At 60.0% G+C, this 57,101-nt stretch carries 56 protein-coding genes and 1 pseudogene (1 of these 57 running past the window's edge); 26 read left to right on the top strand and 31 right to left on the bottom strand.

All coding sequences use genetic code 11. The features are described 5' to 3' along the window. Together A462_RS21860 and A462_RS21865 are read left to right on the top strand one after the other, a co-directional pair. Positions 1–104, top strand: the 3' portion of a protein-coding gene (locus tag A462_RS21860) for a PA3611 family quorum-sensing-regulated virulence factor (protein ID WP_003208640.1). The gene continues 337 nt to the left of window position 1, outside the view; only the last 104 of its 441 coding nucleotides appear in the window; its start codon lies beyond the left edge, outside the window; the stop codon is at positions 102–104. A gap of 375 nt (positions 105–479) precedes the next feature. After that, entirely contained in the window at positions 480–1,589 is a 1,110-nt protein-coding gene (locus A462_RS21865; RefSeq protein ID WP_008433556.1) for a TIGR00730 family Rossman fold protein, read from the top strand. A 168-nt stretch (positions 1,590–1,757) separates the two neighbouring features. Here A462_RS21865 and recX read toward each other — a convergent pair whose 3' ends face one another. The 22 genes from recX to A462_RS21960 form a co-directional block, all read right to left on the bottom strand. Further along, complete coding sequence (gene recX, locus A462_RS21870) at positions 1,758–2,225, bottom strand: recombination regulator RecX (protein ID WP_003208644.1); 468 nt, start codon at positions 2,223–2,225, stop codon at positions 1,758–1,760. 8 nt (positions 2,226–2,233) lie between these two features. Then, positions 2,234–3,292, bottom strand: a complete 1,059-nt coding sequence (gene recA, locus A462_RS21875; protein ID WP_003208645.1) for a recombinase RecA — start codon at positions 3,290–3,292, stop codon at positions 2,234–2,236. Between the two features lie 83 nt (positions 3,293–3,375). Continuing rightward, entirely contained in the window at positions 3,376–3,876 is a 501-nt protein-coding gene (locus A462_RS21880) for a CinA family protein (protein ID WP_003208648.1), read from the bottom strand. A 71-nt stretch (positions 3,877–3,947) separates the two neighbouring features. Next, positions 3,948–4,439, bottom strand: a complete 492-nt coding sequence (locus A462_RS21885; protein ID WP_008433552.1) for a lysis system i-spanin subunit Rz — start codon at positions 4,437–4,439, stop codon at positions 3,948–3,950. Continuing rightward, positions 4,427–4,984, bottom strand: a complete 558-nt coding sequence (locus tag A462_RS21890; protein ID WP_032899157.1) for a glycoside hydrolase family 19 protein — start codon at positions 4,982–4,984, stop codon at positions 4,427–4,429. The genes A462_RS21885 and A462_RS21890 overlap by 13 nt, the downstream gene beginning before the upstream one ends. Positions 4,985–5,098: 114 nt before the next feature. Beyond that, positions 5,099–6,106: a hypothetical protein gene (locus tag A462_RS21895; RefSeq protein WP_008433548.1), complete on the bottom strand. Its 1,008-nt coding sequence runs from the start codon at positions 6,104–6,106 to the stop codon at positions 5,099–5,101. A 9-nt stretch (positions 6,107–6,115) separates the two neighbouring features. Next, positions 6,116–6,328 carry a tail protein X gene (locus A462_RS21900; protein ID WP_003208655.1) on the bottom strand — a complete coding sequence of 71 codons (213 nt, stop codon included), beginning with the start codon at positions 6,326–6,328 and terminating at the stop codon, positions 6,116–6,118. Further along, a complete protein-coding gene (locus tag A462_RS21905; protein WP_003208656.1) occupies positions 6,321–6,704 on the bottom strand; it encodes a phage tail protein in 384 nt (127 codons plus the stop codon). The genes A462_RS21900 and A462_RS21905 overlap by 8 nt, the downstream gene beginning before the upstream one ends. Next, a complete protein-coding gene (locus A462_RS21910) occupies positions 6,704–8,902 on the bottom strand; it encodes a phage tail tape measure protein (RefSeq protein ID WP_008433543.1) in 2,199 nt (732 codons plus the stop codon). The genes A462_RS21905 and A462_RS21910 overlap by 1 nt, the downstream gene beginning before the upstream one ends. Before the next feature lie 127 nt (positions 8,903–9,029). After that, positions 9,030–9,611, bottom strand: coding sequence for a phage tail assembly protein (locus tag A462_RS21915; protein WP_008433541.1), 582 nt, complete (start codon positions 9,609–9,611; stop codon positions 9,030–9,032). A gap of 51 nt (positions 9,612–9,662) precedes the next feature. Next, positions 9,663–10,169 carry a phage major tail tube protein gene (locus A462_RS21920; protein WP_003208662.1) on the bottom strand — a complete coding sequence of 169 codons (507 nt, stop codon included), beginning with the start codon at positions 10,167–10,169 and terminating at the stop codon, positions 9,663–9,665. Further along, complete coding sequence (locus A462_RS21925) at positions 10,169–11,335, bottom strand: tail protein (protein WP_008433540.1); 1,167 nt, start codon at positions 11,333–11,335, stop codon at positions 10,169–10,171. Before A462_RS21925 ends, A462_RS21920 begins: the two co-directional genes overlap by 1 nt. Before the next feature lie 2 nt (positions 11,336–11,337). Further along, positions 11,338–11,511, bottom strand: coding sequence for a hypothetical protein (locus tag A462_RS34600; RefSeq protein ID WP_008433539.1), 174 nt, complete (start codon positions 11,509–11,511; stop codon positions 11,338–11,340). 98 nt (positions 11,512–11,609) lie between these two features. Beyond that, positions 11,610–12,245, bottom strand: coding sequence for a hypothetical protein (locus A462_RS32890; RefSeq protein WP_050550304.1), 636 nt, complete (start codon positions 12,243–12,245; stop codon positions 11,610–11,612). Positions 12,246–12,247: 2 nt separating this feature from the next. Beyond that, the gene (locus tag A462_RS34830) at positions 12,248–14,371 is read right to left on the bottom strand and encodes a phage tail protein (RefSeq protein WP_008433537.1); all 2,124 of its coding nucleotides are present in this window, start codon (positions 14,369–14,371) and stop codon (positions 12,248–12,250) included. After that, positions 14,372–15,001 (bottom strand): phage tail protein I, encoded by a 630-nt coding sequence (locus A462_RS21930; protein WP_008433535.1) that lies wholly within the window; start codon positions 14,999–15,001, stop codon positions 14,372–14,374. It lies immediately after the preceding gene. Next, on the bottom strand, positions 14,998–15,993 hold the full coding sequence (locus A462_RS21935; protein ID WP_008433532.1) for a baseplate J/gp47 family protein: 996 nt from the start codon (positions 15,991–15,993) through the stop codon (positions 14,998–15,000). The genes A462_RS21930 and A462_RS21935 overlap by 4 nt, the downstream gene beginning before the upstream one ends. After that, on the bottom strand, positions 15,990–16,322 hold the full coding sequence (locus tag A462_RS21940) for a phage baseplate protein (protein WP_003208675.1): 333 nt from the start codon (positions 16,320–16,322) through the stop codon (positions 15,990–15,992). The genes A462_RS21935 and A462_RS21940 overlap by 4 nt, the downstream gene beginning before the upstream one ends. Positions 16,323–16,334: 12 nt before the next feature. After that, complete coding sequence (locus tag A462_RS21945) at positions 16,335–16,943, bottom strand: phage baseplate assembly protein V (protein ID WP_008433528.1); 609 nt, start codon at positions 16,941–16,943, stop codon at positions 16,335–16,337. 3 nt (positions 16,944–16,946) lie between these two features. After that, on the bottom strand, positions 16,947–17,462 hold the full coding sequence (locus A462_RS21950) for a hypothetical protein (RefSeq protein WP_008433526.1): 516 nt from the start codon (positions 17,460–17,462) through the stop codon (positions 16,947–16,949). Between the two features lie 22 nt (positions 17,463–17,484). Next, the gene (locus A462_RS21955) at positions 17,485–17,823 is read right to left on the bottom strand and encodes a phage holin family protein (RefSeq protein ID WP_003208680.1); all 339 of its coding nucleotides are present in this window, start codon (positions 17,821–17,823) and stop codon (positions 17,485–17,487) included. A 610-nt stretch (positions 17,824–18,433) separates the two neighbouring features. Next, on the bottom strand, positions 18,434–19,168 hold the full coding sequence (locus A462_RS21960; RefSeq protein WP_032899152.1) for a LexA family transcriptional regulator: 735 nt from the start codon (positions 19,166–19,168) through the stop codon (positions 18,434–18,436). A gap of 198 nt (positions 19,169–19,366) precedes the next feature. Here A462_RS21960 and mutS point away from each other — a divergent pair, with 198 nt between their 5' ends. Both mutS and fdxA read left to right on the top strand, forming a co-directional pair. Continuing rightward, entirely contained in the window at positions 19,367–21,958 is a 2,592-nt protein-coding gene (mutS, locus tag A462_RS21965; protein ID WP_008433521.1) for a DNA mismatch repair protein MutS, read from the top strand. Positions 21,959–22,100: 142 nt separating this feature from the next. Further along, positions 22,101–22,424 carry a ferredoxin FdxA gene (gene fdxA / locus A462_RS21970; RefSeq protein ID WP_003208688.1) on the top strand — a complete coding sequence of 108 codons (324 nt, stop codon included), beginning with the start codon at positions 22,101–22,103 and terminating at the stop codon, positions 22,422–22,424. A 496-nt stretch (positions 22,425–22,920) separates the two neighbouring features. On the opposite strand, the gene apbC is transcribed toward fdxA, so the two are convergent. Then, positions 22,921–24,015 (bottom strand): iron-sulfur cluster carrier protein ApbC, encoded by a 1,095-nt coding sequence (gene apbC / locus A462_RS21975; RefSeq protein WP_008433518.1) that lies wholly within the window; start codon positions 24,013–24,015, stop codon positions 22,921–22,923. A 172-nt stretch (positions 24,016–24,187) separates the two neighbouring features. Between apbC and metG the strand changes: the two genes are divergently transcribed. From metG to A462_RS21995, 4 genes and pseudogenes are all read left to right on the top strand, one after another. Further along, positions 24,188–26,239 (top strand): methionine--tRNA ligase, encoded by a 2,052-nt coding sequence (gene metG / locus A462_RS21980; RefSeq protein ID WP_008433517.1) that lies wholly within the window; start codon positions 24,188–24,190, stop codon positions 26,237–26,239. 121 nt (positions 26,240–26,360) lie between these two features. Beyond that, positions 26,361–27,182: pseudogene (gene rsxB / locus A462_RS21985) on the top strand (electron transport complex subunit RsxB); the annotation flags it as partial. Positions 27,183–27,332: 150 nt separating this feature from the next. After that, positions 27,333–27,971: an endonuclease III gene (nth, locus tag A462_RS21990; RefSeq protein ID WP_003208694.1), complete on the top strand. Its 639-nt coding sequence runs from the start codon at positions 27,333–27,335 to the stop codon at positions 27,969–27,971. 107 nt (positions 27,972–28,078) lie between these two features. After that, on the top strand, positions 28,079–28,264 hold the full coding sequence (locus A462_RS21995) for a PA3496 family putative envelope integrity protein (protein WP_003208696.1): 186 nt from the start codon (positions 28,079–28,081) through the stop codon (positions 28,262–28,264). A 71-nt stretch (positions 28,265–28,335) separates the two neighbouring features. On the opposite strand, the gene A462_RS22000 is transcribed toward A462_RS21995, so the two are convergent. From A462_RS22000 to A462_RS22010, 3 genes are all read right to left on the bottom strand, one after another. Next, positions 28,336–28,968, bottom strand: a complete 633-nt coding sequence (locus A462_RS22000; RefSeq protein WP_003208698.1) for a response regulator transcription factor — start codon at positions 28,966–28,968, stop codon at positions 28,336–28,338. 656 nt (positions 28,969–29,624) lie between these two features. Continuing rightward, positions 29,625–30,842 carry an argininosuccinate synthase gene (locus tag A462_RS22005; protein WP_003208700.1) on the bottom strand — a complete coding sequence of 406 codons (1,218 nt, stop codon included), beginning with the start codon at positions 30,840–30,842 and terminating at the stop codon, positions 29,625–29,627. 129 nt (positions 30,843–30,971) lie between these two features. After that, on the bottom strand, positions 30,972–31,880 hold the full coding sequence (locus A462_RS22010) for a flagellar protein MotY (RefSeq protein WP_008433512.1): 909 nt from the start codon (positions 31,878–31,880) through the stop codon (positions 30,972–30,974). A 156-nt stretch (positions 31,881–32,036) separates the two neighbouring features. On the opposite strand from A462_RS22010, the gene pyrC reads away from it, so the two are divergent. Together pyrC and rnt are read left to right on the top strand one after the other, a co-directional pair. Then, positions 32,037–33,083 carry a dihydroorotase gene (gene pyrC, locus A462_RS22015; protein WP_003208703.1) on the top strand — a complete coding sequence of 349 codons (1,047 nt, stop codon included), beginning with the start codon at positions 32,037–32,039 and terminating at the stop codon, positions 33,081–33,083. Further along, a complete protein-coding gene (gene rnt, locus A462_RS22020; protein ID WP_003208704.1) occupies positions 33,080–33,757 on the top strand; it encodes a ribonuclease T in 678 nt (225 codons plus the stop codon). The genes pyrC and rnt overlap by 4 nt, the downstream gene beginning before the upstream one ends. Positions 33,758–33,821: 64 nt before the next feature. On the opposite strand, the gene A462_RS22025 is transcribed toward rnt, so the two are convergent. Then, positions 33,822–34,424, bottom strand: coding sequence for a peroxiredoxin (locus A462_RS22025; RefSeq protein ID WP_003172097.1), 603 nt, complete (start codon positions 34,422–34,424; stop codon positions 33,822–33,824). A gap of 237 nt (positions 34,425–34,661) precedes the next feature. On the opposite strand from A462_RS22025, the gene A462_RS22030 reads away from it, so the two are divergent. Together A462_RS22030 and bfr are read left to right on the top strand one after the other, a co-directional pair. Next, positions 34,662–34,880 (top strand): bacterioferritin-associated ferredoxin, encoded by a 219-nt coding sequence (locus A462_RS22030; protein WP_003208706.1) that lies wholly within the window; start codon positions 34,662–34,664, stop codon positions 34,878–34,880. Between the two features lie 200 nt (positions 34,881–35,080). Further along, entirely contained in the window at positions 35,081–35,551 is a 471-nt protein-coding gene (gene bfr / locus A462_RS22035) for a bacterioferritin (RefSeq protein WP_008433502.1), read from the top strand. A 78-nt stretch (positions 35,552–35,629) separates the two neighbouring features. Here the strand turns inward: bfr and grxD are convergent, their stop codons facing one another. After that, the gene (gene grxD / locus A462_RS22040; RefSeq protein ID WP_003208710.1) at positions 35,630–35,968 is read right to left on the bottom strand and encodes a Grx4 family monothiol glutaredoxin; all 339 of its coding nucleotides are present in this window, start codon (positions 35,966–35,968) and stop codon (positions 35,630–35,632) included. Positions 35,969–36,067: 99 nt separating this feature from the next. Beyond that, complete coding sequence (locus A462_RS22045; protein ID WP_008433498.1) at positions 36,068–38,164, bottom strand: molybdopterin oxidoreductase family protein; 2,097 nt, start codon at positions 38,162–38,164, stop codon at positions 36,068–36,070. Positions 38,165–38,609: 445 nt separating this feature from the next. On the opposite strand from A462_RS22045, the gene argF reads away from it, so the two are divergent. Both argF and A462_RS22055 read left to right on the top strand, forming a co-directional pair. Further along, a complete protein-coding gene (argF, locus tag A462_RS22050; protein WP_008433496.1) occupies positions 38,610–39,530 on the top strand; it encodes an ornithine carbamoyltransferase in 921 nt (306 codons plus the stop codon). Then, the gene (locus A462_RS22055) at positions 39,527–40,636 is read left to right on the top strand and encodes an ABC transporter ATP-binding protein (RefSeq protein ID WP_008433494.1); all 1,110 of its coding nucleotides are present in this window, start codon (positions 39,527–39,529) and stop codon (positions 40,634–40,636) included. Before argF ends, A462_RS22055 begins: the two co-directional genes overlap by 4 nt. 10 nt (positions 40,637–40,646) lie before the next feature. Here A462_RS22055 and ybaK read toward each other — a convergent pair whose 3' ends face one another. After that, positions 40,647–41,117, bottom strand: coding sequence for a Cys-tRNA(Pro) deacylase (gene ybaK / locus A462_RS22060; RefSeq protein ID WP_003208718.1), 471 nt, complete (start codon positions 41,115–41,117; stop codon positions 40,647–40,649). Positions 41,118–41,477: 360 nt separating this feature from the next. Between ybaK and A462_RS22065 the strand changes: the two genes are divergently transcribed. The 4 genes from A462_RS22065 to glpD all read left to right on the top strand — a co-directional run bounded on the left by A462_RS22065 (position 41,478) and on the right by glpD (position 46,480). Beyond that, positions 41,478–42,332 carry an MIP/aquaporin family protein gene (locus A462_RS22065; protein WP_008433490.1) on the top strand — a complete coding sequence of 285 codons (855 nt, stop codon included), beginning with the start codon at positions 41,478–41,480 and terminating at the stop codon, positions 42,330–42,332. A gap of 80 nt (positions 42,333–42,412) precedes the next feature. After that, positions 42,413–43,918 carry a glycerol kinase GlpK gene (gene glpK, locus A462_RS22070; protein ID WP_003208721.1) on the top strand — a complete coding sequence of 502 codons (1,506 nt, stop codon included), beginning with the start codon at positions 42,413–42,415 and terminating at the stop codon, positions 43,916–43,918. A gap of 94 nt (positions 43,919–44,012) precedes the next feature. Further along, a complete protein-coding gene (locus A462_RS22075) occupies positions 44,013–44,768 on the top strand; it encodes a DeoR/GlpR family transcriptional regulator (RefSeq protein ID WP_003208723.1) in 756 nt (251 codons plus the stop codon). A 173-nt stretch (positions 44,769–44,941) separates the two neighbouring features. Beyond that, positions 44,942–46,480, top strand: coding sequence for a glycerol-3-phosphate dehydrogenase (gene glpD, locus A462_RS22080; protein ID WP_008433488.1), 1,539 nt, complete (start codon positions 44,942–44,944; stop codon positions 46,478–46,480). A gap of 48 nt (positions 46,481–46,528) precedes the next feature. Here glpD and A462_RS22085 read toward each other — a convergent pair whose 3' ends face one another. Continuing rightward, positions 46,529–47,251 (bottom strand): tetratricopeptide repeat protein, encoded by a 723-nt coding sequence (locus tag A462_RS22085; protein WP_008433485.1) that lies wholly within the window; start codon positions 47,249–47,251, stop codon positions 46,529–46,531. Positions 47,252–47,376: 125 nt separating this feature from the next. On the opposite strand from A462_RS22085, the gene A462_RS22090 reads away from it, so the two are divergent. The 8 genes from A462_RS22090 (at position 47,377) to A462_RS22125 (ending at position 56,962) form a co-directional block, all read left to right on the top strand. Beyond that, positions 47,377–49,701: a TonB-dependent receptor gene (locus A462_RS22090; RefSeq protein WP_008433483.1), complete on the top strand. Its 2,325-nt coding sequence runs from the start codon at positions 47,377–47,379 to the stop codon at positions 49,699–49,701. Positions 49,702–50,037: 336 nt separating this feature from the next. Beyond that, a complete protein-coding gene (locus A462_RS22095) occupies positions 50,038–50,964 on the top strand; it encodes a glutamate/aspartate ABC transporter substrate-binding protein (protein ID WP_008433481.1) in 927 nt (308 codons plus the stop codon). 195 nt (positions 50,965–51,159) lie between these two features. After that, positions 51,160–51,906: an amino acid ABC transporter permease gene (locus tag A462_RS22100; RefSeq protein ID WP_003208731.1), complete on the top strand. Its 747-nt coding sequence runs from the start codon at positions 51,160–51,162 to the stop codon at positions 51,904–51,906. Next, entirely contained in the window at positions 51,906–52,577 is a 672-nt protein-coding gene (locus A462_RS22105) for an amino acid ABC transporter permease (RefSeq protein ID WP_003208733.1), read from the top strand. The genes A462_RS22100 and A462_RS22105 overlap by 1 nt, the downstream gene beginning before the upstream one ends. Continuing rightward, a complete protein-coding gene (locus A462_RS22110) occupies positions 52,574–53,308 on the top strand; it encodes an amino acid ABC transporter ATP-binding protein (protein ID WP_003208734.1) in 735 nt (244 codons plus the stop codon). The genes A462_RS22105 and A462_RS22110 overlap by 4 nt, the downstream gene beginning before the upstream one ends. Before the next feature lie 67 nt (positions 53,309–53,375). Next, positions 53,376–55,277 carry a sensor histidine kinase gene (locus A462_RS22115; RefSeq protein ID WP_003208735.1) on the top strand — a complete coding sequence of 634 codons (1,902 nt, stop codon included), beginning with the start codon at positions 53,376–53,378 and terminating at the stop codon, positions 55,275–55,277. Then, positions 55,274–56,614, top strand: coding sequence for a sigma-54-dependent transcriptional regulator (locus tag A462_RS22120; RefSeq protein ID WP_003208736.1), 1,341 nt, complete (start codon positions 55,274–55,276; stop codon positions 56,612–56,614). The genes A462_RS22115 and A462_RS22120 overlap by 4 nt, the downstream gene beginning before the upstream one ends. Before the next feature lie 18 nt (positions 56,615–56,632). Continuing rightward, positions 56,633–56,962, top strand: a complete 330-nt coding sequence (locus A462_RS22125) for a GlpM family protein (RefSeq protein ID WP_172834602.1) — start codon at positions 56,633–56,635, stop codon at positions 56,960–56,962. Positions 56,963–57,101 lie beyond the last annotated feature (139 nt).

Below are 57,101 nucleotides of genomic sequence, written 5' to 3'. Positions count from 1 at the left end.
TGCGCTATGAAATCACCGAGAACAAAACCAACCGCCCGGTAGCTTCGGTGAAGTTCCAGGAAGCAGATTGCCCGGCACCGGCTGCCGCGAAGAAGAAAAAGTAAGTGACACCTCCTGTCGCGCGCCGCTGACCAGCGGCGCGCAATATCCCCCTCTGCACTCTCTGCCATTGTCCGCTCGCGGCAGCGTCTAAACTCCCTCAGAAGTGATCAATAAGCGGTTGCCAGCCAAGACTTTATAGGCTCATGATCAATTCATCCTGAACGCCTGGAACATCGGGTTTTCACACCGTCCTGTAACATTTTCAGGGCAAAAGAGGGTTGCCCTCCTGAGCGTGCAATGCAAAGGTTTTTAATCATAAGGAATATACAGAACCGGTATCGCCCACCTCGTTAATCAGAGGCAACGACACATGCAGTGTCGTGGTCCCGACGAATTTCTCGCCGGCACCCAGGGTTCTGTGAAGAAGGAGAAGTTGAATGCCTTACGAACCGAATGAACTCCTGATCCGTCAATTTGAAGAAAACGGCACCGACCTCACGCAGCAGGTCGACGCGCAACTCCACTTGATTGCGCCCAACAGCCCAAATATCCCCCTTTATCGCGACATGATCTTCACCGTGTTGCGCATGGCCCAGGACGACCGCAGCCGCTGGAATGCCAAGATCACCTTGCAGGCGATCCGGGAACTGGACCACGCCTTCCGCGTGCTCGAACAGTTCAAGGGGCGGCGCAAAGTCACGGTGTTCGGCTCGGCGCGCACGCCGGTGGAAAGCCCGCTGTACGCATTGGCCCGGGAAGTGGGCGCGGTCCTGGCCCGTTCGGACCTGATGGTGATCACCGGCGGTGGCGGCGGCATCATGGCGGCGGCCCACGAGGGTGCCGGCCTGGAGCACAGCCTGGGGTTCAACATCACCCTGCCCTTTGAACAGCACGCCAACCCGACCATCGATGGCACCGAGAACCTGCTGTCCTTCCACTTCTTCTTTACCCGCAAGCTGTTCTTCGTCAAGGAAGCCGACGCCTTGATCCTGTGCCCGGGCGGTTTCGGTACCCTGGATGAAGCGCTGGAGGTGCTGACCCTGATCCAGACCGGCAAAAGCCCGCTGGTACCGGTGGTACTGCTGGATGCACCGGGCGGTAGCTTCTGGCAAGGCGCACTGGACTTTATCCGCAGCCAGCTTGAGGCCAATCGCTACATCCTGCCCACCGACCTCAAGCTGGTTCGCCTGGCGTACAGCGCCGAAGAGGCGGTGGACGAAATCAACCAGTTCTACGCCAACTTTCACTCCACCCGCTGGCTGAAGCGCCAGTTTGTGATTCGCATGAATCATCCGTTGAGTGACCGCGCACTGGCCCACCTGCAGGAGGCGTTCGCCGGCCTTCGCCTCAGTGGCGACTTCCAACAAATCGCGTACACCGGCGAAGAGCATGACGAGCCAAGCTTCAGCCATCTGACGCGGCTGGTGTTCAACTTCAACGGGCGTGATCAGGGACGGTTGCGGGAATTGGTGGATTACATCAACTTGCCGGAAAACTGGGCCCAGGCTCAGGGAAAACCGCAGCAGCGGGTGACGGAGACGGCGTGACCTGACACGGAAACGAAAAAAGGCCCGCTATTTTCATAGTGGGCCTTTTGGGTTGTGTCAGGTAGAACGATGCGCAGGTTGGGGCCGCTGCGCAGCCCAGCGGGAGCAAGCTCCCTCGCCACACCAAGCCCCGCAATGATCAGAGCAACCATTTACCAGGCGCAGCCTTCAGTCATCCATATCCCGACCGCTCAACAGGCGACTGATCATCTCCATCGAAAACCCGCGATAACTCAGGAAGCGACCTTGCTTAGCCCGCTCACGCGCATCAATAGGCAGATGACCGGCAAACTTGCGCCGCCAGGTTTCTTCCAGTTGTGCCTGCCAACTGATGCCGCACTCACGCAACGCGAGTTCGATATCAGCACGCTGCAGGCCACGCTGGCTCAGCTCTTCACGAATTCGTGCAGGGCCATAGCCGGATCGGGCTCGGTAGGAGACGAAACTTTCGAGGTAACGGGACTCCGACAGCAGCCCTTCTTCCGTCAAACGGTCAAGGGCTGCGTCGATCATCTCGGGATCTGCGCCACGCTGACGCAGCTTACGCGTCAGCTCGACTCGACCATGCTCGCGCCGTGCGAGCAGGTCCATTGCAGTGCGCCTTACGGCGACGGGTGTATCCAGGACAACGCTCATCGTTTGCTTCAGATGTCAGTGTCGACTTCTTCTACTTCTTCAACCGGCTCGCGGTTGGCGGCAGCCTTGACGTCAGGTGCCGGGGTCAGCAACTTGTCGCGGATCTGCTTCTCGAGCGTAGCGGCAACATCCGGGTTATCCGCAAGGAACTTGGCCGAGTTGGCCTTGCCCTGGCCGATCTTGCTGCCGTTGTAGGCATACCAGGCACCGGATTTCTCGACGAAACCGTGCAGCACGCCCAGGTCGATCATCTCGCCGTTCAGGTAGATACCCTTGCCGTAGAGAATCTGGAACTCGGCCTGACGGAACGGCGGGGCCACCTTGTTCTTCACGACTTTAACGCGGGTTTCGCTACCGACAACCTCGTCACCTTCCTTCACCGCGCCGGTACGACGGATGTCCAGACGGACCGAAGCGTAGAACTTCAGCGCGTTACCACCGGTGGTGGTTTCCGGGCTGCCGAACATCACGCCGATCTTCATCCGGATCTGGTTGATGAAGATCACCAGGCAGTTGGCGTTCTTGATGTTACCGGTGATTTTACGCAGGGCCTGGGACATCAAGCGGGCTTGAAGGCCCACGTGCATGTCGCCCATTTCGCCTTCGATTTCAGCCTTGGGTACCAGGGCTGCCACGGAGTCGACCACGATCACGTCGATGGCGTTGGAGCGCACCAGCATGTCGGTGATTTCCAGCGCTTGCTCACCGGTGTCCGGTTGCGAAACCAGCAGGTCGTCAACGTTGACGCCCAGCTTGCCGGCGTATTCAGGATCCAGGGCGTGCTCGGCATCGACGAACGCACAGGTGGCGCCCATTTTTTGTGCCTGGGCAATCACCGACAGGGTCAGGGTGGTTTTACCGGAAGATTCAGGACCGTAGATCTCAACGATACGGCCTTTTGGCAGGCCGCCAATGCCGAGCGCGATGTCCAGCCCCAGAGAGCCAGTGGAGATAGCCGGGATCGCCTGACGGTCGTGATCGCCCATACGCATTACGGCACCCTTGCCGAATTGACGTTCGATCTGACCCAGGGCCGCAGCCAAGGCTTTCTTCTTGTTGTCGTCCATTAAAGTCCTCACGTAATCAATAAGGCCTGGCGGCCAACACCTGTATAAGTAGACAGTATTGTTCCACAAAGATCCGTGATCGCCTACCCCTGATTTTCTATTTCTGCTGCAGCTCGTCGCAACAAGCCCTCTAGCGCGGCCTTTACCGTTTGTCGGCGGACCTCGTCGCGGTTGCCGGGGAAGTGTTCGAGCTCGGCGGTAACCTCATCGCCCACGCCCCACGCCAGCCATACGGTGCCCACCGGCTTGTCCGGCGAACCGCCATCGGGCCCGGCCACGCCGCTGACTGCCACGGCAAAACGCGCCAGGCTTTTCTCCTGGGCGCCCCGCACCATCGCCTCCACCACTTCGCGACTGACGGCACCGACCTTGGGGAACAGGGCCTCCGGCACATTCAGCTGCCGGGTCTTCTGGCGATTGGAATACGTGACATAGCCCGCCTCGAACCAGGCCGAACTCCCGGGAATCCGCGTGATTGCCTCGGCGATACCGCCGCCGGTGCACGACTCGGCCGTCGTGACGTGGGCATTGAGAACCTGCAAGCGTCGGCCAAGTTCAGCGGCGAGTTGAGTAATTTCCTTCACGGTCATCTCCTGGAGTGGACGGGCGTTTGCCTACCCTACAGGAGCCCATGGGCCATGCAAGTTACAAGAGACTAACGCGCGACGGCCCGGACATACGCCTGGCAGGCGCGCAAGGCGATCATTGCGTTGTCGCCGTCGTCGGTGATGCCGATAATTCGTTGAGCATGCGCCGGGTCAAGTCGGGCTCGCGGGGCGCCATGAACCACGCCGCCGGGGGTGGCGGTGGCTGGCATTGGGCAGCCGCTGGCTGAATCGCTGGCGTCGAGAAGGACTGACAACCGCACATCAGCAGTGGCCAGGCGATCCCGCAGGTGAGCCTGAGCGCGTTGTGCATCGGAAAGCTCCCGGGTGTGTTGTTGGTCGCTGGCGCTGAGTTGTTGCTCCAGTGCCAGCCGTTTGTCCTGTTCGGCCTGTTGTTGCTGGCTGAGTGCTGCGGCATGCAGAGCCTGCAGGTGCTCGAGTTGTGCGCCATATCGCCAAGCCTGTACCTGCCAGGCAACACCCGCCGAAACTGCGAACAACAGGCAAAACCCAAGCAGGCGATACGACGTCAGGAAGCCCATGACACCGCCTTCGCCCGCGCCCACAGTTGCATACGGTTCTCCAGACCGTTGAGGCCACCATTGATGCGCCGGGTGATCGTGGTGAACTGGTCCTGGTCAGCCAACTCGTTCAAGCCATTGCGCTGCCAGAACCACGCGGCAGATTCGCACGCCCATTGCGGCGTCTCCAGCAACTCCGGTTGGTGCAACAAACGCTCATCGCCGAACAGTGCCTGACTGCACGCCAGGTAGTTGCGCCGGCCGGTGATCTGGATCAGGCCGCGGCCGCGATACTTCTGGCCGTCGCCATCAGTTTCCGGGGAGTTGCCAAGGCGGGCGGCCAAGGTACCGGTGTCGTATTTGCTCAGGTATTGATCGCTGCCCAGCTCACGTACGTAGCGCAGTTCGCCGGATTCGTGGCCGATTTGGGCGAGGAAGGCGGCGATGCGTTTGGGTGTGGTGATTTGGTGACGTGCAGTAGCCTCGTTTAAAGGAGCTAAAAAAATGCCCGCTCTAAGGCGGGCTCCAGGCATTACCTGGATAAGTTGAGGGAGTGTTATCAGCATCGTTTTTTACTCTCACACGCCCAGATATTTACTGAGCAACAGCGTCCAACCAAGGCCATCCAGCGGGCCGTTTGGCTATCGAGGGGATAGGGTAGAAGGAACCGATCGAGCACGTCATTGCGGTGACGACAATCCGTTCGCCTTGATCGTGCATCGGTAGCTTTCCTTGCGTTTGCCGACGGCCGTCAGCGTGTCGATGGACCAGCGCCCCTGCATGAAGCCGGGCCAGGTTTCATCCAGCACCAGCAGCCCTTCGGCCTGGAACGCCGGGTTGCCGGGGCATATCACATTGATCTGCAGGCCTTCACGGCTAACTCGGCGCATCTCGCCTTCGGCCGCCGTCCTGGCTTCGTCTTCGCTCTGGTAGCGCTGGGCAAGGACTTTGAACGGCGCACCGCCCACCTCCACCTCACGTTTCTTGCAGGTAGCGGCATCCCACCAGGACGCCTTGGCCCCTTCGAACTTGGCCCGGCTGGTCTCGGTAAAACTGGCGCTGATAAACGCGCGGTCGCCCGGACGGTTATCACGAGTGACCGACAGCCGCACTTCTTGCAGCGGCTTGCCCGACAGCGAGGTGATCTGGCCTTTACGGCCCAGCACATACAGCTCGTCGACAGGCTTGGCCACCGCATCAAAACGCTTGGCAAGCCGGGTCAGGAAGCTCATGTCGCTTTCGTTGGTCTGGTCGATGTGAGCGATCGTTTCAGCGTCCAGATCCGGCGCGACCCTGGGTGAGAATCCATAACGTATGGTCAGTTGGCGGAACAGTGCGCCCAGGGTGGTTGGCCCATGGCTGGCTGTGCGGCGCTGTTTGAATTCGTCCTGGTCGAACGGCGCCGCCGTGGCCACCAGCACCAGGCGCAGGGGGAACAGGTACGGGGTGCGCTGGGTAATCTTGAAGAGCCCCTTGTCCTCCAGGCCGGTCTCCAGGTAACCGACCCGCAGGCCGATCCTCCCACCCAGGCTGGGCAATCCCTCAAGCCCTTCGATGTCGAGGGTCAGCTTGAGCTGGTCGGAGACGAAGCCTGCGGCATCGGTGTGTTCCCACTCCAGTAATCGCTCGTTGAGCAGCGCGGCATTGGTCCCGTAAATTTCCACCGCCGGTGTGAATCCAAGTGCCATGGTTCCTCCTTAATCCCAAACCGAAACCGGTTTTTTTGCGGCGGGCCGCGCGTCCAGCTCCGGTACGATTACACCGATGCCGGCCGGCAATACCGCCCCGTGTTCCGCGAGGTCCGGGTTGAGATGCCACAGTGCTTCCTCGGCAGCGTCGTCGCTGCGACCCAGTTCGCGGTAGAGCAGCAGGTTGACGGAGTCACCGGCAATACTTCGGACTCTACGCATTGACGAATTCCTCCAGTATCAACGTCCAATTGATCAGCATGGCGGTGCCGTCGTCGATCACGTTGGCTTGTTTCTCGTCCACCGATTTGATCGTCCACAGCCCCCAGTTACGGCCAATCCCGTCCACCAACGGCAGCGGTGTACGCAAGGCCTGCAAGTCGCGCAGTTCGTCGAGCCTGGCCATGCCAATGCCACGCGCCGCCTTGCCGGCAAAGGTCAATGTTTCGAGGGCCTGGCCGGTCTGGCTGGACTTGGGTTTGCCGGCAATGATGTCCAGCGCGACCCAGCCACCGCTACTGTTACGGTCGAGGGTCGCGTAGGCAAACCCGCGCGACAGCCCGAAAATAAAGCTGCCCAACACCATTTGTTGTCGCATTAAACCGCTCCATCGGTGAGTGCCGCGTCGCGTCGCGTCGCCAGCAGGTTGTCCATCGACAGCGGCGTGAACTGCGCCTCGATCTGTTGCACGACGAGCGCCGCCAGCGCCTGGTAACTGGTCTGCTCGGGTGCGGTAATGTTGATCTGCGGGGCGAAGTTGATTTGCCGGTTGTCTGTTTGAGCGTTGGGAAGGCTTTGGCTGACCTGTTCGGGTGGCGGGAGACGGTCGTCGCTGCTCATGACTTTCTCGCCCAGGCTCGCACCGACGTCGCTGCCGACGAAAGTGCCGACGACGCCGCCCACCACCTTACCGATTGCACCGCCGGCAAAGCCGCCGATCACACCGCCCAACACTGTGCCGGCGCCCGGAATAATCGAACCCAGCGCCGCCCCGGCGAGCGTGCCAACGGCTCGCCCAATGGCCAGCCCTGCAACCTCGCCGGCCACACCACCCGCGACGCCACCGCCTATCGACCCCACACTGGCGCCAACGGACTCTTTCAGGGTGCCATTGCTCGCGCCCTTGATGAGATTGACACCCGCGTCTGCCACTACCAAAGCCAACGAACCGCGCTTCGCGATTCGGCTGGCTCTGTTGGTTTTCGTGGGCGCATCAGGGCCTGAGTTTTTGCCTGGCGTGCGCTCGCCCTGGCGTGTGTCGTTGCCTTGTGACTTCCCTTTGCTGCCGGACGGGTCGGACTTGTTGCCACCGGCATCGCGGGGCGCGTCACCCTCGCCCAGGACTTTCCCGGCGACCTTGTCGAAGACTTTGTCCACGACAGTGCCGCCGAGCTTCTTCGCCAGCGGCACCATCACCACCGCGGCCAATGTGAGGGCGGCCGTGGCTTTGGGCAGCGATTCAGCCAGCCAGCCCAAGCCATTGACCACTGAGGTCAGCACCGTCAGTGCGCCGTTTTTCAGGGGGGCAATCGCCGTATCGGAAGCTGTCTCCAGGCGGGTGGTGCTGGCCTGGAAGGCTTGTTCATGAGCTTGCGTGGAGTCTGCCCGCCCGGTCGCCGAACGCATGACCGAGCCCTGGTCTCCCAGGACCGAAGTCGCGTAAGTCGACTTGTCGGCCACCGCCGTAAAGGCCTGCTTCAGCGTGTCGATCACCGGCACCAGACTCAGAATCGAGCGGTTACCGTCGAACAACTGCGTGGCCAGTGCCGCCTGCCTTTCCTGGGGCTGCGCCTTGAGCGCCTCGAGGACCGTCAGCACTGTTTGCGGTGCGTCCTGCTTCATGCCTGCCGCAAGCACCTTCGGGTCAAGCTTGAGCTCTGCCCAGGCAGCACGCTGCCCCTCGGAGGCACCGTCACCCTTGGCCAGCGCGGCGCCGACTTTTTCCACCGCAAGCCCGGCAGACGCCCGGTTGTTACCAACCGTCAGCAACGCCGCCGAAAACGCCGCTACCTGCTCGGGGCTCATGCCCGACGTTCTCGCGGCAGTGCTCTGGCGCACAATCGAACCAATATCCACCGCATCGGCCTTGAGCGAAGCGTGGGAACCCAGCACGTTGGTGGCGTCAGCCAGATCCAGCGCCTGCGGGCGATCCAGCTTCATCGACCCACGCCAGCCGCCCATCATCTCGCCGGCCGTCTTGATATCGGTCTGAAAGGCCGCGGCGATGAGCGCGCTATCGCGGGCGAACTGCAGCAAATCAGCCTGGCGAGTTTCAAGGTCCTTGCCTACGCCGGACCGGGCCCCCACCTGCTCCACCCTTGCCAGGTCGACAGCATCTGCGCCACTCGCGGCAACCATCGGGTCGGACGCCAAGGCCAGGTTGGCTTCGCGCAGTTGTGTGCGCTCATACCCGGCAAACCCCACCACTTCATGCAGGTCGGTCATCGCCGTTTCCAGCGCCTGCGAGGGTTTGACGGTATCGGATGAGGCGCCGCCCGTGCTATTGCCCTTGCCGGTTTTCAGGGCACCCATCACATCGAGCAATGAGCCGTTGAACCTCTCCAGCGTGTCGATGAGCCGGGTCTGCCCCGTGACCAGTTGCGTCAGTTGCGCACCGACATTCGCCAGTTCCTGGCCCGGCACGTCCTTGGGTACGGCATCAAGCAAGGACGGGCCGGCAAGCATCGGCGCAATCGGCTGGATGCTGGCGCCTGCCCCGGCCGTTTCAAGCGAGCCGTAAATCGCCTCGCCGTCCCTGGCGATGAGCGACCTCAATCCAAATTTACTGTCTGCCATCCGCTCTACTCCTGTTTGACGCCAAGGCGAGTGATCGCGATGTCGTAGCGGCGCAATGCTTTTCCGGCGTCCCAGTCCAGGATTTCCGCTTCATTTACCGAGTAAATGAGCGGCACGATGTCGAGAATTACTTCGATGTCGCGCTCCGAAAGAAGTCCGCCGGTTTGTTTAAAAAATCGTCGATGCGCCCCTGCAGTTCGGTCCAGTCGGGCACGCTGAGGTCGGCGAGATCCGGGATCATCAGGCCGGTGCAGTGGGCAGTGATGAACTCGGCGCGCTCTTTGTTGGTGGCGAGTTTTTTCATCGCCTTGGTGGCGCGCAAGGCGGGCATTTCCAGGGTCAGGCTGGTGAGACGGCGGCCGCCGGTGTCAAGCGGCAACAGCAGCGAGACGTGCTCACTGGTCGCCGATTCGCGGGGCTGCTCGTCGGCGTCGAGGAAGTACGAGGCAGGCCGGGTCGACATGTCGTGCACGTACTGGGCGATGCTCACATAGTCCGGACGCTTGAGTTGGTCGAGTTCTTTTTCCGACAGGCCGGTGGCGAGTTTGGCCAGTTCGAAGAACTGATCGTCCTCGTCATCACCGGCCCGGGCCAGCGCGTCTTTTTGCGCGGCGTAGAACAACGGCTTGAGTTGAATCTGCTCGATCAGCGCGCCGGTATCAGCGGTGATCGGCGACAGCAGGATGTGCAGCGGAGGCATCCAGGCCATGAGTCAATTCCTTGGTGAAGTATGGGAGCGGGAAAACCCGCTCCCGGGGCCTTAAGGCATCAGTACCGCGCGGCGGGCATCGCCGAGGATGTCGACGCCGTTAAGCACGAACTTCTGGGTACGCACGTCGATGTCGATCACCGGGATGCCGTTTTCCAGGCGGTTGTAGGTGCGGCAGGAGAACTCCAGGGTGATGGCGGGTTTATCGCCCATCTTCAGGGTTGTCTCGGTCAGGGTTTTCAGCTTGCCGCCGATGGTGTGGTAGGTGAAGTAAGTCTTGCCGTCCTGGTCCTGGCCGGCTTCACGCACGTTCAGCAAAATGTCGTCGCCCAGGCGCACCCCCAGGGCAAGCATGATTTCCGGACCCGCACCTTGCAGCTCCAATGTGGCGTTGAGCACTTTGGCGCTCTTGGCCATTTCTTCGGCGATGAAACGTCCGCCGGTCATCTGTTCCATGTCGAAGTCGATCTTCGGCGGTGCGAACGAGGTGACCGTCGCCGACAACGGCAGGCCTTGAAGGGTGGCCGCCATGGCCTGTCTGATTCGGTTGGTAAACATTAGAGAACGTCCTCCAGGAACTGCTCGATGATTTCATCGCGGGCGTTGAGTTGATAAATCATGTGTTCGTTCGGCGCGTAGCGGCCGTAGTCGATGACGATGAACCAGGTGCCGTTCTTGTACTTCTCGACACTGTTCAATTCCGGGTGCAGGTACACGCTGCCGCCGGGAATGGTCTCGTCGGCCACCAGGGTTTGCAGCCAGTCGTTGATGCGCTTGACCTCCTGGTCCATGAACGACTTGGTCAGGTTCTTGGCCATGGCTTTCTGGCCGGCCTTGACCAGCTTGCGGCTGATCGCATCTTCCAGGCCCACGTAGCTGATGAACTTGCCGGTGATGGAGCGGTTACCCAGCAGCGAGAAACCGCCGAGGACGGTGCGGGCGTAGTAGCTCACGCCGTAGCGGTTGAGCAGGTCGCCTTCGGTGGAGGTGTCGAGGATGTTGTACTCAACCACGCGGGACACGTCTTCGGCGAAGGTCACCTGATTGCCCGGGCTTTCCCATTGCTTGACCTTGGCCAGCGCGGCGATGGCCAGGGACGACGGCGCCAGGAACACGTTTTTCTTCGCGGCCTTGGAGTACACCGACGGCATGTTGTGCACCAGCAGGCAACGGTCGAAACCGAGATCGGCACCGCCCAGTTCGCCGCTGTAGGTCACCTGATCGGCGACGGTTGCGTCCTTGCCGTCCAGCACCACACGGGCCTTGATGCGCTTGCCGAAGGAGGCGAATTCGCCGGCCACGGCCTTGGTGCCGGTGAAGCCCGGGGCGCCGATGATGGTCAGGTCTTCGGGGACGCTGGCCAGGGCGGCGAGGCCCAGTTTGCGGCCGGTGACCGGCTCTTCACCGCCGATTACGTTATTGATGGTGTCGGCCGGGGTGGTGCCCTCGTCGACGATCACAACGTAGACCGGCACCTTGACCACTTTGAGGATCTGGTACACGGCGTGGAACAGCGTGCCGGTTTCAGCGCCGGTAGGGTCCAGCAGCGCCTGGGTGGTGAAGCTGTTGATGCGGAACGGGGCGTTTTTCGGAATCGACGCATGGGCGTTGGGGGCGGTGCCCACCAGGCCGATGACGTTATCGCCCAGGCCACCCATGGCCTCGGGGGATTCGGTGGCGTTCACGGTGATGCCGTTGTGTTCGAAGTTCAAAACCTCAGCCATGATCAGTCAGCCTTCTTCGGGGTGGAGTTGAGGACGCTGGTCAGTTCCAGGCGGCCAGCGGTGCGCAGGGCGGATGCTTCGACGTCCAGCAGTTCCAGTTCCTCGCCGGCGGTAGACCAGTGGCCGTTGCCGGTGGGGAATGGAATGAGGACGGTGTAGGTTTGGCGATTGGCCATAGGTGGATCTCCGGGCGAAAAAAAACCGCGAAGGCGGTTTTGTGTGACTGTCACGAGAATGGAACATGGGACCGTTAGGCGATCTGCTAACGCTCTTTTTAAGGAAGTGCTAGTTGTGGTAATTCAGAAACGAGATCTTGCGGACTGAACACCTCGCGCGTCTCCTGCTCGACGGCATCAAACTGCTCATAGCAGTAAGCCCAGCACAGCGACCGCCAGGAACGGAAGGCCTGGCCCTGAGCCTGAAAGCGCGGTACTGCCGGCTCATCGGCATAGCTAATCGCATTCTTGATATCGTCATATCCTGCGGACTTGGCCGTCTGATCCAGAAACGCCTGAACTACCGCAACACACTCAAGCTTGCGCTGTTCCCACGTCAATTCGGGCGGTTCCAAAATAATGGGGCGATTACCATCGGCCCCGATCACTTTGCCAGAGGCTTGAGCTGCGAAAAGTGCTTGGTACTCTTCAAGACTGACTTCCCGCAGCTCTCCTGCGAGCGGCAGGCAGCAGTCCGGATTTGCCACTTCAATCAAGGGTGGTTCTGCCGTGACATCTGCAATGCCAACGGTAGGCCGTTGCGCTTCAGGGGCGCTGGGATCAACTTCCCAAGCGGGATCCGGAATGTTGACCATAGGCCTTTCCCACGTCGGATCGGGGATCCGAAGTGTCCGCTCGCCATGGGCTCGGGTATCGTAAAAACCTAATGTTTGGGCATGAAAGAAAATCGTCATAGTCAGTAGCCTGTGGCCTCCCAGTAAATATCATCAGGTGAGTTGAACGGGCCGGAAATAACCGAAAACTGCGTATTGCTGACGATCAAGGTATTAGTGCCCGTTGCGGCATCGGAGTAAAAGAGACTCGTCCGGCTTGCAACAAGCGATGCACACCGATTGGGGAACGCGATAGGAAAACTGCGATGGGTGACGGTATCCGAAGCGCCCAAGGTAATTCCCCACTGCTTGATCATTCCCGTCTGGGCACACTTCCACCAACCATTGGGCCCAAGTGAGGCCGTATTTTTAAGCACGGCTCCCGGCACGTCGGCTGTGGCCGGCGGCAGGTTTGTCAGGCCGGCGGCGTTGCCGCTGTAGATGCCTGAGATCGACAAATGCCCCCCTTCGGTAAGGGTCATGGCGTTATTCGTTCCGCCCACATGAGTGACGACCTGTGCCGGCGAGGTGCTGGTTCCGCCGGAATAGGCCTCCATTGCCGCGAGGTGTCGCTCATTCCAGCACGTTGCTCGCCACACCATGTATGCCAAGTAGTTTGCCGGCGCATTGATCTGCACAGCTGGCGAGCGGCCTCGCCATGCTACAAATCCGCCGCCCATGTCAGGTAGTTCAAAGCTGGCGGTGCCTGACATCAAGCCACCCGTGGTGGGTAACTTGGAGTTGTCGGAAATCGCGATGTTGGCCGAGCCATCGAATGGCACACCATTGATTTGGCGTGGTGTTGCCAGCCGGGAGGTTGTTCCGGAGTTTCCGGACACATCAATATTGTAGGAACCTTGCAGTCGTGCAGCGGGTACCGCCCCCTTCGTCAGGGCGCTCGCGTTAAGGTTAATGAGTTGGCCACCCTCGCCGATGTAGGCGCCCTTGATGGTCAAGTTACCTTGGCCTTCAAATAGGAAAGCGCTCGGCACAGCTCCCATATGAAGTGCTACTACCGGGAGCGAGGTAGACGTTCCACCAGAGTAGACATCCATGGACGCCAGATGACGTTCCCCCCACATCGTCCCCTTCCAAATAGAGTAACCATACGAGTTGATCGGACAATTGATCTGGATGGCGGGGATACGCTTTTGCCAATCGACAAAGGCCCCTCCCATGCCAGAAAACTCTGCGCTGATTGCGCCAGTCATAGTTCCGCCTTTTACGGGCAACTTCGACTCATCCGTCAGTTTCCCGAACATCGACGCAACTTCATCTTTCGTATAGGCATCCCTGATGCCCATCTCAGCCAACGTTCCAGGGTTCGTGCCGCCTATGGTTCGACCATATTTGTCGACAGTCAGAACTTTGTAGGTGCCAGCCTGAACACCACTTCTTCCCGCCAGCATCTCGAATACCAGCGGGGTGGAGCCCAACGCGATAACCCCTTTGCTGACCAACTGCCACAAAGAGCCTCCATAGGCAGTGCCCTCTTCGACAATTACGCTAAGTCCAGGAGTGACTCTTTGACTGGAGCTGGCATCCATCGAGCGCGACCAGGCACTATTGGCAACAATATAAATACCGTTGTCCTTCGCCAACGTCTGACCTGCGACCAGTACGCGTTGGCCAGCAATCACTGCAACCCCATCGATTTGCTGCGCGCCACTCAGGACGATATTTGCCGTAGCCGCCACACGAACCGACTGCTTGCTATCAAGCTTGGCCAGCTCGTCGCCGAGATAATCAACAACCCATGCCCGAGTTGCCTTGACGACAGTGTCATCAATCAGCAATGTCACCAGAGACGCATTACTCGTTTCGAAAATCGAGCGGATGTAAAACTCTTTGCCCGACCCAGATGTCGCCAGTACGGGTTTGAACGACTCCGGATACTTGACGATGGCGTACAACACGCCGCTATCGGTCCAGATACCCGCCTCGCGCACATACCACCCACCGACATCTGACGGAATCGTCACCTCTGCCAGGAGCCAGCTGGGATTTTTCTCGTCTTGGAAAAGGGCATTCAATGGCCCCCGCCATACCTCACGCTTCAATGCTTTGGCGGTCGCATCCGGGTTATAGACAGCGCCGTTGCCATCACCAACCGAAATTTGTGCAAGCTTGATCGGAAGCCCAGCAGCCTTGCAGGCAGTTTCGTAGGCAATTCCATCATTGGTAAGAAGAGTATAAAAGTCGGCCATTTAGGACCTCTGTGGATAAATAGTGAGCGTCTCGACGCTATAAAGCCCCGCGGCAGAGAATGCATTGCCGGCGGCTTTCAGACCGTCGATAACAATCGGATGGATAATGGTAAGTTCGCCGCATACCGTCGCGGCAGCGATGGAATGGGTACCAGATGCGCTCAATCCCACAGAGACCGACAGGATGTCGCGTTCGCTTTTTGCAGCGACTAATCGCTGGTCCAGTCGAGCGTCCATTTCTTCGCTGTAGGCCAGGCTTGTGAACGCTCTCACCGAAAAACTGTAAGGCGCACCGATTGGCGTTTGCTCGTACCACGAGCGAACCTGCGGGACCAACTGCAGCCCTGTAGCGGCGTTTTCCAGCGCTTTACGTGTACCGGACTGGCGAGCGGTCGGCCAAGCGAGCTTCACCGTGCCCCTCTTTTCAGCCTCAGGAGCACTGGAACTCCATTCAGTAACACCACGATCTGCAGCCAGGTACGGTAAGAATTCCACTGGCGTCTGCAGCGGATTCATCAAGGCGGGAAAGGGTGGCGTCACCCGATCGAGCAATTGCCCGAAACCCAGGTCCAGCGCCTTCTCCAACGGCGAACTGTTGGCGGGCAGCAAACTGCCTTTGGGCTCACTCATAGCGTGCGCACCTCCACCTCGACACCCGTGCAATACGGAGCCTGGAACGCGGTGGTGACGATCGGCTCCAGCGGTTCAAGGATTTGCAGTTGTGCAGCTCCCGCCGAGTGGATGGCGTAGTCGATCCAGCTCGGGTCCACCCGCCCTTCCAGGCGATGGCAGGACTCTGCATAGTCTTGCAGCAGTTTCTGGGCGGCGACTTGAGTGAGCCCGGAATCCGGGCCGGCGTTGATCTTCGCCACCACGCGGATTTTGTAGCGCAGGATCTGCGCCCCCTGCACCGTGACGAGATCCGTTTCCGGTCGCACGTCAGGCCGGGCGAAATGCCGACGTACACCGTCAAGCAGATCAGCAGAAGGTGTGCCATCCCCGTCTCGGGACAGGACCGTGACCATCACTTCGCCGGGCGCGGTTCGACGGCCGTTGCCATCCTTGACCCGTGCCGCGTAGCCGTCCGGGTCGAAGGTATAAGTGACCGTCACCACACCCGGGGCAGCACTTTGCACTTTCACCGATGGACGCTCACCGAGGGTGAAAACCTCCCGGCGATACTGCATCCGCGAACCCGCCGCCGGAGCGTGAGGCGCGAGGTAATAACGCAACCGGGCGTCATCGTCGCTCTCCAATATTGGCGGTACCGGCGGGAAAGCCGCCGGGTCACCAGGGTCGAGCACCTGGCGCTCCAGGCCCATGTCCGCCAGGCGCGCATCGAGGTTGCTGCCGGTGGCCCACCACGCCAGCATCTGCTTGATGCGGGCGTTGTATTTGCGCTCGTGGGTTTGCAGGCGAACGCAAAAAGCTTCCAGCGCCAACGTCAGCAACTCGCTCTCGTTCTCCAGGCTGACCTTCAGCTTGGCGGCATTTTCTGGTGCACGAGTGGCGACGTAATCGACGACAAACGCCTTGAACTCCGCCAGCAACGGTTCGAACTCATCGACCGCAATGATCGCTGGCTCAGCCAACTGGTTCTGGCCGGGTATCAGCATGCTCATGTCACCACCTCGAAGGATTGCTTGCGGTTTTTCCAGGTGCCGGCGAAGCGCAGCAACAGGCCGGCGCCCTGGCGGTTGGCGACGATGACTTGCGGCTCGAAGTCGGCGATGCCGTTCTGCGGGTTGTAGAACGCCTGGGCGGCATGGCTCTGGGCGAGAATCAGCAGGTCATCGCCGAGGTTTTGCCCGAGCAGCTGCGGGATCATCGAGCCGTACAGCGGGCGCTTCTGGCGAGTGCCCAAGGGCGTGGTCAGCGCTCGGGTAGCGCGCTGCACAAATTGCAGCCAGTCATCGACCGCCGCCCCGGTGTTTCTATCGATTCCGATCATGGGATGTCCTTGTCAGGGGCTGATGACTCGACCCTGGTGGTCCACCACCGGGCCGCTGAAGTGCGCGCCGCCGGCGTCCAGCAACAGGCTGCTGCCGCCGACTTGCAGCGTGATGCCCTGGGCGCTCATCGTGAGGGTGGCGGCGCCGACCTTGATGTCGACCTGTTCGCGGGAACCTGTGAACGTGGTGGGGCCATTGACCCAGTTGAAGGTATGGCTGGCGTCGTCGTAGTCGCTCTGGGTACCGTCCTGATGGCGGCGCCGGGTCAGTGTCGAAGCGCTGGAGACCGGTGGAAAGCGGTCGCTGTTCAAGCCGAACAAGGCCACCGATTGCGCCCCGCCCTCCCCGGCGCCGTAGTTGAGCAGCAAACATTGCTCGCCTACTGACGGGATGCGGGTTTCCGTCTGCGCTCCGGCGCTGGGGTTGAAAAAGCGGATCGCCGGGGTGAGCAGTTCGCCGTGGCTGACCTTGCAGGTATTGCTGGCGGCGTCGACCTCCTGGCACACGCCGATTCGGCAGAAACTTTCGGCGCGTCGATACAGGTCTTCGAGCTGGCTTTCCATTTCCGCCAGGCGCTCCACGATCGGCCCCAGCTGCATGCGTAACAGCGCGTCGAACATGGGCTACTCCGCCAGCGGCTTGTATTGGTCGGGGTCGTCGATGTTCGACACGTCCCAGGTGCAGGCAAAAAGCGGCTTGCCTGTGGGATCGTTGAGCAACGGCGGCCCGATATAGAGGGTTTGGGTGAAGGTGACGGTCCAGGTGTCGTAGTCCGTCTCTGCGCTGGTGCGCATTGAAGGCGCAGCGACGATGCTGGTCGGCAGGTCGCACTGCGCCTGCGGCAGGTTCCAGCGGTTATCCAGCACCAGGTCCATCAGTTGGCTGGCCAGGTCGCAGGCATCAAAGGGCAAGGCACCCGGGGCCACCATGGCCTTGAGTGAAATCCCCAAGGCATGGGCCTTGCGCCCCTCGCGGGAGCGAAGGCCCGGCCCATTGCCTTCGACCGTGATCAACACGCCGGTGTCGTTCGCGCCGCCCTGAAAGTCCTGATGAGTGCCGACCTTAAGTTCCGGAAACGCCCTGCGCAGTGCCTCGCTGATGGCCTGGGGCAATTGGGAGGGTTTTTCGATAAGTGTCATTTAAGTAGCGTCCTTGCAACGGTTACTGCGGGTCCCGGCCAGGGCCTTCGTTGACGCCGATGCGCTTGGCCGCCCAGCGTTCATAAAGGCCGATGGCCACGTCGGCGCCGGCCATGGCGGTCAGGCACCCAATGGCGCCGGCCGTCCAGATCGACATGCCGGCGGCGTAGCACAGCATCAGGGCTGATACCCCGCACACCATGCAGGCCCCCGAACGCAGGGCCAGGCGCCGCATAAGCGACCAACCGCGGGCGCCTTCCTTGTCGGCGCGCCACATTTCTCCGGAAACCCCGCCAATCACCGCCAATACGATGACCAGCCAGATAGGCATTTCCGCCAACGCTTGCTGCTCGTTTGTCATGTCACGCCTCCTGGAATGAGTGATACCGGCAGGTCGCCGGTTGTAGGTGTTTGTTTCAATTTGAATGGGTTCTCTAGGTAGGCATTCCAAAAAGCCCGGTTGCCCGGGCTTTTCAGTAATGCTGTCCTCGAACTTTCGGCGCTACTGGCGCGGTACGGTTCTTTCCTCAATGTTTTTCCGACCACGATCCCTGTCTGCCGGATAACTGCTTCTGGTGCTTTACGCTGCACACCCGGGCCAGTTGCCAACCCTCTGAACCGTTAAGGCCGGTTCATCGCTGCCTGTTCTTGAAGCGGTTTGAAACTAAAGAGCGTCGGCATCCTTGCCGGTATTGCCTGGCATCCTTGCCATCGCTTCGATGGCGTCCTTGCCGGTGTTGCGTAACGTCCTTGTCTTCCTTGGCGGCATCCTTGCCGCCTCCACCAGGCCTTCTTGGCTGGCTTGAGATGAAGAATATGCATGTATGCATATACAGTCAATGCATGAATGCATTTATTTTTGCACAATACATGCACAGGTGCATTTATAGCCCCACAGGCAAGGGGTTTGGTGGTTTTACGCAGACGAAAAAAAGCCCGCTCACTGGCGGGCTTTGTCTTACACAGAAGGGTTAGCGGGCGTACATGCCCCACCAGAAAACGTGACCAAGGATGCTGATCTGTTCATCCTGGATTTCCTGGAAGCTGTAGTCCTCGTCCGGATGTTCATCGCGGTTGAAGCTACGCAGGCGAATCCCGGAAGGCAGGCGATAGAGCTGTTTCACCCGTAGCTGGCCGTTGTGATTGATGGCGTAAAGATCGCCATCGACGATGTCACCAATCCCGCATTTGCCCGCATTGACACCTACGGTGGCGCCGTCGCGCAGCACCGGCAACATACTGTTGCCGCGCACCGTCACGCACTTGGCCTGGTCGAACTGCACACCGTTATGCCGCAGGCTGCGCTTGCCGAATCGCAGGCTGGCCTTCTCGCTTTCCTCAATGACGAATCTTCCTGATCCAGCAGCCAATTCAACCTCGCGCAGAAAGGGGATCGACACCTCGTCATCATTAACGGGTGTTTCGTCGTCCCACAGGCTTATGTCCTTGAGTTCCGAATGCATCGGGTCACGCTCGTCCGACCGCACCGGCACCAGCCCTGCGCGCCCGCGCAGCTGATCGGTGCTGACCTGGAAGTAATCGGCGATGCGCGAGATGTGCTTGTCCGACGGATCCACGATCTTGCCGCTGAGGATCCGGGACAGTGTGGATTGAGGCACGCCGGTACGCCGGTGAAGCTCCGTGGGGGAGATCCGGTCGCGGTCCAGCAGCTCTCTTAAGACGATAGAAACGTTGCGTTTTTGCATAACGCGGATAGTGCAGACAGTTTTGATGCTTGGCAAATGCTTATTTGCATATTTAATGCATGGAGCAACGAATTTGACCTGACCGCTTGTGCACTGCGAAGCCCCGACCGCGCGTGTTAACCTTGCGCCCATTGCAAAAAATGCTGGGCCAAGCGCCCCCTTTGCCCCATCACTTTCAACGAATTTGCCAACTATCCAATGAGTAAAAACACTTCCGATCTGTCCTCCCACACCCCGATGATGCAGCAGTACTGGCGCCTGAAAAACCAGCACCCTGATCAGTTGATGTTCTACCGCATGGGCGACTTCTACGAGATCTTCTATGAAGACGCGAAGAAGGCGGCCAAGTTGCTGGACATCACCCTGACCGCGCGCGGGCAGTCGGCCGGGCAGTCAATTCCGATGTGCGGGATTCCATATCATTCGTTGGAAGGTTACCTGGTCAAGCTGGTGAAGCTGGGCGAGTCGGTGGTGATCTGTGAGCAGATCGGCGACCCGGCCACCAGCAAGGGCCCGGTGGAACGCCAGGTGGTGCGCATCATTACGCCGGGTACGGTGAGTGATGAGGCGCTGCTGGATGAGCGTCGCGACAACCTGATCGCGGCAGTACTGGGGGACGAACGCCTGTTCGGCCTGGCAGTCCTGGATATCACCAGTGGCAACTTCACGGTGCTGGAGATCAAGGGCTGGGAGAATCTGCTGGCGGAGCTTGAGCGCGTCAATCCGGTGGAGTTGATGATCCCGGACGACTGGCCAAAGGACCTGCCGGCGGAACGTCGCCGTGGGACCAAGCGTCGTGCGCCGTGGGATTTCGAGCGTGATTCGGCGCTGAAAAGCCTGTGCCAGCAATTCTCCGTGCAAGACCTCAAGGGCTTCGGTTGCGAAACCCTGACCCTGGCCATCGGCGCCGCCGGTTGCCTGCTCAGCTATGCCAAGGAAACCCAGCGCACTGCCCTGCCGCATTTGCGCAGCCTGCGTCATGAACGCCTGGACGACACCGTGGTGCTGGATGGCGCCAGCCGTCGCAACCTGGAACTGGACACCAACCTCGCCGGCGGGCGCGACAACACCCTGCAATCGGTGGTCGACCGTTGCCAGACCGCCATGGGCAGCCGCTTGCTCACCCGCTGGTTGAACCGCCCGCTGCGGGATTTGACCGTGCTGCAAGCCCGCCAGACCTCTATTACCTGCCTGCTCGACCGCTACCGCTTTGAAAAGCTGCAACCGCAGCTCAAGGAAATCGGCGATATCGAGCGGATCCTGGCGCGGATCGGCCTGCGTAACGCGCGGCCCCGCGACCTGGCACGCCTGCGCGATGCCCTCGGCGCCCTGCCGCAACTGCAAGCGGCGATGACCGAACTGGAAGCACCGCACCTGCAGCAGCTGGCAGTCACCACCGGCACCTACCCGGAACTGGCGGCGCTGCTGGAAAAAGCCATCATCGACAACCCGCCCGCGATCATCCGTGACGGTGGCGTGTTGAAGACCGGTTACGACACCGAGCTGGATGAGCTGCAATCCCTGAGCGAGAACGCCGGGCAGTTCCTGATTGACCTGGAAGCCCGTGAAAAAGCCCGCACCGGCCTGGCCAACCTGAAAGTCGGCTACAACCGCGTGCACGGCTACTTTATCGAGTTGCCAAGCAAGCAGGCCGAGCAGGCGCCGATCGATTACCAGCGCCGCCAGACCCTCAAGGGTGCCGAGCGCTTTATCACTCCGGAGCTTAAAGAATTCGAAGACAAGGCGCTGTCGGCCAAAAGCCGCGCCCTGGCCCGGGAGAAAATGCTCTACGAAGCCTTACTCGAAAGCCTGATCGACAAGCTGGCGCCGTTGCAGGACACCGCAGCCGCCCTGGCCGAGCTGGATGTACTGAGCAACCTGGCCGAGCGTGCCCTGAACCTTGACCTGAACTGCCCGCGCTTTGTCAGCGAGCCGTGCATGCGCATCGTGCAAGGTCGCCACCCGGTGGTGGAGCAGGTGTTGACCACGCCGTTCGTCGCCAACGACCTGTCGCTGGACGACGATACCCGGATGCTGGTGATCACCGGTCCGAACATGGGCGGTAAATCCACCTACATGCGTCAGACCGCGTTGATCGTGCTGCTGGCGCATATCGGCAGCTTCGTGCCGGCGGCAAGCTGCGAATTGTCACTGGTGGACCGCATCTTCACCCGGATCGGTTCCAGCGATGACCTGGCCGGCGGCCGTTCGACCTTTATGGTGGAAATGAGCGAAACCGCCAACATCCTGCACAACGCCACCGAACGCAGCCTGGTGCTGATGGACGAAGTGGGCCGCGGCACCAGCACCTTCGACGGGCTGTCCCTGGCGTGGGCGGCGGCCGAACGTTTGGCGCACCTGCGGGCATATACGCTGTTCGCGACGCACTACTTCGAACTGACCGTGCTGCCGGAAAACGAGCCGTTGGTAGCCAACGTGCACCTCAATGCCACCGAGCACAACGAGCGCATCGTGTTCCTGCACCACGTGCTGCCCGGCCCGGCAAGCCAGAGTTACGGCCTGGCCGTGGCGCAACTGGCGGGGGTGCCGGCCGAGGTGATTACCCGTGCTCGCGAGCACCTGAGCCGCCTGGAAGAAACCGCGCTGCCCCATGAGATTCCCGTGGCCAGCCCGGCCAAGGCCAGCAACAAACCCAGCGCGCCGCACCAGAGCGACATGTTCGCCAGCCTGCCTCATCCGGTACTGGATGAGTTGGCTAAGCTTGACCTGGATGACGTGACGCCGCGAAAAGCGCTCGAAATGTTATATGCACTGAAGACTCGGATATAACGCAGACGCTTGCAAGCTGGTAGACTCTCGCGCGGTTTGGGATGCTGCGGGCTTTTAGCCTGGCCTGCAGACTATCGCTCCCGAACCTCGCGAGCCCTGCCACAAAGGGTTTCGCTGCCGCCGCCTGAGGAGAAAATTAGAAATGACCTTCGTCGTCACCGACAACTGCATCAAGTGCAAGTACACCGACTGCGTAGAAGTGTGTCCGGTGGACTGCTTCTACGAAGGCCCGAATTTCCTGGTCATCCACCCGGACGAGTGCATTGACTGCGCCCTGTGTGAACCAGAATGCCCGGCCGTCGCTATTTTCTCCGAGGACGAAGTCCCGGCAGAGATGCAGGAATTTATTCAGTTGAACGTTGAGCTGGCGGAAATCTGGCCGAATATCACTGAGCGCAAAGACCCGATGCCGGATGCGGCAGAGTGGGATGGCAAAAAAGGCAAGATTGCCGACCTCGAACGCTGATAGCGTCGATGCCCTCCAAAAGGCCCCTTGCGGGCCTTTTTGCATTTCTGCGGAGCGGGTTTCACTTTTCTACAGGCAAAAAAAAGGGGCGGTATGACCCGCCCACATTTTTTCCCTAGTCCCTGTGTTCCTTTTCATCGTCCTGATGAATCGCATCCTGCGAGGTTCCCTGAATCATCGTTCCTTGATGACTGTGTCAATCCGTGGACACAGGACTGATCTTAGAGAGTTCACGGGGAAGTTCAACGGGATCCAACCCGCCGGGTTTTCGATTCACGCGCTCAAACGCGAATAAATAATCTTTATATTTCAATAAGATAGAAATATAGGCAATCAATTCAAGACGCCCCCGCCGATGAAAAAACCCAAACGCTTACGAAAAAGTAAGTGAATGCTTACACCAGCAATTACGTAAAAGAGTAAAAAACGCCTCGTTGGTGTTCATCAGGCAAGAAAAAGCCCCGACAAGGTCGAGGCTTTTTTCCCATCCGGTGGATCAGTCGTCGCTGACAGTAATCGTCGGCATTGCCTGGGCCTCTGCTTCCTGCAGGACGATTCGCGCGCCTACGTGGCGCGCCAGCTCCTGGTAGACCATGGCAATCTGGCCATCGGGCTCGGCAACGACCGTTGGCTTGCCGCCATCAGCCTGCTCACGAATCCCCATGGACAGCGGCAACGACGCCAGCAGTTCAACGCCGTACTGGGTCGCGAGCTTCTCGCCGCCGCCTTCACCGAACAGATGCTCGGCGTGGCCGCAGTTGGAGCAGATGTGCACCGCCATGTTTTCCACGACGCCCAGCACCGGGATGTTGACCTTGCGGAACATCTCCACACCCTTGCGGGCATCCAGCAGCGCAAGGTCCTGCGGTGTGGTGACGATCACCGCGCCGGCCACCGGCACTTTCTGCGCCAGGGTCAGCTGGATATCGCCGGTGCCTGGCGGCATATCGATCACCAGGTAGTCCAGATTGCCCCAGTCGGTCTGGGTGACCAGTTGCAGCAACGCACCGGATACCATCGGGCCGCGCCAGACCATCGGTGTGTTGTCATCGGTCAGGAAGGCCATGGACATGACTTCCACGCCATGGGACTCGATCGGCACGAACCATTTCTGGTCCTTGATCTTCGGCCGGGTGCCTTCCGGGATGCCAAACATCACGCCCTGGCTCGGGCCATAGATGTCGGCGTCGAGAATCCCGACCCGCGCGCCTTCCCGGGCCAGGGCCAGGGCCAGGTTGGCGGCGGTGGTGGATTTGCCCACGCCGCCCTTGCCGGAAGCCACGGCCACCACGTTCTTGACGTTGGCCAGGCCCGGAATCTGCGCCTGGGCCTTGTGCGGGGCGATCACGCACTGGATGTCGACCCTGGCCGAGCTGACGCCGTCCAGGCCTTCGATGGCCATTTGCAGCATCTGCGCCCAGCCGCTCTTGAACAGGCCTGCGGCGTAGCCCAGCTCAAGCTGGACCGAAACCTTGTCACCCTGCACGTCGATGGCGCGTACGCACCCGGCGCTGACCGGGTCCTGGTTCAGGTAGGGGTCGGTGTACTGGCGAAGAACGGCTTGGACCGCTGCGCGATTGACGGCGCTCATGGGCTACTCCCGAAAAAAGACTGACTAAAACAGGCGGCTATCCTAACCGTTCCAGCGCCCCAGCGGCACGCTTTCGGCCTGCGGGAAAATCCGGAAACAGCCGCACGGGGTGAAATAAATTTCCCGGCGCTTTATAGTGGCCGACCTCCGTTTCATCAAGTAGCCGAGCCCCATGTCCGAGCCACGCAAGATCCTCGTCACCAGCGCCCTGCCCTATGCCAATGGTTCTATCCACCTTGGCCATATGCTTGAGTACATCCAGACCGATATGTGGGTGCGCTTCCAGAAGCATCGCGGCAATCAATGCATTTATGTCTGCGCGGACGACGCCCACGGTTCGGCCATCATGTTGCGCGCCGAGAAGGAAGGGATCACCCCGGAACAACTGATCGCCAATGTCCAGGCTGAACACAGCGCCGACTTTGCCGAGTTCCTGGTGGATTTCGATAACTTCCACTCGACCCACTCCGACGAAAACCGCGAGCTGTCGAGCCAGATCTACCTGCGCCTCAAGGACGCCGGGCACATTGCCACGCGTTCGATCACCCAGTATTTCGACCCGGAAAAGAAAATGTTCCTGGCCGACCGCTTCATCAAGGGCACCTGCCCGAAATGCGGCACTGAGGACCAGTACGGCGACAACTGCGAGAAATGCGGCGCCACTTACGCGCCCACCGACCTGAAGGATCCGAAGTCGGCCATCTCCGGCGCCACCCCGGTACTCAAGGATTCCCAGCACTTCTTCTTCAAGCTCCCGGATTTCCAGCAGATGCTGCAAACCTGGACCCGCAGCGGCACCCTGCAGGACGCCGTGGCGAACAAGATTGCCGAATGGCTGGACGCCGGCCTGCAACAGTGGGACATCTCCCGCGATGCGCCGTACTTCGGCTTTGAGATCCCGGGCGAGCCAGGCAAGTACTTCTACGTGTGGCTGGACGCGCCGATCGGCTACATGGCCAGCTTCAAGAACCTGTGCGACCGCACGCCGGAGCTGGACTTCGACGCGTTCTGGAACAAGGACTCCACGGCCGAGCTGTACCACTTCATCGGCAAGGACATCGTCAACTTCCACGCGCTGTTCTGGCCTGCAATGCTTGAAGGTTCGGGCTATCGCAAGCCAACCGGCATTGCCGTGCACGGTTACCTGACGGTCAACGGCCAGAAGATGTCCAAGTCCCGTGGCACCTTTATCAAGGCGCGCACCTACCTGGACCACCTGTCGCCGGAATACCTGCGCTACTACTACGCCTCCAAGCTGGGCCGTGGTGTCGACGACCTGGACCTGAACCTGGAAGACTTCGTACAGAAGGTCAACTCGGACCTGGTGGGCAAGGTCGTCAACATCGCCAGCCGTTGCGCCGGGTTTATCCACAAGGGCAACGCCGGGGTGCTGGTGGCTGAAAATGCCGCACCTGAGTTGACCGATGCAATCCTGGCCGCCGCGCCGAGCATCGCCGATGCCTATGAAGCTCGCGACTTTGCCCGGGCCATGCGCGAAATCATGGGCCTGGCCGACCGCGCCAACGCCTGGATCGCCGACAAGGCGCCGTGGTCGCTGAACAAGCAGGAAGGCAAGCAGGCTGAAGTCCAGGCGATCTGCGCCACAGGCGTCAACCTGTTCCGTCAGTTGGTGATCTTCCTCAAGCCGGTATTGCCATTGCTGGCAGCCGACGCCGAGGCGTTCCTCAATGTGCCGCCGCTGACCTGGAATGACCACGCGACACTGCTCGGCAACCATCAGTTGAATGAGTTCAAGCCGCTGATGACCCGTATCGACCCGGTAAAAGTGCAGGCCATGACCGACGCATCGAAAGAAGACCTCGAGGCCAGCAAGACCGATACCGGCGACGCTGCACCTGCGGGCAATGGCGAACTGGCGAAAGATCCGTTGTCGCCGGAAATCGACTTCGACGCCTTCGCTGCGGTGGACTTGCGGGTGGCCCTGATCCTCAAGGCCGAAGCCGTGGAAGGCGCCGACAAACTGCTGCGCCTGACCCTGGACATCGGTGATGAACAACGCAACGTGTTCTCGGGGATCAAGAGCGCCTATCCGGACCCATCCAAGCTCGATGGTCGCCTGACCATGATGATCGCCAACCTCAAGCCGCGGAAAATGAAGTTCGGTATCTCCGAAGGCATGGTGATGGCGGCCGGCCCTGGCGGTGAAGAGATCTACCTGTTGAGCCCGGACAGCGGCGCCAAGCCGGGTCAGCGCATCAAGTAACAATGGCTAACTGCCTCATGGTCTCGGCCATGGGGCGGTTTCAGCTAGTACCCCCTCCTCGCTTGCCGGATAATCGGATTCTGTTTGCTGTCGGCCCGTTGTTGGCTGTGGCTTTTCCGGGTTCCAACGCAATGATCAAACCATGAGCCTGATTCAACGTATCGACGCCCTGCTGCCGCAAACCCAGTGTGGCAAATGTGGGCATCCTGGCTGCAAGCCCTACGCAGAAGGCATTGCCCAAGGCGAGGCGATCAACAAGTGCCCTCCGGGCGGCCAGGAAACCATTACAGGCCTGGCGCAGCTGTTGAAGCTCCCGGTGCTGGAGTTGGACACATCTCGAGGGGAAGCGCCCGCACAGATCGCGTTTATCCGTGAAGCGGAGTGCATCGGCTGTACCAAATGCATCCAGGCCTGCCCGGTGGACGCTATCGTCGGTGCTGCCAAATTGATGCACACGGTGATTGTCGACGAGTGCACGGGTTGCGACCTGTGTGTAGCACCCTGCCCGGTTGATTGCATCGAAATGCGTCCGTTGAGCACCGTGGTACCGATTGTCGGCGGGCTGGCCTCCAATGATCATGAACGCGAGGCACGCAGCCTCAAGCGCGACCGGGCCCGGCGACGGTTTGAACAGCGCAACGCGCGGCTGCAACACGAAGAGGAACAGAAACTTGCCGAACGCCAGGCACGCTCCAAGCGCGCCGCCCCGGTAGCTGCGGCCACGGTCAACCCGGTCCAGGCGGCCATTGAGCGGGTTCGTGCACAAAAAGCCGCGGCCATGGACGCCGCCTTGAAGAAGGCCAAGATCAACCTGGCCATGAGCCGCGCCCAATTGCACAAATCCCTGAAAGCTTTCGGCCACCCGCCGACCTTTGAACAGCAGTCGCAGTTGATCATTCTGCAACAGCACTTCGAAACGGCAGAGCAGGCGCTTGCGGCACTGGTGGTGGCTGATGCCCGCACCTGACCCCCTTGAGCACCGGCCCCACCTGATGAAGCGTGTACTGCCGGTGCACGCCGCGTTTATCCTGCTCGGGTTATTGGGCCCGTTTTTCGTAACCACACTGACTGTTTGCAAGGAACCGCTCGCCCCATGAACGCCGCAAAACGCCTGGAAATTTTCCGCCGGCTTCACGAAGACAACCCGGAACCGAAAACCGAACTGGCCTACTCCTCGCCGTTCGAGTTGCTGATCGCCGTGATTCTCTCGGCCCAGTCCACAGACGTCGGCGTCAACAAGGCCACCGCCAAGTTGTATCCGGTGGCGAACACCCCGGAGGCGATCTACGCGCTGGGGGTTGAGGGGTTGTCCGAATACATCAAGACCATCGGCCTGTACAACAGCAAGGCGAAGAATGTCATCGAGACATGCCGGCTGCTGGTGGAACTGCACGGCGGCGAAGTACCGCAAACGCGCGAAGCCCTGGAAGCCCTTCCGGGTGTTGGCCGAAAAACCGCCAATGTGGTGCTCAATACGGCATTTCGCCAATTGACCATGGCGGTGGACACGCACATCTTTCGGGTCAGCAACCGAACCGGTATTGCCCGCGGAAAAAATGTGGTGGAGGTGGAAAAACAGCTGATGAAGTTCGTGCCCAAGCCGTATCTGCTGGACTCGCATCACTGGTTGATCCTTCACGGACGCTATGTCTGCCAGGCCCGCAAGCCGCGCTGTGGCAGCTGCCGCATCGAAGACCTGTGCGAATACAAGGAAAAGACTTCCGACGATTGAGCCATCATTGCTTTTATCGATGAGTCGATTGAAAAAATCTTTTTTACCAGGCCCGAGATTATCGTTATAAGGAGCGCCAACGGCAGTCTTAGCCTGGAGTTAACCTTATGAGCACTGGCAAAGAACAACTGGATGTAGAAGACGACGTTGTTGGCGCTGAATCCGACGATGATGCAGCAGAAGCACCGGTAGAGGTGGCCAAGACCAATTTGAGCAAACGCCGCACCATCGACAACCTTCTGGAAGAGCGGCGCTTGCAAAAACAGTTGGCCGATTACGACTTCGATCTCTAATCGATCCAACGATAAACAGAAGCCTCCCTTGCGGAGGCTTTTTTCTGACTGGATGTAAATGTGAGGCCGGCCTACACCAGGCCGTTTCGCTGGGCCAGCTCGATCAAGTCCACCAGCGAGCGGGCGTTGAGCTTGAGCAGCAAGCGGGTCTTGTAGGTGCTCACAGTCTTGTTGCTCAGGAACATGCCATCGGCGATCTCCTTGTTGGTCTTGCCGCGGGCCAACTGCTGCAACACCATCATCTCCCGGCCGGACAGGCGCTCGACCATGTCCGCTTCGCTGGCGTTACCCATTGTGGAGCGCACCGAGTTCAACGCCTGGTTGGGGAAGTAGCTGTACCCGCACAGCACCGCCTTGACCGCGCTCAACAGCTCGGTGAGATCCTGTTGCTTGCACACGTAGCCGGCAGCACCCGCCTGCATGCACCGCATCGAGAAATGCCCGGGCGCCTGGGACGTCAGCACCAGCACCTTGAAGGGATGTGCCTGTTTGGTTGATGACAGCCGGCATATAACTTCCAGGCCATCGAGTTTGGGAATTCCAATATCCAGTATGACAATGTCCGGCATATGCTCGCGCGCAAGTTGCAAGGCATCGACACCGTTATCGGTCTCGGCAACGACCTCATAACTATGACGTTCCATTAGCATACGCACAGCAAGACGAATGACGGGATGATCATCCACGATCAGCACTTTATTCATGGGCAAGTCCAATTTCGCTGTTCGAATTATTAAGAGTAAGCACAATAGCCTAGTCGTTTCTCGCTTGGCATAGCGCTCCCCCCCAAGCAACAGCAAGCAGAGACCTAACCCACAAAGACATAGGATTTAACCTACAAAAAAACGCCAGATCGGAGCTATTCAGTTTTGTTGGGGCTTTCAGAACTTTCCGAGCACAAACATATTTTGAGTGAAAATTCCCAGGATTACGCGGGCCCGGGTAAACGCGCCGTACACAAGTTTCAGGAAATGCCCCTTGTGCGCTGTCAGAAGACCTGTGAACCCGGAGGGAAATCGGGTTTTTAAAAGTTCCATTCGACATAATTACTAACGCTCCATAAATCCTACAGGCATGTCAGCATCTGACATATTCGCGGTACATTTCTGAGTGAATTTTCTGTAGTACATAGTTCCTGCCTACAAGAAAAAATCTCACTTTCAACAATGCATCACTTATCGAGCGAAATTAATAAACATTGCCCCCGTAAAAATATAAACACTCCAGATCATCTCCTGGAGTACCTGAACTTTTTCGAAGCGAACAATAAACACAGGCGCGCGCCCAATGATTCCGGATGTATTTTCAACCAAAAAAAATGGCCCCTTGAGGGGCCATTTTTCATTGCAACTTACAACACTCAGAACAACTTGCGACCTTTGTTGGCCGCAATGCGCATGCGCAACGCGTTCAGCTTGATGAAGCCTGCCGCGTCTGCCTGGTTGTAGGCGCCGCCATCTTCTTCAAAAGTGGCGATGTTGGCGTCGAACAACGACTCATCGGACTTGCGACCGGTCACGATCACGTTGCCCTTGTACAGCTTCAGGCGCACAACGCCGTTCACGTGGACCTGGGAAGCGTCGATCATCTGTTGCAGCATCAGACGCTCCGGGCTCCACCAGTAGCCGGTGTAGATCAGGCTGGCGTACTTGGGCATCAACTCGTCTTTGAGGTGAGCCACTTCACGGTCCAGGGTGATGGACTCAATGGCGCGGTGAGCGCGCAGCATGATGGTGCCGCCCGGGGTTTCGTAGCAACCACGGGACTTCATGCCCACGTAACGGTTCTCGACGATGTCGAGGCGGCCGATACCGTGTTCGCCACCGATACGGTTCAAGGTCGCCAGTACGGTGGCCGGGGTCATTTCGACGCCGTCCAGCGCGACGATGTCGCCGTTGCGGTAGGTCAGTTCCAGGTACTGGGCCTTGTCAGGAGCGTTCTCCGGGGAGACGGTCCATTTCCACATGTCTTCTTCGTGCTCGGTCCAAGTGTCTTCCAGCACGCCGCCTTCATAGGAGATGTGCAGCAAGTTGGCGTCCATCGAGTACGGGGACTTCTTCTTGCCGTGACGCTCGATCGGGATGGCGTGCTTTTCAGCGTAGTCCATCAACTTTTCACGGGACAGCAGGTCCCACTCACGCCACGGAGCAATCACTTTTACGCCTGGCTTCAAGGCATAGGCGCCCAGTTCGAAACGCACTTGGTCGTTGCCCTTGCCGGTGGCGCCATGGGAAATGGCGTCAGCGCCGGTTTCGTTGGCGATTTCGATCAGGCGCTTGGCGATCAGCGGACGTGCGATGGAAGTACCCAGCAGGTACTCGCCTTCGTAGACAGTGTTGGCGCGAAACATCGGGAAAACGAAATCGCGGACGAACTCTTCGCGCAGGTCGTCAATGTAGATCTCTTTCACGCCCATGGCTTGCGCCTTGGCACGTGCAGGTTCGACCTCTTCGCCCTGACCCAGGTCAGCGGTGAAGGTCACCACTTCACAGTTATAAGTATCCTGCAGCCACTTGAGGATCACCGAAGTGTCCAGGCCGCCGGAATACGCGAGAACGACCTTGTTTACGTCGGCCATGCCATCACTCCACGGGGTTGTACGGAAAGGCGTCGATTCTACCGACCAAAACCGTGAAATTACAGAGGCGCGACAGCAAATGAAGATAAAGCGACAGATTATGTCGAGCGGGCGACGAAACGCCGCACCTTATGAGGTGGCGGCAGCGTTGCCTGGCGCCTTGGCCTGGGGCGCCGGTTTCTCGGGGGCTGCCACCCGTTCGAGCTGAATATTCACCCGGCGGTTTTTCGCCCGGTTGGCCGCGTTGGTGTTCGGCGCCAGCGGATAGCTTTCGCCATGAAAGCGCAGGGTAATCTGCGATTCCTGGATGCCATTGGCCTTGAAGTAGTCCATCACCGCCAATGCACGACGCCGCGAAACGTCGCGATTGGTCAGGCGATTGCCGCTGTTGTCGGAGTGGCCATTCAACTCGACGTGGTTAACCGTCGGGTCGGCTTTCATGAATTCGAGAATCACCGAGAGCTTTTTCCTGGCCGCCGCGTCCAGTTCGATGCCGCCACCCGGGAAACCCACCTCGGTCTGTTTGACCTGCTCGAAATTCATCGGCAGCAGCTTGGTGGTGCAGAGTTGGTAGTCGCTGTAGGCCTTGCTGAATTTCGCCGGCAGCAGGCGGATCTCGGAGTAACCGCCGTCGCGGCTATAGTGGCGCACCGTCGGGCTGCGCCCTTCGAGCAGGCCGGTAAACAAACGCCCGGCCTGGGCCTGGGAGCTGTTGAACAGCACATCGCCACTGCCGACACGCACCGCCCCCAGGTTGATATCGCCACGCCCCGGCTGCCACGGCGCAGCCGCCGCCAACAGGGTTGCGGAACCGGCACCCAACGAGCCGTTAAAGGCTTTCAGGCGAAACGTCGCCTGCTCGCCGGCCCGGCGCACGAACTCGCCCGAGCCGAAATCGGTGATCGGCTGGGTCAAGCGGCACTCGAATTTATCGCCCTCCACTTTCCACTCAATATTCTCCAGACGTGTCTGGAACGTGAGGGCCATCGCGGGCAGGCTGGCGAACACACTGAGCAGGGCTAGATAATGCTGGCGCACGGGAGGCTCCACTGGTTTCTACAACACATCAAGGCGTCATACATCGTTAAGGCATACCCAGGGATATCGGTCGCATCCTGCAAAACTTGATAGCGAGTGCCTGCAAGAGTCTTTTCCGGTAGCATTCCCACCAGATTGACCCGCCTGGAATCCCCAATGTCCGACCGCCTGACCCTGCTGCGTCCCGACGACTGGCATATTCATCTTCGCGATGGTGCTGCGTTGCCCCAAACCGTGGCCGATGTAGCGCGCACGTTTGGCCGCGCCATCATCATGCCTAACCTGGTACCTCCGGTGCGTAACGCCGCGGAAGCCGACGCCTATCGCCAGCGCATTCTCGCTGCACGACCGGCCGGCAGCCGCTTCGAACCGTTGATGGTGCTGTACCTGACCGACCGCACCCAGCCCGAAGAAATCCGCCAGGCCAAGGCCAGTGGTTTCGTGCACGCCGCCAAGCTGTACCCGGCCGGCGCGACCACCAACTCCGATTCCGGCGTCACCAGTATCGACAAGATCCTGCCGGCCATCGAAGCCATGGCCGAAGTGGGCATGCCGTTGCTGATCCACGGTGAAGTCACCCGTGGCGATGTCGATGTGTTCGATCGTGAAAAGATCTTCATCGACGAGCACATGCGCCGAGTTGTCGAGCTGTTCCCGACCCTCAAGGTGGTGTTCGAGCACATCACCACCGCCGATGCCGTGCAGTTCGTCACCGAGGCTTCGGCCAACGTCGGCGCGACCATCACCGCGCATCACCTGCTGTACAACCGCAACCACATGCTGGTGGGCGGGATTCGGCCGCACTTCTATTGCCTGCCGATTCTCAAGCGCAACACGCACCAGGTAGCGCTGCTCGATGCCGCCACCAGTGGCAGCGAGAAATTTTTCCTCGGTACCGACTCTGCACCTCACGCCCAACACGCCAAGGAAGCCGCGTGTGGTTGTGCCGGTTGCTATACCGCCTATGCGGCGATCGAGTTGTATGCCGAAGCGTTCGAACAACGCAACGCCCTGGACAAGCTTGAAGGGTTCGCCAGCCTCAACGGCCCGCGTTTCTATGGCCTGCCGGCGAATACAGACCGCATTACCCTGGTCCGTGAAGACTGGACCGCCCCCACCAGCCTGCCGTTTGGCGAGCTGACCGTTATCCCGCTGCGCGCCGGTGAAACACTGCGCTGGCGCCTGCTGGAGGAACACCCGTGAGTGAAGACCATTACGACGACGACCAGGAACACGGCGGCGGTGGTGGCGGTTCCCGTCACCCGATGGCCGAGCGTTTCCGTGGCTACCTGCCGGTTGTCATCGACGTAGAAACCGGCGGCTTCAATTGCGCCACTGACGCGCTGCTGGAAATCGCCGCCACAACCATCGGCATGGATGAACAGGGTTTCGTGTTCCCGGAACACACCCACTTCTTCCGCGTCGAGCCGTTCGAAGGTGCCAACATCGAAGCGGCGGCCCTGGAGTTCACCGGGATCAAGCTTGATCACCCACTGCGCATGGCCGTCAGTGAAGAAGCGGCGCTGACCGACATCTTCCGTGGCGTACGCAAGGCCCTGAAGGCCAATGGCTGCAAACGCGCGATCCTGGTGGGCCACAACAGCAGCTTCGACCTGGGCTTCCTCAACGCCGCCGTGGCGCGCCTGGACATGAAACGCAACCCGTTTCACCCGTTCTCCAGCTTCGATACTGCGACCCTGGCCGGTTTGGCCTATGGCCAGACCGTGCTGGCGAAGGCCTGCCAGGCTGCCGGTATCGACTTCGACGGTCGTGAGGCCCACTCGGCCCGCTACGACACCGAGAAGACCGCCGAGCTGTTCTGCGGCATCGTCAACCGTTGGAAACAGATGGGCGGCTGGGAAGACTTCGGCGACTGAAGCCAAATCCCGCACATAAAAAAACCGGCCTTCTCAGGCCGGTTTTTTTTGCTTCGAACGTGGCTTACAGCTTGCCAGCGTTCTCGGTCAGGTAAGCCGCAACGCCTTCTGGCGAAGCGTTCATGCCCTTGTCGCCTTTTTTCCAGTTGGCAGGGCAGACTTCGCCGTGCTCTTCGTGGAATTGCAGGGCGTCGACCAGACGGATCAGCTCTTCCATGTTACGGCCCAGCGGCAGGTCGTTGATGATCTGCGAGCGTACAACGCCCTTGTCGTCGATCAGGAACGCGCCACGGAATGCCACGCCGCCTTCGGACTCAACGTCGTAGGCCTTGGCGATGTCGTGCTTCATGTCGGCAGCCATGGTGTATTTGACTTTGCCGATGCCGCCATCATTGATGGCGGTGTTGCGCCAGGCGTTGTGGGTGAAATGGGAGTCGATGGAAACGGCAACCACTTCAACATTACGCGCCTTGAAATCGTCCATGCGGTGATCCAGGGCGATCAGCTCCGATGGGCAGACGAAGGTGAAGTCCAGCGGGTAGAAGAACACCAGGCCGTATTTGCCTTTGATGGCTTCAGACAGTTTGAAGCTGTCTACGATTTCGCCATTGCCGAGGACGGCGGGTACGTCGAAATCCGGGGCTTGTTTGCCGACGAGTACGCTCATTGGGTATCTCCTGATGGTGGTGACTGAAGTAAAAGGATCCGTCCCAGTGTGCCGCAGCTAAACGACAGGCCTGTGACGTGATCACGCTTCGTGAAGACCGACCATCATACCGGAAAAAAGCCGTTCGTCAGTGAAGCCGCGTGCAAACACCAAGGCTTGAGAAACTACTTTGACAATCATTCTCGTTAACATTAAGATCCGTCGCACTTAAGCCTTAAACCGCGATGGTTCTCCCTTATGTATGTCTGCCTTTGCACTGGCGTCACCGACGGACAAATCCGCGAAGCAATCTACGAAGGTTGCTGCAGCTACAAGGAAGTACGTGAAACCACCGGCGTTGCCAGCCAATGCGGCAAATGCGCCTGCCTCGCCAAGCAAGTGGTACGGGAAACCCTGACGCAGCTGCAAACTGCCCAGGCTGCGATCCCCTACTCAGCAGAATTTACACACGCTTAATCAGCGTGTTTTAAAGAACCGGACTTAGTGTCCGGTTTTTTTATGCCCGAAATTCAAACAGTTAGCGCCAAGACGCGGAACACAAACATTCTTATTCCGATTAATTTTCATTTATTATTCAATAACTTAGGTTTGACAGTAGTAAATGCGCAGCTCAAACTCCGCCTTATATACAGCGAATACAGGGCAGGACCCCAATCATGAAAGGCGACATCACAGTCATCCAGCAACTCAACAAAATCCTTGCCAATGAACTGGTCGCGATCAATCAGTACTTCCTGCATGCGCGCATGTATGACGATTGGGGCCTGGAAAAGCTGGGCAAGCGTGAATACAAAGAATCCATCAAGGCCATGAAGGACGCTGACGCGCTGATCAAGCGCATCCTGTTCCTGGAAGGCCTGCCGAACGTGCAGGACCTGGGCAAGCTGAACATCGGCGAGCACACCCAGGAAATGATCAACTGCGACCTGAACTTCGAGCGCAAGAGCCACACCGACCTGAAGGCCGCCATTGCTCATTGCGAATCCAAGGGCGACTTCGGCAGCCGTGAACTGCTGGAAGATATCCTTGAAGACCAGGAAGAACACATCGACTGGCTGGAAACCCAAATCGGCCTGATCGACAAAGTGACTATCGAGAATTACCTGCAATCGCAGATGGGTGAATAACCCTACAATTCCCGGCCACTAAAAAGCCCCGCTCTCTTTCGAGAAGCGGGGCTTTTTATTGCCGCGGCCTAAAACAAATCAGGCTTCGGTCTTCGCAGCTGCTTTGGCCGCTGCGTCTTTGATCAGTGCCTGCAACGAACCATCAGCCGCCATTTCGGTGATGATGTCGCTACCGCCGACCAGCTCACCGGCAACCCACAGCTGCGGGAAGGTTGGCCAGTTGGCGTACTTCGGCAGGTTGGCGCGGATTTCCGGGTTCTGCAGGATATCCACGTAGGCGAACTTCTCGCCACATTGCATGATTGCCTGGGAAGCCTTTGCGGAGAAGCCACACTGGGGAGCGTTAGGGGCGCCCTTCATGTAAAGCAGAATAGTGTTGTTGGCAATCTGCTCTTTGATCGTTTCGATGATATCCATGGAACACCTCGGCTGGAACTTTCCGACTCATGGGTCGGCACGGTGGCGCATTGTAACGCAAACCCCAGCGTGACGCTCGGACTCCCCGACAGACAATCCTTACGCCGCCGCCACCTGCACCGGCACGCCGTTCAACGCTGCGTTGCCCGACAGCTCATCCAGTTGCCGCTCATCCGTCAGGTCATTCGCGCTCGCCCCCGGCTGCCCGCTGGCGATGGTCATCTGCACGCCAGGGCGGCCGTGGCCCCAACCGTGAGGCAGGCTGACCACGCCGGGCATCATGTCGAGACTGGCCAACACTTCCACCTCGATCATGCCGATCCGCGAGCTGACCCGTACCCGCTGCCCGTCAGTCAACTGGCGATGGGCAAGGTCATCCGGATGCATCAGCAGTTGATGGCGAGGCTTGCCCTTCACCAGCCGGTGGTAGTTATGCATCCAGGAGTTGTTGCTGCGCACATGCCGGCGCCCGATCAGCAGCAACTCATTCACCTCGGGCACCGGCTGCGCGGCAAAGCGCGCCAGGTCGGCAAGGATAACCGACGGTGCAGCCTGCAGATGGCCATTGGCGGTTTTCAGGCGGCCTGCGAGGTTGGGTTTCAGCGGCCCGAGGTCCAGGCCATGAGGGTGATCGGCCAGCGCGGCAATGGACAACCTGTCGCCATAAGGCCCGGCCCGCAGCCCGAAGTCGATCATCTGCGCAGGCGGCATCGTCGGTTTGAGTGTATTACCCGTCTTCTCGGCAAACGCCCGGGCCAGGCCGACGAAGATTTCCCAGTCATGCAACGCACCCTCGGGTTTCGGCAGGATGGCGCGATTGAAACGGGTGACGTTACGCACCGCGAACATATTGAAGGTGGTGTCGTAGTGATCGTTTTCCAGGGCCGAGGTGGACGGCAGGATCAGGTCGGCATAACGCGTGGTCTCGTTGATATACAGGTCGATGCTGACCATGAACTCCAGGCCATCAAGCGCCTGTTCCAACTGCCGGCCGTTGGGCGTGGACAACACCGGATTGCCCGCCACCGTCACCAGGGCGCGGATTTGCCCTTCACCCTCAGTGAGCATTTCTTCAGCCAGTGCCGATACCGGCAGCTCGCCCCCGTACTCGGGTCGCCCGGAAACCCGGCTTTGCCAGCGATTGAAATGCCCGCCGGAAGTCGAGGCCACCAGGTCGACGGCCGGCGTAGTGCACAAGGCCCCGCCGACTCGATCCAGATTACCGGTCACCAGGTTGATCAACTGCACCAGCCAATGGCACAGCGTGCCGAACGCCTGGGTCGAAACGCCCATGCGGCCATAACACACCGCTGTGTCGGCCGCAGCGAAGTCCCGGGCCAACTGGCGGATCTGCTCGGCGGGCACCGCACATTGACGGCTCATGGCCTCGGCGGTGAATCCGGCCACGGCGTGGCGCACGTCATCCAGGCCGTCCACCGGCAGGTGACTGTCACGGGTCAGGTTCTCGGCAAACAGTGTATTGAGCAATCCGAACAACAACGCCGCATCACCGCCCGGGCGCACGAACAGATGCTGGTCGGCCATCGCCGCCGTCTCGCTGCGGCGCGGATCAACCACCACGACTTTGCCGCCGCGAGCCTGGATGGCCTTCAGGCGTTTCTCCACATCCGGCACGGTCATGATGCTGCCGTTGGACGCCAACGGGTTGCCGCCGAGGATCAGCATGAAATCGGTATGGTCGATGTCCGGGATCGGCAGCAACAGGCCGTGGCCGTACATCAGGTGGCTGGTGAGGTGGTGGGGTAACTGGTCCACCGAGGTGGCGGAAAAACGATTGCGGGTCTTCAGCTGGCCAAGGAAGTAGTTGCTGTGGGTCATCAGCCCATAGTTATGCACGCTCGGATTGCCCTGGTACACCGCCACCGCGTTCTGCCCGTGACGCGCCTGAATCGCGGCCAGGCGCTCGGCTACAAGTACAAAGGCGTCTTCCCACGGGATCGGCTGCCATTCGCTGCCCACCCGCAACATGGGCTGGTGCAGGCGGTCCGGGTCATTCTGGATGTCTTGCAGGGCCACGGCCTTGGGGCAGATATGGCCACGGCTGAACGTATCCAGGGGGTCGCCCTTGATCGAGGTGATCGCCAGGCTTGCGTCTTCGCCCTGGGTAGTTTCCAGTGTGAGGCCGCAGATGGCTTCGCACAGATGGCAGGCACGGTGGTGGAGAGTCTTGGTCATGGCCAGTCTCTTTTATTGTGGGCTAGGCACTTCGGACGAAAACTATGGCCCGCCGGGGCCAGCAGCGCCAGCAACGTTCGTCGTGTGAATCCAGGGGCATCAGGCCAGGCCATGAGGAAACATCAGGAAATGTTTCAGAAGCCTCCGGCAGCCCGCTGAAACCGACGCAGCCCGGCCTCAGCCCGCCCTCACGCATTGCAATGTGGCGCAGCGCCAGTGTACAAATGACCCGCTGCTGTCAGGAAACAGGCTTCAAAAGCGCCCTCCCCGCGTCCTTGAACTCCCCTAAAAACTGTAGCCCTATTGGTAAGACGCGACATTTAATTATAAGATCGCGCCTTCCCCTATTTCGTCGCCCCGTGCGGCTTTCGCCGCAGGTCTCGCCCGTTTTCAAAATAAACCAGGCTTTGAGTATCTGCGGTCTGTTGCAAAAAGGTAGTTAATGATGAGCGCAAGGCACTTTCTCTCCCTGATGGATTGCACGCCCGAAGAGCTGGTCAGCGTGCTCCGTCGAGGCATTGAGCTTAAAGACCTGCGTAACCGCGGCGTACTGTTCGAGCCTTTGAAAAACCGCGTGCTCGGGATGATTTTCGAGAAGTCGTCGACCCGCACCCGCGTGTCTTTCGAAGCCGGCATGATTCAGCTCGGCGGCCAGGCTATCTTCCTGTCACCTCGCGATACCCAACTGGGCCGTGGCGAGCCGATCAGCGATTGCGCGATCGTGATGTCGAGCATGCTGGATGCGGTGATGATCCGTACCTTCGCCCACAGCACCCTGACCGAATTTGCCGCCAACTCCCGAGTGCCCGTGATCAACGGCCTGTCCGATGACCTGCACCCCTGCCAGTTGCTGGCCGACATGCAAACCTTCCTCGAACAGCGCGGCTCGATCCAGGGCAAGAACGTGGCCTGGATCGGCGACGGCAACAACATGTGCAACAGCTATATAGAAGCGGCGATCCAGTTCGACTTCAAATTGCGCGTTGCCTGCCCTGAAGGCTACGAGCCGGATGCACGTTTCCTGGCCCAGGCCGGCGACCGCGTGACCATCGTCCGCGACCCGCGTGAGGCGGTCATCGGCGCACACCTGGTGAGCACCGACGTGTGGACCTCCATGGGCCAGGAAGAGGAAACCGCCAAGCGCCTCAAGCTCTTCGCCCCGTTCCAGGTCACCCGCGCCCTGCTCGACCTGGCCGCGCCGGACGTGCTGTTCATGCACTGCCTGCCCGCCCACCGTGGCGAAGAAATCAGTCTCGACCTGCTGGACGATCAACGTTCAGTAGCCTGGGCCCAGGCGGAAAACCGCCTGCACGCACAAAAAGCCCTGCTCGAGTTTCTGGTTGCGCCGGCGTACCGTCCTGCATGAGCCAGCCACTACTGCTGAACCTGCGCAATCTGGCATGCGGCTATCAAGACCAACGGGTGGTGCAGAACCTCAATCTGCACCTCAACGCCGGCGACATCGGTTGCCTGCTGGGCTCCTCGGGCTGCGGCAAGACCACCACGCTGCGAGCGATTGCCGGGTTTGAGCCGGTGCATGAAGGCGAGATCAGCCTGGCAGGCGAAGTCATTTCCAGCGCCGGTTTCACACTGGCTCCGGAGAAACGTCGGATCGGCATGGTGTTCCAGGACTACGCGCTGTTTCCACACCTCAGCGTGGCCGACAACATCGCCTTCGGCATTCGCAAGCACCCGCAAAAAGAGCGTGTGGTCGCTGAATTGCTGGAACTGGTGAACCTGAAGAACCTCGGCAAGCGCTTCCCCCACGAACTCTCGGGCGGCCAGCAGCAACGCGTCGCCCTGGCTCGCGCCCTGGCGCCGGAACCGCAATTGTTGCTGCTGGACGAACCCTTCTCCAACCTCGACGGCGAACTGCGGCGCAAACTCAGCCACGAAGTACGCGATATCCTCAAGGCGCGGGGCACCAGTGCGATTCTGGTGACCCACGACCAGGAAGAAGCCTTCGCAGTGAGTGACCATGTCGGTGTGTTCAAGGAGGGTCGCCTGGAGCAGTGGGATACGCCCTACAACCTCTATCACGAACCGCTGACACCCTTTGTCGCCAGCTTCATTGGCCAGGGTTACTTCATTCGCGGGCAGTTGAACACGCCGGAATCGGTTACCACCGAACTGGGGGAGTTGCGCGGCAATCGTGCCTACACCTGGCCAACCGGCGGCGCGGTGGATGTGTTGCTGCGCCCGGACGACATCGTTTATGCACCGGACAGCGCCTTGAAGGCGCGGATTGTCGGCAAGACGTTCCTCGGCGCGTCGACCCTGTATCGCTTGCAGCTGCCGACAGGCGCTCAGCTGGAGTCGATCTTCCCCAGCCACGCCGATCACTTGGTCGGTGCCGACGTGGGCATTCGCGTGGCAGCCGAGCACCTGGTGTTGTTCCAGGCCTCAGGCAGTACCGCAGCACAAATCCCTCAGGTTGAGTCAGGCGTTCGCCGCTACAGCACCGCCTCCTGACGTCAACGCATCACGCCCGGCCAATTTCCGCGAACTTGGCCTGGGTGTGTTCGGCCAGCACTGTCGCTGCCAACTCCACCTCAAGCCCCCTTCTCCCCGCACTGATAAAAATTGTCGGAAACGACTGCGCCGTCACATCGATGAAGGTGCGCAGGCGTTTCTTCTGCCCCAGCGGGCTGATGCCGCCCAACAAGTAACCGGTGGCCCGTTGCGCCGCTGCCGGGTCTGCCATCTCGACCTTTTTTACCCCCGCCGCCTGCGCCAACGCCTTTAAATCCAAACTTCCGACGACCGGCACAACCGCCACCAGCAGCTCGGCTTTTTCACTGCTGGCCAGCAGGGTCTTAAACACCTGCGCCGGGTCCAGGCCCAATTTTTCCGCGGCCTCCAGACCATAGGACGCTGCCTTGGGGTCATGTTCGTAACTGTGAATTCGATGTTCGGCGCGAACTTTTTTCAACAGGTCCAATGCGGGCGTCATGTGGGCTCCAGGCTTGGCAAAAAGGTGAAAAAACAGACAGCCAATTCTAGGCCAACAACAAGCAAAAGGCTCTAGTCCGAAGCCCTCTGCCACGCGCTCACGCGCACCTTCCCTGCCGCTTCCCGCGCCCACGGCACGATCATTCATCACACCAATAATTACAAAATGACCGATCGTTCACTTTCGACCTTTGACAGCCGTCATTCTTGTCTATATTTTTTCGTTTACGAATACTGTAGGAATGCACCTACGGATTCACAGCAGTAAGCCGCGAACAGGATGGGGATCCTCGCCACGGTGAAAATCGCCGATTGCCCGTTGCGGCAAAACGCCAGACAACAACAAAAACAGAGGTTTTCCATGACAACTGCTCTTCAACAGCCTTCACTTTCAAGTCAATGCATGGCCGAATTCCTGGGCACTGCGTTGCTGATCTTCTTCGGTACCGGATGTGTTGCTGCGCTCAAGGTCGCGGGTGCCAGCTTTGGGTTGTGGGAAATCAGTATCATCTGGGGGATCGGCGTCAGCATGGCGATCTACCTGAGCGCCGGTATTTCCGGGGCTCACCTGAATCCGGCGGTCAGTATCGCGCTGTGCATCTTTGCCGATTTCGACAAGCGCAAACTGCCGTTCTACATCATCGCCCAGGTCGCCGGGGCCTTCTGTTCGGCCGCGTTGGTTTACACGCTCTACAGCAACCTGTTTTTCGATTACGAACAAACCCACCACATGATTCGCGGCACCCAGGCCAGCCTGGAACTGGCGTCGGTGTTCTCCACCTACCCGCATCCGCTGCTGGGCACGGCCCAGGCGTTCCTGGTGGAAATGGTCATCACCGCGATCCTGATGGGCGTGATCATGGCCCTGACCGATGACAACAACGGCCTGCCCCGCGGCCCGTTGGCGCCGCTGCTGATTGGTTTGCTGATTGCCGTGATCGGCAGTGCCATGGGCCCGCTGACCGGCTTTGCGATGAACCCGGCCCGTGACTTCGGCCCCAAGCTGATGACCTTTTTCGCCGGTTGGGGTGAAATGGCTTTCACTGGCGGGCGCGACATTCCTTACTTCCTGATTCCGATCTTTGCGCCGATTGTCGGCGCCTGCCTCGGTGCTGCCGCCTATCGCGGGCTGATTGCCCGTCACCTGCCCAGCGCCGCACCTGCTACAACTGATGCAACCGAAGCGGCTGCCACCGCCAAAACCCGTACTTCCTGATGCGATAGCCTGGGCCGTACTGCCCTTTTGCGGCCCAGGCTGTTTACTGACTTCCCTATTCTCCGTCCAAGGCAATCGACATGACCGACATTCAGAATAAGAACTACATCATTGCCCTCGATCAGGGCACCACCAGTTCCCGGGCGATCATCTTCGATCGTGACGCCAACGTGGTCTGCACCGCCCAGCGTGAATTCACCCAGCATTACCCGCAAGCCGGCTGGGTCGAACATGACCCGATGGAGATTTTCGCCACTCAGAGCGCGGTGATGGTCGAGGCCCTGGCACAAGCCGGCCTGCACCATGACCAGGTCGCGGCAATCGGTATCACCAACCAGCGTGAAACCACCGTGGTCTGGGACAAAATCACCGGCCGCCCGATCTACAACGCGATCGTCTGGCAATGCCGCCGCAGCACCGAGATCTGCCAGCAGCTCAAGCGCGACGGCCACGAACAATACATCAACGACACCACCGGCCTGGTCACCGACCCGTACTTCTCCGGCACCAAGCTCAAGTGGATCCTCGACAACGTCGAAGGCAGCCGCGAACGTGCGCGTAACGGCGAGCTGCTGTTCGGCACCATCGACAGCTGGCTGATCTGGAAATTTACCGGCGGCAAGACCCACGTCACCGACTACACCAACGCCTCGCGCACCATGCTCTTCAACATCCACACCCTGGAGTGGGATGCGAAGATGCTGGAGATTCTCGACGTGCCGCGCGAAATGCTGCCGGAAGTGAAGTCATCTTCGGAAATCTACGGTCGCACCAAAAGCGGTATCGCCATCGGCGGTATCGCCGGTGACCAGCAGGCGGCGCTGTTTGGCCAAATGTGCGTAGAACCGGGCCAGGCGAAAAACACCTACGGCACCGGCTGCTTCCTGCTGATGAACACCGGCGACAAGGCGGTGAAATCCAAGCACGGCATGCTCACCACCATCGCCTGCGGCCCGCGTGGCGAAGTGGCCTACGCCCTGGAAGGCGCCGTGTTCAACGGCGGTTCCACCGTGCAATGGCTGCGTGATGAGTTGAAGATCATCGCCGATGCCACCGACACCGAATACTTCGCCGGCAAGGTCAAGGACAGCAACGGCGTGTACCTGGTGCCAGCCTTCACCGGCCTGGGCGCTCCGTACTGGGACCCGTATGCCCGTGGTGCGCTGTTCGGACTGACCCGTGGCGTACGCGTGGATCACATCATTCGTGCAGCCCTGGAGTCGATTGCCTACCAGACCCGCGACGTACTCGATGCCATGCAGCAGGATTCCGGCGAACGCCTCAAATCCCTGCGGGTAGACGGTGGCGCGGTCGCCAACAACTTCCTGATGCAGTTCCAGGCCGACATCCTCGGTACCCAGGTTGAACGCCCACAAATGCGCGAAACCACCGCGTTGGGCGCCGCCTACCTGGCCGGCCTGGCGTGCGGTTTCTGGGGCAGCCTGGACGAACTGCGTGGCAAGGCGGTAATCGAGCGTCAATTCGAACCGCAGCTGGAAGAAGCGGCGAAGGAAAAACTCTACGCCGGCTGGCAGAAAGCAGTCAGCCGCACCCGCGACTGGGAACCCCACGAAGGCGCTGAATAAGCCAAGCGCCGGACGCGCATAGGGTTGTAACTGGCAGGGAGCAGATTCCTGCGTCATCATGGGCCACTTTTTACGGCAGCCCCAAGGACGCACCATGAATCTGCCTCCCCGCCAGCAACAAATCCTCGAACTGGTTCGCGAACGCGGCTATGTGAGTATCGAGGAAATGGCGCAGCTCTTCGTTGTCACCCCGCAAACCATCCGCCGCGATATCAATCAACTGGCGGAAGCCAATCTGTTGCGCCGCTACCATGGCGGCGCAGCCTATGACTCCAGCGTTGAAAACACCGCGTACGCCATGCGTGCCGACCAGATGCGCGACGAAAAACAGCGCATCGGCGAAGCCATCGCCGCGCAAATCCCCGATCACGCCTCGCTGTTTATCAACATCGGTACCACCACCGAATCGATCGCGCGTGCGCTGCTTAACCACAGCCACCTGAAAATCATCACCAATAACCTCAACGTCGCCATGATGCTGAGTGCCAAAGACGACTTCGACGTACTCCTGACCGGCGGCAACGTGCGCCGGGATGGCGGTGTGGTAGGCCAGGCCAGCGTTGATTTCATCAACCAGTTCAAGGTCGATTTCGCCTTGGTGGGCATCAGCGGTATCGATGAAGACGGCAGCCTTCTGGACTTCGATTATCAGGAAGTACGGGTTTCCCAGGCGATCATTGCCAATGCGCGCAAGGTGATCCTGGCGGCGGACTCCAGCAAATTCGGGCGCAACGCCATGATTCGCCTGGGACCCATCAGTTTGATTGATTGTTTAGTCACCGATCAGCAGCCGGTCCCGGCACTGGTGCAACTGTTGAATCAGCACAAGATTCGACTGGAAGTGGTGTAAGCCTATACAGGGGGTGTCCTGCCCCCTGATGTTCACAAATTTTCCTTTGTTCGCCCTTCGATCAGTATTTTCAATCGAAGCGGGCTGGCTGTACCTGCGTTTATAAGCTACCATTTTCGCAAATGAACATTTATGTTCGAATTCCAATACGAAAAAGATTGCGAGGCCAGCCGATGAACCCTTCTACCTTGCCTGCCCCACCGCTTGCCGAAGTCTATGACGTTGCCGTTATCGGTGGCGGGATCAATGGCGTCGGGATTGCAGCAGACGCAGCCGGTCGCGGTTTGTCGGTATTCCTTTGCGAAAAGGACGACCTGGCCAGCCACACTTCCTCCGCGAGCAGCAAGCTGATCCACGGTGGCCTGCGTTACCTGGAGCATTACGAATTCCGCCTGGTGCGCGAGGCCCTGGCTGAACGTGAGGTGCTGTTGGCCAAGGCCCCGCACATCGTCAAGCAGATGCGCTTTGTATTGCCTCACCGCCCGCACCTGCGTCCGGCATGGATGATTCGCGCCGGCCTGTTCCTGTATGACCATCTGGGCAAGCGGGAAAAACTCGAAGGCTCCAAGAGCCTCAAGTTCGGCCCCGACAGCCCGCTGAAAAGCGAAATCACCAAAGGCTTCGAATACTCCGATTGCTGGGTCGACGACGCCCGCCTTGTAGTACTCAACGCCATGGCTGCGCGGGAAAAGGGTGCGCACATCCACACCCAGACCCGTTGCGTCAGCGCACACCGCAGCAAAGGCCTGTGGGAAATGAACATGGAACGTGCCGACGGCAGCCTGTTCTCGATCCGCGCCCGAGCGCTGGTGAACGCCGCCGGCCCGTGGGTGGCCAAGTTCATCAAGGATGACTTGAAGCTGGATTCGCCCTACGGCATCCGTCTGATCCAGGGCAGCCACCTGATCGTACCGAAGCTGTATGAAGGCGCCCACGCGCACATCCTGCAGAACGAAGACCAGCGTATCGTCTTCACCATTCCGTACCTGAATCACCTGACCATCATCGGCACCACCGACCGCGAATACACCGGCGACCCGGCGAAAGTGGCGATTACCGAAGGTGAAACCGACTACATGCTCAACGTGGTCAACGCGCACTTCAAGAAGCAGCTGAGCCGCGATGACATCGTGCACACCTATTCCGGCGTGCGCCCGCTGTGCAACGACGAGTCCGACAACCCGTCGGCGGTGACCCGCGACTACACCCTGGCGCTGTCCGGCACCTCGGGCGAGGCGCCGTTGCTGTCGGTGTTCGGCGGCAAGCTGACCACCTACCGCAAGCTGGCCGAATCGGCGATGGCACAACTGGCGCCTTACTTCACGCAGATGCGCCCAAGCTGGACGGCTACAGCCACCCTGCCCGGCGGCGAAAACATGAGCACGCCAGAAGCCCTGGCCGATGCAATCCGTAGCAAATACGACTGGGTGCCGAGCGAGATTGCCCGTCGCTGGTCCACCACTTACGGCAGCCGCACCTGGCGCCTGCTGGAAGGCGTGCAATCGCTGGCGGACATGGGCGACCACCTCGGTGGCGGCCTGTACACCCGCGAAGTCGATTACCTGTGCGCTGAAGAATGGGCCACTCAGCCCCAGGACATCCTGTGGCGCCGCAGCAAGCTGGGCCTGTTCACCACGCCGCAGGAGCAGGAGAACGTGCAGCGTTACCTGTCCAAGGTTGAGCACAACCGCGGCAAGATCGAAGCGGCCTGATCAGCCCGACGTAAAAAAGCCCCTGCACCGAAAGGTCCAGGGGCTTTTTCATGCCTGCAGATGACGCTGATAGCGCAGGCCCATTTCACGAATCCCGCTGAAGGCAGAGCCCAGCAACACGGGATAAGCCGCCTGCAAAAAGCCTGGCGTGGCCGTCGCGAGAGCCCGCTCCAACCATAGGCAGGCCTGCACGTCGTCGCCGTCGTGAGCCAGCTCCGCAGCATGGTTGTATTGCCCGCGAAAATCCCCGGCCTCGGCTGAGCGCTGATACCACTGGCGCGCCAGTTGAACATCCTTGGGCACTACCACGCCTTCATGGTGGAACCGACCCAACAGGTTCATCGACTTGGCGTGCCCCTTGGCCGCAGCCTGGCGGAACAGTTCATATGCCGCGACAAGGTCACGCTCCACACCACGGCCACGCGTCAGCAACTGGCCGTAGTTATACAAACCCCAATCCAGCCCCAGATCGGCGGCCTTGCGGTAATGCCGCGCACTGTCTTCCAAGTCGACCTCGCAGCCCCAGCCATTCTCCAGGCAGCGCCCGATCATGTTGATTGCCATGGGGTGACGCTGCCGCGCAGCGATGCGAAACCAGCTCAACCCCAGCGCCTCATCCTTCTGCACGCCACGACCGTCGAGCAGCAGCTGGGCCAGGGTCGCCTGTGCGTCGGCATCTCCCAGCTGTGCCGCATGCATCACCCAGCGCACATAGGCACGCGGGTTATCACCGATATCCGAGGGCTCGCTGCCTGGCTGTGCGCTCTGCATTCCTGCCCCGAGTAGCGATCAAGGACCGCAAAAAGTTTCATGATTTATTTGGTTACAAAGTATTACATTTGAGATCGCTTATCAATTACGATCGCATCTCACTAACACTAACAAGAGATTACTCAATGGCTACCGGCATCAGTTCTGCCCCCCTCTCATCGCGGCATTTGCTCGCGTCGGCAGTGGGCCTGGCAGTGGCTGCGCAAGGAGGATTCAGTTACGCGGCGGAGCCCGCACCAGAAGACAACACAGGGGTCATCCAACTCGGCGCGACCAGCATCGAAGGCCAGGCCCCGAGCCAGAGCGTCTACAACCCTGTGGCGCCTTCTTCCCCCAAGTACACCGAGGCCCTGCGCGACACGCCGCAGACCATCACGGTGGTGCCCAAGGAAGTCATTCATGACCAGAACCTGCTGACCCTGCGCGACGTGCTCAGCACCGTGCCGGGGATCACCTTCGGGGCCGGCGAAGGCGGCAGCGGGTATGGCGACAGCATCAACCTGCGCGGCTTCTCCGCCAGCGGCGACATCTACGTAGACGGCGTGCGTGACAGCGCGCAGTACAGCCGAACCGACCCGTTCAACCTGGAGCAGGTCGAAGTCGTCAGCGGCGCAAGTTCGGTGTATTCCGGCTCCGGCGCGGTCGGTGGCACCATCAACCTGGTGAGCAAACAGCCGGAATTACGCGACAAAACCACCATCAGTGCGGGCATCGGCACCGATAACTACAAGCGCACCACCCTGGACACCAACCAGACGCTGAACGACACCACCGCGTTCCGCCTGAACCTGATGGCCCATGGTAACGACGTGCCTGGCCGCGATTATGAAGATTACGAACGCTGGGGCATCGCGCCCTCCATCGCGTTTGGCCTGGGCACGCCGACACGTGTCACCGTCAGTTATGAGCACCAGAAAGACGACAACACACCGCAATACGGTATCCCGATCTACAACGGCAAGCCCATGCCGGGCGTGGGTTGGAGTGACTACTACGGCTACCACAACATCAATGACCAGCAAATCACCTCGGACTCGTTCAGCTTGAAGCTCGAACACGACTTCAACGACGCCGTGTCCGTGCGCAACTTCACCCGCGTCGAGCGGGTGCGCCAGGACCTGCGCGCTTCCGGCCCCGAAGGTGCATTGACCGGCTGTCTGGCCAGCGGCACCCAGATCACCGGCGCCCCTTGCGCCGCAGGCCTGCAGCCGGGCTACTTCCAGCCAAGCGGCGGCTCACTGGGTAACGAGCGCAACACCCAGAACAAGATGTTCACCAACCAGACCGACGTCACCAGCCACTTCAGCACCGGGTTCATCGACCACACGCTGGTGACCGGCATCGCCATCAGCCGCGAGGAATACGAGGCGGATACCGGTAAATGGCTGACCAACGCCAACGGCAGCACCATCGTCCCACCACCGGTCAGCTACAGCGACCCGAACTCCGAATGGTCCGGCCCCGTCAACTTCACCCGGGCCGCCCACATTGACGGCGCGCTGAACAACCGCGCCGCCTATGCCTTCGACACGCTCAAGCTCAACCCACAGTGGGAAATCAACGGCGGCCTGCGTTACGAGCACAACGCCGGCAGCTCGGTGACCAATGCCTATTCCAGCACTGGCGTGGAAACGCCCGGCACTCGCTACGGCCAGGCGGATGACCTGACCTCCTACCGCCTGGCGCTGGTCTACAAACCGGTGGAAAACGGCAGCTTCTATATCGCCTACGGCAACAGCAAGACGCCGTCCCAGGCCAGCGTCAATGGGGGTTGCTACACCCCGGCCAAAAGCTCAAGCATCGCCACCAACAACTGCGATGTTTCCCCGGAAACCGCCGTCAGCTATGAGATCGGCACCAAATGGGACCTGCTCGACAATGCCCTCTCGCTGACGGGCGCGATCTTCCGCAATGACCGCACCAACTATAAAGTCGCCGACAACGACCCGAGCAACCTGAGCGGCACCCAGACCCTCGACGGCAAGGCACGTGCAGACGGTGTGGCGCTGGGCCTGAGCGGTCAGCTGACTGACCGCTGGAAGGTCTTCGCCAACTACACCTACCTGAACACTCGTGTGCTGCGCAGCGCCAGCGATTACACCCTGGCGACCACCGGCATCGACGTGCAGAAAGGCGAGCCGCTGACCTTCACCCCCAAACATGCAGCCAGCATCTGGACGGTGTACGACCTGCCCTACGACTTCCAGGTGGGCTACGGCATCACGGCGCAAACCAAGCAGTACCTGGTCAGCGCCGCCAACTCGCCGACTTCGCCCGGCTATGCGGTGCAGCGTGCGATGCTCGGTTACAAGGTCAACAAACAGTTGAACCTGCAGCTGAACATCAACAACCTGTTCGACAAGGAGTACCTCACCCGTATCCGCAACAACGGTTGGGCAGTGCCCGGCGATGGCCGCGCGGCAGTGGTGTCGGCCGACTACACGTTCTGACAGAGCCACACCCAAAAGCCCCGGGAGCCACACTCCCGAGGCTTTTTCATGGGCGATACGGGCCCACGCCGCCATTCGGTTTTCCGAACGCCATAGCTCAACCTATTCGGTTTGCCGGACCAAAACAGGAGAAAAAACCCGTAACACAAAGTTAATCTCTATATAAATCATATGGTTAACCTTTTATTTCTGGTCTGGCACGACTCATGCTCTACACTCGTAGGCGATTGCCTGAGGCGCCTCAGGAGCCGTCATAGGCTTTCGCAGTACTGTTTATATAAAAACGTGGCCGTCCCAACCGGTCTCATAAAAAAAACAAATGTCGAGGAAGTATTGATGCGCATCGTTCCCCATATCCTGGGCGCAGCTATCGCTGCTGCTCTGATCAGCACTCCAGTTTTCGCCGCCGAACTCACCGGCACACTGAAGAAAATCAACGACTCCGGCACGATCACTCTCGCTCACCGCGACAGCTCCATTCCGTTTTCCTATATCGCGGATGGTTCGGGCAAACCCGTGGGCTACTCCCACGACATTCAGCTGGCTATCGTTGAAGCCCTGAAAAAAGACCTGAACAAACCCGACCTGAAGACCAAGTACAACCTGGTCACCTCGCAAACCCGTATCCCGCTGATCCAGAACGGCACCGCGGATATCGAGTGCGGCTCCACCACCAACAACGCCGAACGCGCCCAGCAGGTTGACTTCACCGTCAATATCTTCGAAATCGGCACCCGCCTGCTGGTCAAGAAAGACAAGGAAGGCAAGCCGTCCTACAGCGATTTCGCCGACCTGAAAGGCAAGAACGTCGTGACCACCGCCGGCACCACGTCCGAGCGCATCATCAAGGCGATGAACGCCGACAAGCAGATGGGCATGAACGTCATCTCCGCCAAGGACCACGGCGAGTCCTTCCAGATGCTGGAAAGCGGCCGCGCCGTTGCCTTCATGATGGACGACGCCCTGCTGGCCGGTGAAGAAGCCAAGGCCAAGAAGCCGGACGACTGGGTCATCACCGGTACTCCACAGTCCTTCGAAGCCTACGCCTGCATGGTTCGCAAAGACGACCCAGCCTTCAAGAAGGCCGTGGATGATGCGATCGTCGGCCTGTACAAGTCCGGCGAGATCAACAAGATCTACAGCAAGTGGTTCGAGAGCCCGATCCCACCAAAAGGCCTGAACCTCAACTTCCCGATGAGCGACAAGGTCAAGGATCTGATCGCCAACCCAAGCGACAAGCCAGCGCCTGACGTAAAAATCTGATACCTGACTAAGCTTATGTCCTGAGGGAGCCAACCCTCCCTCAGGCGTCTGTTGCTACCTGCTGGCTTTAATTTTGGAACACTCGACCTGGCGGTTTTCGAGCCGATCGCGTGTGCCTGGCGTTCACCGTCGGGCGGGAAAGGATCTTCCCCAAGCGGGTGCTTGTACATCGATCGATCTCGAGGGGAGACCCTAATGAATTACAACTGGGACTGGGGCGTGTTCTTCAAGTCCACCGGCGTGGGCAGCGAGACTTATCTCGACTGGTACATCGCCGGCTTGGGCTGGACCATTGCCATCGCCGTCGTGGCATGGATCATCGCCTTGCTGCTGGGGTCTATTCTGGGCGTCATGCGCACCGTGCCAAACCGCATCGTATCGGGCATCGCGACCTGCTACGTGGAACTGTTTCGCAACGTACCGCTGCTGGTTCAGCTGTTCATCTGGTATTTCCTGATACCCGACCTGCTGCCGCAGAACCTGCAGGACTGGTACAAACAAGACCTCAACCCGACCACCTCGGCCTACCTGAGCGTTGTGGTGTGCCTGGGCCTGTTCACCGCTGCCCGTGTGTGCGAACAAGTCCGTACCGGCATCCAGGCGCTGCCACGGGGCCAGGAATCCGCCGCGCGCGCCATGGGCTTCAAGCTGCCGCAGATCTACTGGAACGTGCTGCTGCCCCAGGCCTACCGGATCATCATTCCGCCGCTTACCTCGGAATTCCTCAACGTCTTCAAGAACTCCTCCGTGGCGTCCCTGATCGGCTTGATGGAACTGCTGGCGCAAACCAAACAGACCGCCGAGTTCTCGGCCAACCTGTTCGAGGCCTTCACCCTGGCCACGCTGATCTATTTCACCCTGAACATGAGCCTGATGCTGCTGATGCGCGTGGTCGAGAAGAAAGTCGCCGTGCCCGGCCTGATCTCCGTGGGGGGTAAATAATGGACTTCGATTTCAGCGGCATCATCCCCGCCATCCCGGGCCTGTGGAACGGCATGGTCATGACCTTGCAGTTGATGGTCATGGGCGTGGTCGGCGGCATCATCCTGGGTACGATCCTCGCGCTGATGCGCCTGTCGTCCAGCAAACTGCTGTCGCGCCTGGCCGGCGCCTACGTGAACTACTTCCGCTCGATCCCGCTGCTGCTGGTGATCACCTGGTTCTACCTGGCGGTGCCGTTCGTGCTGCGCTGGATCACCGGCGAAGACACCCCGATCGGTGCGTTCACCTCCTGCGTCGTGGCCTTCATGATGTTCGAGGCGGCGTACTTCTGCGAAATCGTGCGGGCCGGCGTGCAGTCGATCCCCAAGGGCCAGATGGCCGCGGCGCAAGCGATGGGCATGACCTACGGCCAGACCATGCGCCTGATCATCCTGCCCCAGGCGTTCCGCAAGATGACCCCGTTGCTGCTGCAACAGTCGATCATCCTGTTCCAGGACACCTCGCTGGTCTACACCGTGGGCCTGGTGGACTTCCTCAACTCCGCCCGTTCCAACGGCGACATCATCGGCCGCTCCAATGAGTTCCTGATCTTCGCCGGTGTCGTCTACTTCATCATCAGCTTTTCCGCCTCGCTGCTGGTCAAGCGTCTGCAAAAAAGGTTTGCCGTATGATCTCTATCAAGAATATCAACAAGTGGTATGGCGACTTCCAGGTGCTGACCGATTGCAGCACCGAGGTTAAAAAAGGCGAAGTGATCGTGGTGTGCGGGCCGTCCGGCTCGGGCAAATCGACCCTGATCAAGTGCGTCAACGCCCTGGAACCGTTCCAGAAAGGCGACGTGGTGGTCGATGGCACCTCCATTGCCGACCCGAAGACCAACCTGCCGAAACTACGCTCGCGCGTTGGCATGGTGTTCCAGCACTTCGAGCTGTTTCCGCACCTGACCATCACCGAAAACCTGACCATCGCGCAGATCAAGGTATTGGGCCGCAGCAAGGAAGAAGCCACCAAGAAGGGCCTGCAACTGCTGGAGCGCGTCGGCCTGTCGGCTCACGCCCACAAGCACCCGGGCCAGCTTTCCGGCGGCCAGCAACAGCGTGTGGCGATTGCCCGTGCGCTGGCGATGGACCCGATCGTCATGCTGTTCGACGAACCGACCTCGGCCCTCGACCCGGAAATGGTCAACGAGGTGCTCGACGTGATGGTGCAGTTGGCCCAGGAAGGCATGACCATGATGTGCGTGACCCACGAAATGGGTTTCGCCCGCAAGGTAGCCGACCGGGTGATCTTCATGGACGCCGGCAAGATCATCGAAGACTGCCCGAAAGAGGAATTCTTCGGCGACATCAGCGCCCGCTCCGAGCGTGCGCAGCACTTCCTCGAGAAAATCCTGCAGCACTAAGCACTGCCCTGTTGTGGTGGGTCGGGCAACCCCACTCACCACAACTGGTTGACCCAAGGCATCTGTGATGAAATGCGACCCCAACCTCTTTCGCGCCGCGCCGCCATCACTTGCCGTGAAGCCTCGTCTGATTCGCCAATTGTTCCTGCCGCCGCTGATCATCGCCCTGATGATCGGACTGGGTTACGTCGGCTTCTGGATCAGCGAGTTCTATGGGATCCGCACCCTCAGCGATACCGGCGAACGCCAACTGGAATTGCACGCCCGCACCGTCGAGAGCGAACTCAGCAAATACACCTACCTGCCCAGTCTCCTGGAGCTGGAATCCAGCGTCTCCAGGCTGTTGGCCGACCCGAATCAAGAAACCCGCAAAACCGTCAACGACTACCTCGAAGGCCTGAACCGGCGCAGTCGCAGCCGGGCGATCTACGTGATGGACACCACCGGCCGTGTGCTGGCGACCAGCAACTGGCGCGATGCCGACAGTTACCAGGGTGAAGACCTGTCCTTCCGTGCCTATTTCCAGAATGCCGTGCGCGGCCAGCCCGGCCGGTTCTACGGCATCGGCAGCACCAACGGCGAACCCGGCTATTACCTGGCCCATGGTCTGGAAGAGCACGGCAAGATCATCGGCGTCGCCGTGGTAAAGGTACGCCTGGAAGCGCTGGAAGAGCGCTGGCAGCGGGCGCGCCTGGAGGCCTTCGTCAGTGACGAGAATGGCATCATCATTCTCTCCAGCGACCCGGCCCGTCGCCTCAAGTCCGTGCGGCCATTGAGCGATGACACCAAGGACCGCCTTGCCCACAGCCTGCAATACTACTGGGCGACGCTCAACGAGCTGGAACCACTGGCCCGCGAGCGCCTCAACGAAGGCACCGAGAAGTTGACCTTCCCGGCCAACAGCGAAGTGGTGGCCGACGAGCATGAGGTCAGCTACCTGGCCCAGACCCGCCCGCTGAACGACACCCCCTGGAATTTCACCCTGCTCACCCCGCTGAACGACCTGCGCCGGGCCGCCATCAACCAGGGCATACTGGTGGCCGTAGCCTTTGCGCTGGTGGCATTCCTGCTGATTGCCTGGAACGAGCGCCGCAAGGTGATTGCCACCCGCCTCGCCGCCCGGGAAGCCCTGCAGGAAGCCAATAACCAGCTGGAGCGACGGATTGCCGAACGCACCACCGACCTGCGGGCCAGCAACGAGCGGCTCAAGAGCCAGATTCGCGAGCGGCGCCAGGCCGAGGAAACCTTGCGCCGGGCCCAGGACGAACTGGTGCAGGCCGGCAAACTCGCGGCCATCGGCCAGATGTCCACCAGCATCGCCCATGAATTGAACCAGCCACTGGCCGCCCTGCGTACCCTGTCGGGCAACACCGTGCGCTTCCTTGAGCGTGGGGCGCTGGACACCGCCAGTGCCAACCTCAAGACCATCAACGAACTGATCGACCGCATGGGTCGCATCACCGCCAGCCTGCGCTCCTTTGCCCGGCGTGGCGATGACCAGGGCGAAGCCAATCTGGGCAAGGCGGTGGACGCTACGTTCCAGATCCTCGGCAGTCGCCTGGAGACCCTGCCGCTGACGGTGCACCGCCACTTCAGCAGCGCGCAGTTGCAGATCGACCAGACACGCCTGGAGCAGATCCTGGTCAACCTGATGGGCAACGCCCTGGACGCGATGCAGGCGCAACCGGCCCCCGAACTGTGGCTGGAAGGCGACATCGCCGACGGCAAATATCGCCTGCGGGTGCGCGATAACGGCCACGGGATTGATCCCGAGACCCGCAAGCATTTGTTCGAACCGTTCTTTACCACCAAACCCGGCGAACAAGGCCTGGGCCTCGGCCTGACGCTGTCGGCCAGCCTCGCGGCGGCGACCGGCGGCAACCTCGCCGTCGAGCATCCGGCCAGCGGTGGTACTGCCTTTGTCCTGAGTTTGCCGCTGGCGAGCCCTCAACAAGTCGAGTCGAAATGAACGCAGAAAAAACCACCGACCTGACCGTCCTGATCGTCGAAGACGACCCCCATGTATTGCTCGGCTGCCAGCAAGCCCTGGCCCTGGAAGACATTCCCAGCGTGGGCGTGGGCAGTGCCGAAGAAGCCTTGACCCTCGTCGGTGAAAACTTCGCCGGCATCGTCATCAGCGATATTCGCCTGCCGGGCATCGACGGCCTGGAGTTGCTGACCCGGCTCAAGGCCCTGGATAAAAGCCTGCCGGTGGTGCTGATCACCGGCCACGGCGATATCTCCATGGCCGTGGGCGCGATGCGCAACGGCGCCTATGACTTCATGGAGAAACCCTTCTCTCCCGAGCGCCTGGTGGACGTAGCCCGCCGCGCCCTGGAACAACGCGGTTTGGCCCGGGAAGTCTGGTCGCTGCGCCGGCAACTCGCCGAGCGCGATTCGCTGGAAGGCCGGATCATCGGTCGCTCTCCGGCCATGCAGAACCTGCGGGAATTGATCGCCAACGTCGCCGACACCTCGGCCAACGTGTTGATCGAGGGCGAGACCGGCACCGGCAAGGAATTGGTCGCGCGCTGCCTGCACGATTTCAGCCGGCGCCACTCCCACCAGTTCGTCGCCTTGAACTGCGGCGGCCTGCCGGAGAACCTGTTCGAAAGCGAAATCTTCGGCCACGAAGCCAACGCGTTCACCGGTGCCGGCAAGCGCCGCATCGGCAAGATCGAACACGCCCACGAAGGCACGCTGTTCCTCGACGAAGTGGAAAGCATGCCGATGAACCTGCAGATCAAGCTGCTGCGGGTGTTGCAGGAACGCACCCTGGAACGCCTGGGTTCGAACCAGAGCGTGGCGGTGGATTGCCGGGTGATCGCCGCGACCAAGTCCGACCTCGACGACCTGAGCCGCGCCAACCAGTTTCGCAGCGACCTGTACTACCGCCTCAACGTGGTGACCCTGGAACTGCCGCCGCTGCGTGAACGCCGCGAAGACATCCTGCAGTTGTTCGAACACTTCCTGCAGCAGTCGTCGCTGCGTTTCGACCGCACCGCGCCGGACCTCGACAACCAGACCCTGTCCAGCCTGATGAGCCATGACTGGCCGGGCAACGTGCGTGAACTGCGCAACGTGGCCGAGCGGTTTGCCCTCGGTTTGCCGGCGTTCAAGAAGAGCGGCGCCAGCAGCGGCAACCATGGGCTGGCCTTTACCGAAGCGGTGGAGGCGTTCGAGCGCAACCTGCTCAACGATGCCTTGCAACGCAGCGGCGGCAACCTGACCCAGGCCAGCCAGGAACTGGGGATGGCCAAGACCACGTTGTTCGATAAGGTCAAGAAGTACGGGCTGAGCCACTAGGAGCGCATTGTGGATTTATTGTTGAAGGCGGCATTGGGTGCGGGGGTGGTGTTGATTCTGGCGGCGCTGGCCAAGACCAAGAACTACTACATTGCAGGGTTGGTGCCGCTGTTTCCGACGTTCGCGTTGATTGCGCATTACATTGTCGGCAAGGGTCGGTCGGTGGAGGATTTGAAGACCACCATCGTGTTCGGGATGTGGTCGATCATTCCGTACTTTGTGTACCTGGCGACGTTGTATGTGATGGTTGACCGGATGCGTCTGGAGGCTTCGCTGGCGGTGGCGGCGGTAGCGTGGTTGATGGCGGCTACGATTTTGGTCAGCGTGTGGGTCCGGGTACACGCCTGACATACACCTATCAAAGATGCGGAGCCGGGTGGGTGTGTATATCCGTTATTTAGGTAACGGCCGCTTATGGTTCCGCTCTTACAGCGGCTCACTTTTGAAAAGCGCAAAAGTAAGCAAAACGCTCTTGCCCCACCACTCG

This window comes from Pseudomonas sp. Ag1, assembly GCF_000278565.1.
In the GTDB taxonomy this organism is placed as follows: domain Bacteria; phylum Pseudomonadota; class Gammaproteobacteria; order Pseudomonadales; family Pseudomonadaceae; genus Aquipseudomonas.
This window is presented reverse-complemented; position numbering and strand designations above follow the sequence as displayed.

Coding starts and splice junctions, on each gene's coding strand:
- A462_RS21865 (WP_008433556.1), top strand. CDS start 480: ATGCCTTACGAACCGAATGAACTCCTGATCCGTCAATTTGAAGAAAAC.
- recX (WP_003208644.1), bottom strand. CDS start 2,225: ATGAGCGTTGTCCTGGATACACCCGTCGCCGTAAGGCGCACTGCAATG.
- recA (WP_003208645.1), bottom strand. CDS start 3,292: ATGGACGACAACAAGAAGAAAGCCTTGGCTGCGGCCCTGGGTCAGATC.
- A462_RS21885 (WP_008433552.1), bottom strand. CDS start 4,439: ATGGGCTTCCTGACGTCGTATCGCCTGCTTGGGTTTTGCCTGTTGTTC.
- A462_RS21890 (WP_032899157.1), bottom strand. CDS start 4,984: ATGCTGATAACACTCCCTCAACTTATCCAGGTAATGCCTGGAGCCCGC.
- A462_RS21895 (WP_008433548.1), bottom strand. CDS start 6,106: ATGGCACTTGGATTCACACCGGCGGTGGAAATTTACGGGACCAATGCC.
- A462_RS21900 (WP_003208655.1), bottom strand. CDS start 6,328: ATGCGTAGAGTCCGAAGTATTGCCGGTGACTCCGTCAACCTGCTGCTC.
- A462_RS21905 (WP_003208656.1), bottom strand. CDS start 6,704: ATGCGACAACAAATGGTGTTGGGCAGCTTTATTTTCGGGCTGTCGCGC.
- A462_RS21910 (WP_008433543.1), bottom strand. CDS start 8,902: ATGGCAGACAGTAAATTTGGATTGAGGTCGCTCATCGCCAGGGACGGC.
- A462_RS21915 (WP_008433541.1), bottom strand. CDS start 9,611: ATGGCCTGGATGCCTCCGCTGCACATCCTGCTGTCGCCGATCACCGCT.
- A462_RS21920 (WP_003208662.1), bottom strand. CDS start 10,169: ATGTTTACCAACCGAATCAGACAGGCCATGGCGGCCACCCTTCAAGGC.
- A462_RS21925 (WP_008433540.1), bottom strand. CDS start 11,335: ATGGCTGAGGTTTTGAACTTCGAACACAACGGCATCACCGTGAACGCC.
- A462_RS34600 (WP_008433539.1), bottom strand. CDS start 11,511: ATGGCCAATCGCCAAACCTACACCGTCCTCATTCCATTCCCCACCGGC.
- A462_RS32890 (WP_050550304.1), bottom strand. CDS start 12,245: ATGACGATTTTCTTTCATGCCCAAACATTAGGTTTTTACGATACCCGA.
- A462_RS34830 (WP_008433537.1), bottom strand. CDS start 14,371: ATGGCCGACTTTTATACTCTTCTTACCAATGATGGAATTGCCTACGAA.
- A462_RS21930 (WP_008433535.1), bottom strand. CDS start 15,001: ATGAGTGAGCCCAAAGGCAGTTTGCTGCCCGCCAACAGTTCGCCGTTG.
- A462_RS21935 (WP_008433532.1), bottom strand. CDS start 15,993: ATGAGCATGCTGATACCCGGCCAGAACCAGTTGGCTGAGCCAGCGATC.
- A462_RS21940 (WP_003208675.1), bottom strand. CDS start 16,322: ATGATCGGAATCGATAGAAACACCGGGGCGGCGGTCGATGACTGGCTG.
- A462_RS21945 (WP_008433528.1), bottom strand. CDS start 16,943: ATGTTCGACGCGCTGTTACGCATGCAGCTGGGGCCGATCGTGGAGCGC.
- A462_RS21950 (WP_008433526.1), bottom strand. CDS start 17,462: ATGACACTTATCGAAAAACCCTCCCAATTGCCCCAGGCCATCAGCGAG.
- A462_RS21955 (WP_003208680.1), bottom strand. CDS start 17,823: ATGACAAACGAGCAGCAAGCGTTGGCGGAAATGCCTATCTGGCTGGTC.
- A462_RS21960 (WP_032899152.1), bottom strand. CDS start 19,168: ATGCAAAAACGCAACGTTTCTATCGTCTTAAGAGAGCTGCTGGACCGC.
- mutS (WP_008433521.1), top strand. CDS start 19,367: ATGAGTAAAAACACTTCCGATCTGTCCTCCCACACCCCGATGATGCAG.
- fdxA (WP_003208688.1), top strand. CDS start 22,101: ATGACCTTCGTCGTCACCGACAACTGCATCAAGTGCAAGTACACCGAC.
- apbC (WP_008433518.1), bottom strand. CDS start 24,015: ATGAGCGCCGTCAATCGCGCAGCGGTCCAAGCCGTTCTTCGCCAGTAC.
- metG (WP_008433517.1), top strand. CDS start 24,188: ATGTCCGAGCCACGCAAGATCCTCGTCACCAGCGCCCTGCCCTATGCC.
- nth (WP_003208694.1), top strand. CDS start 27,333: ATGAACGCCGCAAAACGCCTGGAAATTTTCCGCCGGCTTCACGAAGAC.
- A462_RS21995 (WP_003208696.1), top strand. CDS start 28,079: ATGAGCACTGGCAAAGAACAACTGGATGTAGAAGACGACGTTGTTGGC.
- A462_RS22000 (WP_003208698.1), bottom strand. CDS start 28,968: ATGAATAAAGTGCTGATCGTGGATGATCATCCCGTCATTCGTCTTGCT.
- A462_RS22005 (WP_003208700.1), bottom strand. CDS start 30,842: ATGGCCGACGTAAACAAGGTCGTTCTCGCGTATTCCGGCGGCCTGGAC.
- pyrC (WP_003208703.1), top strand. CDS start 32,037: ATGTCCGACCGCCTGACCCTGCTGCGTCCCGACGACTGGCATATTCAT.
- A462_RS22025 (WP_003172097.1), bottom strand. CDS start 34,424: ATGAGCGTACTCGTCGGCAAACAAGCCCCGGATTTCGACGTACCCGCC.
- A462_RS22030 (WP_003208706.1), top strand. CDS start 34,662: ATGTATGTCTGCCTTTGCACTGGCGTCACCGACGGACAAATCCGCGAA.
- bfr (WP_008433502.1), top strand. CDS start 35,081: ATGAAAGGCGACATCACAGTCATCCAGCAACTCAACAAAATCCTTGCC.
- grxD (WP_003208710.1), bottom strand. CDS start 35,968: ATGGATATCATCGAAACGATCAAAGAGCAGATTGCCAACAACACTATT.
- A462_RS22045 (WP_008433498.1), bottom strand. CDS start 38,164: ATGACCAAGACTCTCCACCACCGTGCCTGCCATCTGTGCGAAGCCATC.
- argF (WP_008433496.1), top strand. CDS start 38,610: ATGAGCGCAAGGCACTTTCTCTCCCTGATGGATTGCACGCCCGAAGAG.
- A462_RS22055 (WP_008433494.1), top strand. CDS start 39,527: ATGAGCCAGCCACTACTGCTGAACCTGCGCAATCTGGCATGCGGCTAT.
- ybaK (WP_003208718.1), bottom strand. CDS start 41,117: ATGACGCCCGCATTGGACCTGTTGAAAAAAGTTCGCGCCGAACATCGA.
- A462_RS22065 (WP_008433490.1), top strand. CDS start 41,478: ATGACAACTGCTCTTCAACAGCCTTCACTTTCAAGTCAATGCATGGCC.
- glpK (WP_003208721.1), top strand. CDS start 42,413: ATGACCGACATTCAGAATAAGAACTACATCATTGCCCTCGATCAGGGC.
- A462_RS22075 (WP_003208723.1), top strand. CDS start 44,013: ATGAATCTGCCTCCCCGCCAGCAACAAATCCTCGAACTGGTTCGCGAA.
- glpD (WP_008433488.1), top strand. CDS start 44,942: ATGAACCCTTCTACCTTGCCTGCCCCACCGCTTGCCGAAGTCTATGAC.
- A462_RS22085 (WP_008433485.1), bottom strand. CDS start 47,251: ATGCAGAGCGCACAGCCAGGCAGCGAGCCCTCGGATATCGGTGATAAC.
- A462_RS22090 (WP_008433483.1), top strand. CDS start 47,377: ATGGCTACCGGCATCAGTTCTGCCCCCCTCTCATCGCGGCATTTGCTC.
- A462_RS22095 (WP_008433481.1), top strand. CDS start 50,038: ATGCGCATCGTTCCCCATATCCTGGGCGCAGCTATCGCTGCTGCTCTG.
- A462_RS22100 (WP_003208731.1), top strand. CDS start 51,160: ATGAATTACAACTGGGACTGGGGCGTGTTCTTCAAGTCCACCGGCGTG.
- A462_RS22105 (WP_003208733.1), top strand. CDS start 51,906: ATGGACTTCGATTTCAGCGGCATCATCCCCGCCATCCCGGGCCTGTGG.
- A462_RS22110 (WP_003208734.1), top strand. CDS start 52,574: ATGATCTCTATCAAGAATATCAACAAGTGGTATGGCGACTTCCAGGTG.
- A462_RS22115 (WP_003208735.1), top strand. CDS start 53,376: ATGAAATGCGACCCCAACCTCTTTCGCGCCGCGCCGCCATCACTTGCC.
- A462_RS22120 (WP_003208736.1), top strand. CDS start 55,274: ATGAACGCAGAAAAAACCACCGACCTGACCGTCCTGATCGTCGAAGAC.